The organism is Micromonospora aridisoli (genome assembly GCF_056150025.1).
Genome location: NZ_JAXCFK010000012.1, coordinates 114,966 through 169,992, shown reverse-complemented (window position 1 = coordinate 169,992; position 55,027 = coordinate 114,966). Strand labels below are relative to the sequence as shown.

General features: G+C 70.5%; 60 protein-coding genes and 1 pseudogene (2 of these 61 only partly in view). 23 read left to right on the top strand and 38 right to left on the bottom strand.

Annotation, left to right across the window (positions count from 1 at the left end; all coding sequences use genetic code 11):
• On the top strand, window positions 1-306 hold the 3' portion of the coding sequence (locus SM447_RS23895) for a hypothetical protein (RefSeq protein WP_474575089.1). It extends 117 nt beyond the left edge of the window; the window shows 306 of its 423 coding nt (coding positions 118-423); its start codon lies off the left edge, out of view; its stop codon occupies window positions 304-306.
• Window positions 307-322: 16 nt separating this feature from the next.
• On the opposite strand, the gene SM447_RS23890 is transcribed toward SM447_RS23895, so the two are convergent.
• From SM447_RS23890 to SM447_RS23880, 3 genes are all read right to left on the bottom strand, one after another.
• Window positions 323-790 (bottom strand): hypothetical protein, encoded by a 468-nt coding sequence (locus SM447_RS23890; RefSeq protein ID WP_474575088.1) that lies wholly within the window; start codon window positions 788-790, stop codon window positions 323-325.
• On the bottom strand, window positions 766-1,176 hold the full coding sequence (locus SM447_RS23885; RefSeq protein WP_474575087.1) for a hypothetical protein: 411 nt from the start codon (window positions 1,174-1,176) through the stop codon (window positions 766-768). Before SM447_RS23885 ends, SM447_RS23890 begins: the two co-directional genes overlap by 25 nt.
• 98 nt (window positions 1,177-1,274) lie before the next feature.
• Entirely contained in the window at window positions 1,275-1,529 is a 255-nt protein-coding gene (locus SM447_RS23880; RefSeq protein WP_474575086.1) for a DivIVA domain-containing protein, read from the bottom strand.
• Window positions 1,530-1,756: 227 nt separating this feature from the next.
• Between SM447_RS23880 and SM447_RS23875 the strand changes: the two genes are divergently transcribed.
• Together SM447_RS23875 and SM447_RS23870 are read left to right on the top strand one after the other, a co-directional pair.
• Complete coding sequence (locus SM447_RS23875; RefSeq protein ID WP_474575085.1) at window positions 1,757-2,644, top strand: helix-turn-helix domain-containing protein; 888 nt, start codon at window positions 1,757-1,759, stop codon at window positions 2,642-2,644.
• Window positions 2,637-2,831, top strand: coding sequence for a DUF397 domain-containing protein (locus tag SM447_RS23870; protein WP_474575084.1), 195 nt, complete (start codon window positions 2,637-2,639; stop codon window positions 2,829-2,831). The genes SM447_RS23875 and SM447_RS23870 overlap by 8 nt, the downstream gene beginning before the upstream one ends.
• Window positions 2,832-3,174: 343 nt before the next feature.
• On the opposite strand, the gene SM447_RS23865 is transcribed toward SM447_RS23870, so the two are convergent.
• Together SM447_RS23865 and SM447_RS23860 are read right to left on the bottom strand one after the other, a co-directional pair.
• Window positions 3,175-5,115: a DNA/RNA helicase domain-containing protein gene (locus SM447_RS23865; protein ID WP_474575083.1), complete on the bottom strand. Its 1,941-nt coding sequence runs from the start codon at window positions 5,113-5,115 to the stop codon at window positions 3,175-3,177.
• Window positions 5,116-5,234: 119 nt separating this feature from the next.
• Window positions 5,235-5,618 (bottom strand): nucleotide pyrophosphohydrolase, encoded by a 384-nt coding sequence (locus SM447_RS23860; RefSeq protein ID WP_474575082.1) that lies wholly within the window; start codon window positions 5,616-5,618, stop codon window positions 5,235-5,237.
• A gap of 108 nt (window positions 5,619-5,726) precedes the next feature.
• Between SM447_RS23860 and SM447_RS23855 the strand changes: the two genes are divergently transcribed.
• The 4 genes from SM447_RS23855 (at window position 5,727) to SM447_RS23840 (ending at window position 10,306) form a co-directional block, all read left to right on the top strand.
• Complete coding sequence (locus SM447_RS23855) at window positions 5,727-6,092, top strand: MmcQ/YjbR family DNA-binding protein (protein ID WP_474575081.1); 366 nt, start codon at window positions 5,727-5,729, stop codon at window positions 6,090-6,092.
• Window positions 6,093-6,237: 145 nt separating this feature from the next.
• On the top strand, window positions 6,238-6,852 hold the full coding sequence (locus tag SM447_RS23850; protein WP_474575080.1) for a dihydrofolate reductase family protein: 615 nt from the start codon (window positions 6,238-6,240) through the stop codon (window positions 6,850-6,852).
• 357 nt (window positions 6,853-7,209) lie between these two features.
• Window positions 7,210-9,339, top strand: coding sequence for a PQQ-dependent sugar dehydrogenase (locus tag SM447_RS23845; RefSeq protein WP_474575079.1), 2,130 nt, complete (start codon window positions 7,210-7,212; stop codon window positions 9,337-9,339).
• Between the two features lie 19 nt (window positions 9,340-9,358).
• Complete coding sequence (locus SM447_RS23840) at window positions 9,359-10,306, top strand: sugar phosphate isomerase/epimerase family protein (RefSeq protein WP_474575078.1); 948 nt, start codon at window positions 9,359-9,361, stop codon at window positions 10,304-10,306.
• Window positions 10,307-10,402: 96 nt separating this feature from the next.
• Here the strand turns inward: SM447_RS23840 and SM447_RS23835 are convergent, their stop codons facing one another.
• On the bottom strand, window positions 10,403-10,831 hold the full coding sequence (locus SM447_RS23835) for a VOC family protein (protein WP_474575077.1): 429 nt from the start codon (window positions 10,829-10,831) through the stop codon (window positions 10,403-10,405).
• A gap of 53 nt (window positions 10,832-10,884) precedes the next feature.
• A complete protein-coding gene (locus SM447_RS23830) occupies window positions 10,885-11,304 on the bottom strand; it encodes a helix-turn-helix domain-containing protein (RefSeq protein WP_474575076.1) in 420 nt (139 codons plus the stop codon).
• 54 nt (window positions 11,305-11,358) lie between these two features.
• On the opposite strand from SM447_RS23830, the gene SM447_RS23825 reads away from it, so the two are divergent.
• Window positions 11,359-12,711: a TIGR04013 family B12-binding domain/radical SAM domain-containing protein gene (locus SM447_RS23825; protein WP_474575075.1), complete on the top strand. Its 1,353-nt coding sequence runs from the start codon at window positions 11,359-11,361 to the stop codon at window positions 12,709-12,711.
• Window positions 12,712-13,199: 488 nt separating this feature from the next.
• Here SM447_RS23825 and pdxY read toward each other — a convergent pair whose 3' ends face one another.
• The 4 genes from pdxY to SM447_RS23805 form a co-directional block, all read right to left on the bottom strand.
• Window positions 13,200-14,051: a pyridoxal kinase PdxY gene (gene pdxY / locus SM447_RS23820; RefSeq protein WP_474575074.1), complete on the bottom strand. Its 852-nt coding sequence runs from the start codon at window positions 14,049-14,051 to the stop codon at window positions 13,200-13,202.
• Between the two features lie 69 nt (window positions 14,052-14,120).
• Complete coding sequence (locus SM447_RS23815) at window positions 14,121-15,125, bottom strand: MerR family transcriptional regulator (protein WP_474575073.1); 1,005 nt, start codon at window positions 15,123-15,125, stop codon at window positions 14,121-14,123.
• A gap of 6 nt (window positions 15,126-15,131) precedes the next feature.
• Window positions 15,132-15,800 carry a HEAT repeat domain-containing protein gene (locus tag SM447_RS23810; RefSeq protein ID WP_474575072.1) on the bottom strand — a complete coding sequence of 223 codons (669 nt, stop codon included), beginning with the start codon at window positions 15,798-15,800 and terminating at the stop codon, window positions 15,132-15,134.
• 277 nt (window positions 15,801-16,077) lie between these two features.
• Entirely contained in the window at window positions 16,078-18,525 is a 2,448-nt protein-coding gene (locus SM447_RS23805; protein ID WP_474575071.1) for a M14 family metallopeptidase, read from the bottom strand.
• A gap of 333 nt (window positions 18,526-18,858) precedes the next feature.
• Between SM447_RS23805 and SM447_RS23800 the strand changes: the two genes are divergently transcribed.
• The 4 genes from SM447_RS23800 (at window position 18,859) to SM447_RS23785 (ending at window position 21,809) form a co-directional block, all read left to right on the top strand.
• Window positions 18,859-19,185: a hypothetical protein gene (locus SM447_RS23800; RefSeq protein ID WP_474575070.1), complete on the top strand. Its 327-nt coding sequence runs from the start codon at window positions 18,859-18,861 to the stop codon at window positions 19,183-19,185.
• A gap of 41 nt (window positions 19,186-19,226) precedes the next feature.
• On the top strand, window positions 19,227-19,706 hold the full coding sequence (locus tag SM447_RS23795; protein ID WP_474575069.1) for a hypothetical protein: 480 nt from the start codon (window positions 19,227-19,229) through the stop codon (window positions 19,704-19,706).
• A gap of 77 nt (window positions 19,707-19,783) precedes the next feature.
• Window positions 19,784-20,977, top strand: coding sequence for an MFS transporter (locus SM447_RS23790; protein WP_474575068.1), 1,194 nt, complete (start codon window positions 19,784-19,786; stop codon window positions 20,975-20,977).
• 394 nt (window positions 20,978-21,371) lie between these two features.
• Window positions 21,372-21,809 (top strand): hypothetical protein, encoded by a 438-nt coding sequence (locus SM447_RS23785; protein WP_474575067.1) that lies wholly within the window; start codon window positions 21,372-21,374, stop codon window positions 21,807-21,809.
• A 149-nt stretch (window positions 21,810-21,958) separates the two neighbouring features.
• Here SM447_RS23785 and SM447_RS23780 read toward each other — a convergent pair whose 3' ends face one another.
• The 3 genes from SM447_RS23780 to SM447_RS23770 form a co-directional block, all read right to left on the bottom strand.
• On the bottom strand, window positions 21,959-22,213 hold the full coding sequence (locus SM447_RS23780; RefSeq protein WP_474575066.1) for a hypothetical protein: 255 nt from the start codon (window positions 22,211-22,213) through the stop codon (window positions 21,959-21,961).
• Window positions 22,214-22,671: 458 nt separating this feature from the next.
• Window positions 22,672-23,052, bottom strand: coding sequence for a squamosa promoter-binding protein 15 (locus SM447_RS23775; protein ID WP_474575065.1), 381 nt, complete (start codon window positions 23,050-23,052; stop codon window positions 22,672-22,674).
• Between the two features lie 198 nt (window positions 23,053-23,250).
• Entirely contained in the window at window positions 23,251-24,156 is a 906-nt protein-coding gene (locus tag SM447_RS23770) for an oxidoreductase (RefSeq protein WP_474575064.1), read from the bottom strand.
• A 131-nt stretch (window positions 24,157-24,287) separates the two neighbouring features.
• Here SM447_RS23770 and SM447_RS23765 point away from each other — a divergent pair, with 131 nt between their 5' ends.
• Window positions 24,288-25,154 carry a helix-turn-helix transcriptional regulator gene (locus SM447_RS23765; RefSeq protein ID WP_474575063.1) on the top strand — a complete coding sequence of 289 codons (867 nt, stop codon included), beginning with the start codon at window positions 24,288-24,290 and terminating at the stop codon, window positions 25,152-25,154.
• A 38-nt stretch (window positions 25,155-25,192) separates the two neighbouring features.
• Here SM447_RS23765 and SM447_RS23760 read toward each other — a convergent pair whose 3' ends face one another.
• Entirely contained in the window at window positions 25,193-25,801 is a 609-nt protein-coding gene (locus tag SM447_RS23760) for a TetR/AcrR family transcriptional regulator (RefSeq protein WP_474575062.1), read from the bottom strand.
• Between the two features lie 166 nt (window positions 25,802-25,967).
• Here SM447_RS23760 and SM447_RS23755 point away from each other — a divergent pair, with 166 nt between their 5' ends.
• Window positions 25,968-26,654, top strand: a complete 687-nt coding sequence (locus SM447_RS23755; protein WP_474575061.1) for an SDR family NAD(P)-dependent oxidoreductase — start codon at window positions 25,968-25,970, stop codon at window positions 26,652-26,654.
• A gap of 86 nt (window positions 26,655-26,740) precedes the next feature.
• Here SM447_RS23755 and SM447_RS23750 read toward each other — a convergent pair whose 3' ends face one another.
• Window positions 26,741-27,202, bottom strand: a complete 462-nt coding sequence (locus SM447_RS23750; RefSeq protein ID WP_474575060.1) for a VOC family protein — start codon at window positions 27,200-27,202, stop codon at window positions 26,741-26,743.
• Window positions 27,203-27,313: 111 nt separating this feature from the next.
• On the opposite strand from SM447_RS23750, the gene SM447_RS23745 reads away from it, so the two are divergent.
• Window positions 27,314-28,291 carry a helix-turn-helix transcriptional regulator gene (locus tag SM447_RS23745; RefSeq protein ID WP_474575059.1) on the top strand — a complete coding sequence of 326 codons (978 nt, stop codon included), beginning with the start codon at window positions 27,314-27,316 and terminating at the stop codon, window positions 28,289-28,291.
• A 123-nt stretch (window positions 28,292-28,414) separates the two neighbouring features.
• On the opposite strand, the gene SM447_RS23740 is transcribed toward SM447_RS23745, so the two are convergent.
• From SM447_RS23740 to SM447_RS23720, 5 genes are all read right to left on the bottom strand, one after another.
• Window positions 28,415-28,981, bottom strand: coding sequence for a GNAT family N-acetyltransferase (locus SM447_RS23740; protein WP_474575058.1), 567 nt, complete (start codon window positions 28,979-28,981; stop codon window positions 28,415-28,417).
• Window positions 28,982-29,136: 155 nt separating this feature from the next.
• Window positions 29,137-29,709, bottom strand: coding sequence for a GNAT family N-acetyltransferase (locus SM447_RS23735; RefSeq protein WP_474575057.1), 573 nt, complete (start codon window positions 29,707-29,709; stop codon window positions 29,137-29,139).
• 78 nt (window positions 29,710-29,787) lie between these two features.
• Complete coding sequence (locus tag SM447_RS23730) at window positions 29,788-30,027, bottom strand: DivIVA domain-containing protein (RefSeq protein ID WP_474575056.1); 240 nt, start codon at window positions 30,025-30,027, stop codon at window positions 29,788-29,790.
• A 447-nt stretch (window positions 30,028-30,474) separates the two neighbouring features.
• Window positions 30,475-30,777: a hypothetical protein gene (locus tag SM447_RS23725; protein WP_474575055.1), complete on the bottom strand. Its 303-nt coding sequence runs from the start codon at window positions 30,775-30,777 to the stop codon at window positions 30,475-30,477.
• A complete protein-coding gene (locus SM447_RS23720; RefSeq protein ID WP_474575054.1) occupies window positions 30,750-31,034 on the bottom strand; it encodes a hypothetical protein in 285 nt (94 codons plus the stop codon). Before SM447_RS23720 ends, SM447_RS23725 begins: the two co-directional genes overlap by 28 nt.
• A gap of 44 nt (window positions 31,035-31,078) precedes the next feature.
• On the opposite strand from SM447_RS23720, the gene SM447_RS23715 reads away from it, so the two are divergent.
• Window positions 31,079-31,840 (top strand): arginase family protein, encoded by a 762-nt coding sequence (locus SM447_RS23715; RefSeq protein ID WP_474575053.1) that lies wholly within the window; start codon window positions 31,079-31,081, stop codon window positions 31,838-31,840.
• 45 nt (window positions 31,841-31,885) lie between these two features.
• Here SM447_RS23715 and SM447_RS23710 read toward each other — a convergent pair whose 3' ends face one another.
• The 6 genes from SM447_RS23710 to SM447_RS23685 all read right to left on the bottom strand — a co-directional run bounded on the left by SM447_RS23710 (window position 31,886) and on the right by SM447_RS23685 (window position 38,274).
• The gene (locus SM447_RS23710) at window positions 31,886-32,845 is read right to left on the bottom strand and encodes a diacylglycerol/lipid kinase family protein (protein WP_474575052.1); all 960 of its coding nucleotides are present in this window, start codon (window positions 32,843-32,845) and stop codon (window positions 31,886-31,888) included.
• Between the two features lie 285 nt (window positions 32,846-33,130).
• On the bottom strand, window positions 33,131-35,047 hold the full coding sequence (gene htpG / locus SM447_RS23705; RefSeq protein WP_474575051.1) for a molecular chaperone HtpG: 1,917 nt from the start codon (window positions 35,045-35,047) through the stop codon (window positions 33,131-33,133).
• Between the two features lie 208 nt (window positions 35,048-35,255).
• Window positions 35,256-35,522 carry a GlsB/YeaQ/YmgE family stress response membrane protein gene (locus SM447_RS23700; protein ID WP_474575050.1) on the bottom strand — a complete coding sequence of 89 codons (267 nt, stop codon included), beginning with the start codon at window positions 35,520-35,522 and terminating at the stop codon, window positions 35,256-35,258.
• Between the two features lie 138 nt (window positions 35,523-35,660).
• Window positions 35,661-36,236 carry a GerMN domain-containing protein gene (locus tag SM447_RS23695; RefSeq protein ID WP_474575049.1) on the bottom strand — a complete coding sequence of 192 codons (576 nt, stop codon included), beginning with the start codon at window positions 36,234-36,236 and terminating at the stop codon, window positions 35,661-35,663.
• Window positions 36,233-37,588, bottom strand: a complete 1,356-nt coding sequence (locus SM447_RS23690) for a sensor histidine kinase (RefSeq protein ID WP_474575048.1) — start codon at window positions 37,586-37,588, stop codon at window positions 36,233-36,235. The genes SM447_RS23695 and SM447_RS23690 overlap by 4 nt, the downstream gene beginning before the upstream one ends.
• A complete protein-coding gene (locus SM447_RS23685) occupies window positions 37,585-38,274 on the bottom strand; it encodes a response regulator transcription factor (RefSeq protein ID WP_474575047.1) in 690 nt (229 codons plus the stop codon). The genes SM447_RS23690 and SM447_RS23685 overlap by 4 nt, the downstream gene beginning before the upstream one ends.
• Window positions 38,275-38,425: 151 nt before the next feature.
• Here SM447_RS23685 and SM447_RS23680 point away from each other — a divergent pair, with 151 nt between their 5' ends.
• The 6 genes and pseudogenes from SM447_RS23680 (at window position 38,426) to SM447_RS23655 (ending at window position 41,969) form a co-directional block, all read left to right on the top strand.
• Window positions 38,426-38,872 carry an STAS domain-containing protein gene (locus SM447_RS23680; protein ID WP_474575046.1) on the top strand — a complete coding sequence of 149 codons (447 nt, stop codon included), beginning with the start codon at window positions 38,426-38,428 and terminating at the stop codon, window positions 38,870-38,872.
• Window positions 38,873-38,901: 29 nt separating this feature from the next.
• The gene (locus tag SM447_RS23675) at window positions 38,902-39,171 is read left to right on the top strand and encodes a GlsB/YeaQ/YmgE family stress response membrane protein (RefSeq protein WP_474575045.1); all 270 of its coding nucleotides are present in this window, start codon (window positions 38,902-38,904) and stop codon (window positions 39,169-39,171) included.
• 86 nt (window positions 39,172-39,257) lie between these two features.
• A pseudogene (locus SM447_RS23670) lies at window positions 39,258-39,809 on the top strand (STAS domain-containing protein); the annotation flags it as partial.
• 221 nt (window positions 39,810-40,030) lie between these two features.
• Entirely contained in the window at window positions 40,031-40,825 is a 795-nt protein-coding gene (locus tag SM447_RS23665) for a hypothetical protein (RefSeq protein ID WP_474575044.1), read from the top strand.
• Window positions 40,826-40,893: 68 nt separating this feature from the next.
• Complete coding sequence (locus tag SM447_RS23660) at window positions 40,894-41,457, top strand: DUF6529 family protein (protein ID WP_474575152.1); 564 nt, start codon at window positions 40,894-40,896, stop codon at window positions 41,455-41,457.
• Window positions 41,458-41,483: 26 nt separating this feature from the next.
• Window positions 41,484-41,969, top strand: a complete 486-nt coding sequence (locus SM447_RS23655) for a Rieske (2Fe-2S) protein (RefSeq protein ID WP_474575043.1) — start codon at window positions 41,484-41,486, stop codon at window positions 41,967-41,969.
• A gap of 129 nt (window positions 41,970-42,098) precedes the next feature.
• Here the strand turns inward: SM447_RS23655 and SM447_RS23650 are convergent, their stop codons facing one another.
• The 7 genes from SM447_RS23650 to SM447_RS23620 all read right to left on the bottom strand — a co-directional run bounded on the left by SM447_RS23650 (window position 42,099) and on the right by SM447_RS23620 (window position 50,711).
• Window positions 42,099-44,078: a cellulase family glycosylhydrolase gene (locus SM447_RS23650; RefSeq protein WP_474575042.1), complete on the bottom strand. Its 1,980-nt coding sequence runs from the start codon at window positions 44,076-44,078 to the stop codon at window positions 42,099-42,101.
• A 225-nt stretch (window positions 44,079-44,303) separates the two neighbouring features.
• A complete protein-coding gene (gene urtE / locus SM447_RS23645; RefSeq protein ID WP_474575041.1) occupies window positions 44,304-44,987 on the bottom strand; it encodes an urea ABC transporter ATP-binding subunit UrtE in 684 nt (227 codons plus the stop codon).
• 8 nt (window positions 44,988-44,995) lie between these two features.
• Entirely contained in the window at window positions 44,996-45,763 is a 768-nt protein-coding gene (gene urtD / locus SM447_RS23640) for an urea ABC transporter ATP-binding protein UrtD (protein WP_474575040.1), read from the bottom strand.
• Window positions 45,760-46,923: an urea ABC transporter permease subunit UrtC gene (gene urtC, locus SM447_RS23635; protein ID WP_474575039.1), complete on the bottom strand. Its 1,164-nt coding sequence runs from the start codon at window positions 46,921-46,923 to the stop codon at window positions 45,760-45,762. The genes urtD and urtC overlap by 4 nt, the downstream gene beginning before the upstream one ends.
• Window positions 46,920-47,807: an urea ABC transporter permease subunit UrtB gene (gene urtB, locus SM447_RS23630; RefSeq protein WP_474575038.1), complete on the bottom strand. Its 888-nt coding sequence runs from the start codon at window positions 47,805-47,807 to the stop codon at window positions 46,920-46,922. Before urtB ends, urtC begins: the two co-directional genes overlap by 4 nt.
• A gap of 76 nt (window positions 47,808-47,883) precedes the next feature.
• A complete protein-coding gene (urtA, locus tag SM447_RS23625; protein WP_474575037.1) occupies window positions 47,884-49,128 on the bottom strand; it encodes an urea ABC transporter substrate-binding protein in 1,245 nt (414 codons plus the stop codon).
• A gap of 455 nt (window positions 49,129-49,583) precedes the next feature.
• On the bottom strand, window positions 49,584-50,711 hold the full coding sequence (locus SM447_RS23620) for a substrate-binding domain-containing protein (protein ID WP_474575036.1): 1,128 nt from the start codon (window positions 50,709-50,711) through the stop codon (window positions 49,584-49,586).
• 98 nt (window positions 50,712-50,809) lie between these two features.
• On the opposite strand from SM447_RS23620, the gene SM447_RS23615 reads away from it, so the two are divergent.
• Window positions 50,810-51,253, top strand: a complete 444-nt coding sequence (locus SM447_RS23615; protein ID WP_474575035.1) for a MarR family winged helix-turn-helix transcriptional regulator — start codon at window positions 50,810-50,812, stop codon at window positions 51,251-51,253.
• Window positions 51,254-51,323: 70 nt separating this feature from the next.
• Here SM447_RS23615 and SM447_RS23610 read toward each other — a convergent pair whose 3' ends face one another.
• From SM447_RS23610 to SM447_RS23595, 4 genes are all read right to left on the bottom strand, one after another.
• Entirely contained in the window at window positions 51,324-52,826 is a 1,503-nt protein-coding gene (locus SM447_RS23610) for a hypothetical protein (protein WP_474575034.1), read from the bottom strand.
• A gap of 88 nt (window positions 52,827-52,914) precedes the next feature.
• Window positions 52,915-53,937 (bottom strand): serine hydrolase, encoded by a 1,023-nt coding sequence (locus SM447_RS23605; RefSeq protein WP_474575033.1) that lies wholly within the window; start codon window positions 53,935-53,937, stop codon window positions 52,915-52,917.
• Window positions 53,938-54,043: 106 nt separating this feature from the next.
• A complete protein-coding gene (locus SM447_RS23600; protein WP_474575032.1) occupies window positions 54,044-55,009 on the bottom strand; it encodes a DUF6968 family protein in 966 nt (321 codons plus the stop codon).
• Window positions 54,987-55,027: the final stretch of an urease accessory protein UreD gene (locus SM447_RS23595; protein WP_474575031.1), read on the bottom strand. Its footprint extends 742 nt past the window's final position; 41 of the gene's 783 nt are visible here — the last part of the coding sequence; the start codon falls outside the window, past its right edge; it ends in the stop codon at window positions 54,987-54,989. Before SM447_RS23595 ends, SM447_RS23600 begins: the two co-directional genes overlap by 23 nt.

The following is a 55,027-nucleotide window of genomic DNA, read 5'->3' as shown; positions in this document are numbered from 1 at the left end:
CTCGCGATGGTCTTCTTCCTCGCCGTCGACCGACGCTTCGGCGAGCACGCCGAGTGGGCCGAAGTTATCAAGTTCGTGGCCGATCTCAGAACCGACCTGCACGGCGGCGCCGAGATCAACGCCGAGGCCGCCGAAGGTCTGATCATGTCCGTCCTGGACCCGTCCGTGGATTACACCGCCTCGCAGGAGATGATCGGCGCCATCCAGGCCGCTACCGCGTTGAAGATTCTCACCGAGGCAAACCTCTCGGACCCGGAACTGGACGACCTCCTCGCGGAGGCGGTGAGCCTCGCCAGCCGCCCGTAGCGGTCAACCCAACCCGCTAACGAGCACCTGCCCAGTCACGGCTTCCATCGGTCCCCCTGACCTGTACCCGGCGCGAGACCGCCGGCGGGGTCAATGCGGCGACTTTGACCAGCACCGGCCACCAGGCGACGTCCTGGTCGTCGGGGCCGAGTTCGACGCCTTCGAGCCACACCCACTGCCCGTCGTACCACTGGCTGAGGTCCAGCCGGACCCGGACGACCCGCAACCGCAACGGACCGTCCCCGTACCGATATTCGGATTCGGCGAGCCGCACCACGTCGCCGGGGCCGACGGACACGCGCGGGACGACCGGCACGGGGTACTCCCCCGCAGGCGGCACCTCGACCCGGCCGGGCGGGCACGGCGGCGGCGCGGGTGGCAGGCCGGCGGCCCGCGCGGACTGCCGCGCCCGCAACGCCAGCCGGTTGCGGATCTGCGCGGGCGACAGGTCGAAGGCGTTCACCGCCAGTACGCCCGCAGACAACGCGCAATGACCGAGTCGGCCCACGACGCCCGCGGGCAGGTGCCGTCACCCCGACAGTCCGGACACTTCCTGGTACGCGCATCCTCGCCCGGCCGCCGCCAATGCACGTCGACCAGCCGGTTCGCCCGATCAAGCTGAGCAGCGACAACGAGAAGATCGTCGCCCACGTCCGGCGGCACCGGCGCAACCGGCCCGACGGCGGGCGTCACCTCCCCGGCCGCAGACGCGAACCTCCCCCGGTTGCGCTCACCGGGCCGACCCCGCCGGTAGCGGCCCCCGCCCGCATTCCCCGCCGCCCCCGGCCGCTGCTCGGGCCGCTCGTAGACGACCGCGTCGTCGCACCGCGAGGTCACCCGCAACTCCGGTACGACATGCTCCAACGTCACCCGCCGAAACCGGCCCGGCACATCCCCATCCGGCACCACCTGCCCAGTCAGGTCCAACGCGACCTCCCCACGCCGCAAGAACCACTTCCACCGCCTGCTCACCGGTCGCAACCCCGGGCTCTGGCTCGCGCGGACTGCCAGTCACGCAGCGCGGCCTTGAGGCGGGCGGTCTCCCGATGACTGTCGGCGAGCGCCTGCTGGACGGCGGCCAACTCACCGGCGACCCGATCGAGGAACGCGTACACCTCGTCGGGGGACAGGCCGCGACGTCCGAGCCAGACGCGGCGAAACCGATGCCCGCGCACCTGCCAGGGCAACAGACCGGAGTACGCGGCGGAGCGGTAGGTCGTCATGTCGCTGCCTTTCCACGCTGGACGGGAGGGTGCGATCGGAACGCGGCGGCCGTCCGGGGGGAATCGGCCGGCCGCCGCGCTGTGACCATCCTGGAACGCTCCGCAGTGGATACGCAACGTTCCACGGCCGGATTTCGCGCTTATGCATTGACTTTCTTTGCCGAAACCGATAAGCGTTACAGCGGCAGGTGACGCAGTGTTGCGACATGAAACCAGGGAGTGTGCGAATGGCCGAGGACATCGGATCGACCGTGCCGCGCCGGCAGCTCGGCCGGCTGCTGCGCCAGTTCCGCAACGAGGCGGGGGTGACACTGGACGCCGCCGCCGAGGCCCTGGAATACAGCCGACAGAAGATCTGGCGTCTCGAATGCGGCATGGGCTCCGTCCGGGTGCTCGACGTCAAGGCCATGTGCGAGCTGTACGGGGTGTCCCCGGAGATGACCGAAGCGATGCGCGGCCTGGCCGTCGAGACGAAGTCCAAGGGCTGGTGGCACGCCTACGGCGACGCCGTGCCGAGCTGGTTCGAGCTGTACGTCGGCCTGGAATCCGCCGCCGCCCACCTTCGCCGTTACGACGAATCGCTGATCCCCGGCATCCTCCAAACCAAGGAGTACGCACACGCGCTCTACCGCCTCGGCGGGCGGCTAAGTGAGGAGGATCGGGAGCGAGCTGTCCAGGTTCGGCTCCAGCGGCAGAGCCTGCTCGTGCGACGGCTGCCGGCGGCTCCCAGGCTTGAGGCGGTGCTGTCCGAAGCGGTGCTCCGACGCGGCGTGGGCGGCCCTGCGGTCATGGGCGGTCAGCTCGACCAGCTGCTCAAGCTGTCCGAGCTGCCGAACCTGTCGGTCCGGGTGCTACCACTGGCAGCCGGGCCTCAGCCCGGCGCAGTCGCCGGATCCTTCGTCATCCTCGACTTCCCTCCCACCAAGGGCGGTCGGACGGCACCGGAGCCGTCGGTCGTCTACAGCGAGTCGTTGACCGGCGCGCTCTACCTCGACAAGCCTGATGAACTGGCGGCACACGAACGCGTGTGGCGGGGACTGGATGCGCTCGCCCTCGGCGAGGCAGAATCGAAGGACATGATCAAAAGGCTCATCGGGGAGATCCGGCATGACTGACCTGACCGGCGCCGTCTGGCGCAAGAGCACCCGCAGCGGCGACAACGGCGGCGACTGCGTCGAGATCGCCGACAGCCTCCCCGGCCTCGTCGCCGTACGCGACTCCAAGGACCCGACCGGGCCTGCTCTCGCCTTCTCTCCTGCGGCCTGGGCCGCTTTCATCCGGACCATACAGTCGACCAATTGACAGCAAACGGCGAATGCCAACCAAGGCTCAGCCGTTCCACGCGACACCGACAACTCCACCTCGTCAACCATCGGACCGCCGCCCCTCGCCCGACGTACGGCGCCGACCCCAGCCTCCGTGCTGACCTGGAAATACGCGCCACCCACCCACCGCACGCCCCGCCCGCCCCGGCATCACCGCACCGTCACCCAGAGGCCCCACCCTTGTCGGGTACGACCACCAACCCGCCCGGCCGCCCGCCGGTCCGCTCTGCAGTCGGACGGAGGCTCAATGTGCGAGAGCGTGATCGCTTGAGAGACGCGCTACGCTCTCAGCACAATTTCATGGAAGGTCGAAAATGGCTCTACCCGGCATCCGAATCGTCGCTGCTCGACTCATAGCGACTTTCCACCTCTCGGGTGGGTTTCACCAAACCAGCCAGGAATTGGCGGGTCTCGGGGTCGACGGAGTGGATTATCGACCCGCGCATGCCGCGGGTCAGCAGGACCTTGTAGGTGTTGCGAATCAGCCGGTCCGCTTCGTCGTCGCTGACCGCCTTGCGGCTGAGCAATGCCGGGTCCTTCGACTCGCTCCGCCGGGTCACCAGTCGGCCGTCACGCGCCACCAGGTCGGGCCCGATGATGACACCTGACCAGTCGTATTCGAATCCCTGGGCGGTGTAAACGCAGCCCACCTGGTCGAAGCCGTTCGGGTCGGTGGCCCAGAAGGCGCTGCCGGGAGCGTCGCCCACGCTGCGGTCGCTCTTGACGTTCCATGGTCGCGCCCAGTCGCCGACCACCACGTCAGGCACCAGGGTGCCGTCGGGCCGAGGGTCGCTCCACGGCCAGCAGTAGCCAGCCGACATCCGGGCGGTCTGGCCCGGCTCGCCAGCCGTGCCCGTCGACGTCTGGCGGACACGCAGGAACGCCTCCAGTTGCGTCGGGGACTCCGCGAGCCGCAGATCGAACCGTCCGTCGCCGGCCCACACGGTCGGCCCATCGCCGTCGAGGCCGAGCAGGGTGAGCACCCATTGCTCGTACGCCGCGCTGCCGCCGCACCGGAACTGGTCGTGCAGCGAAACGACCTCGACCTCCAGGCCCAGCTTCTCGGCGTGCACCGAGATGACTTCGACGTTTCCCAGTTCCCCCGGTTTGACCACCTGGTGCTCGTCGAGCAGGAAGACCGGTACGCGGGCGGTCGAGATCAGCTCATCCAACTGCGGCCTGGCCCGATCCCGTCGGGCCTTGGGCGTGTAGCGGTTGACCGAGGTCTCCCGAATCCGATGCGCCTCGTCGCAGAGCAGCACCTCGATGTCGTTCGTCTCGGCGTCCATGAAGCTGTTGAAGTACTTGAACATTCCCTGCAGCCGGGTCGAACCACGTCCGGCGTAACGTCGCAGGGTCTGGGTGAACGCCCGGGAGCCGGTGGCATGCAGCACCGTTCGGCCCTGACGAGCCAGCTCGCCCATCACGGACAGTGCGATGACGCTCTTGCCGCTGCCCGGCCCGCCGGCCACCACCACAGCCCGTTTCCGATTCGCGGTCCTGGCCCGCGCCACCGCATGCAGCACCAACTCGTACGCGACGTGCTGCTCGTCGAGCAGGGTGAACTGTGACCGGTCCTTGAGCTCCTGCGCGGCGTACCGAAGCAGATGCCGGCTGGGCCGGACGGTGCTGGTGAGGAACCGGTCGGCGGCGGCCGCGCCGGACTTCGACGCGAACCGGGACTGGAGATACGTGAGCCACTGGCCACGGCGCTGCCCGGTGAAGATCCGGCTCTGCTCGGTGGTCGGCCGGTCAAGCAGGTCGGAGATGTCCCGGTCGACAGCGTTGTGAAGGTACGCGGCACCGTGCAACGGATACCGCTCACGGCCCAGGACGCCGAGAAAATCGGTGAGGTACTGACAATAGTCGCCGACCTGCACGCCGGGGTGCAGGCGCGGTCCACGTGCGTGCTCGACAGCGACCAGGGTGTCCGATTCCTCGTACGCGGTCGCGTAGGACCACTGTTTCAGCTCGACGACCAGATAGGAGTCGTTCCCGCTGCCCGGGTCGACGCCAGCGAGCACTGCGTCGATGCGTCGACTGGTCAGGGGGAGCTGGTACTCGACCAGGACCTCCACCTGGCCGAGACCCGCGTCGGCGAGGTCCTGGGCCAGCACCGTCAAACTGCTTTTCCAGGACCGCCGCTCTGCCGGACTCACGCCGCGACGCATCGACCACAGGTGCTCGCCGACCCGGTCGGCGAGGGTACCGTCGGTGGCCAGACGCAGCAGATTGGCGGCGGACGTACGGAACGCCGACATTGGCACATGCCCCCAGGCAGCACGATGTGATCGTGCGGATGGGGGGCATATCCGTGCACCGGAAGCCCGTCGGACCGCTTGACTCTGTGCACATTACCGAGTCGGACAAGTGCTCGCGGTTAGCCGGGGCTGTCGGTCGGTGGCGCCTTGACGGCCGAGCCGTGCGACCGCTCGACCGGGTAGCGGCGGGCCGCCTCGCTCAGCTTGTCGGTGGCGGCGGACACCGGGTCGATGCCCAGGATGTCGCACAGGCGAGCGAGGTAGATCATGACGTCGCCGATCTCGGCACGCACCCGGGCACCATGCTCGGGGTCGGCCATCACCTGCGCGGATTCCTCCGGGGTGAGCCACTGCAACTCGGCCAGCAGTTCTCCCACCTCCCCGGCGAGGGCCATCGCCAGGTTTTTCGGGGTGTGGAACCGCTGCCAGTCCCGCTCGTCGGCGAACCGGCGCAGCCGGTGCACGAGGTCGGCCAGCCCGGGGTCGTTCGGTTCGTGTTCCACGGGGCCGAACCCTACCGGCACCAGCTCAGTTTCAGCGGCGAACGCGGCTCACCGATCCGACCTCCGGCGCTTCTCAGTTGTGTCGGACCCTTGTCGTAGCTTGGGCCGATGACCGACATGGTGGCGATCGTCCGGCGGGCCTGCCTGCGTCTGCCCGAGGTCAGCGAGCGGCTGAGTCACGGCACGCCGACCTGGTTCGTCCGGGGCAAGAGGTCGTTCGCCACCGTCTGGCCCGACGGCCATCACCAGGACGACTTTGCGCATCTGTGGTGCGCCGCGCCGGCCGGCGCCGCCGCCGAACTGATCGCGGAGAACCCGCAAACCTACTTCCGCCCACCGTACGTGGGGCATCGCGGCTGGGTCGGCGTACGCCTCGACACCGGCATCGACGAGGCCGAGCTGGGCGAGATCATCGAAGACGGATACCGAGCGGTGGCACCGGCGACCCTGCTCGCCCGCCTCGACGCACCCTGACGCGTGTGCGGGAGCAGCCAGCGGCGGTGGGCGGGCGCGACCTGCGGCGGTGAGCGGGCGCGACCTGCGGCGGTGAGCCGTGGCAGCAGGCTGCGGAGAGGTAGCGTCCGCACCAGGAGAAGATCGCTATCACGTGGGAGGCGGCATGCCGGGTCGGTTCGTGTACTGGATGAACGTCTCCGTCGACCTGCGGATCGAGCGTGACCCGGGCGAGCAGGGTGGCGGCGACTGGATGCGTATCGGGGAGTCGCTGCACCGGGAGTTCAACGCGCGGGCGCGGGCGATGTCGCTGATGGTCGAGGGCCGCACGATCTACGAGACGATGGAGGCGTTCTGGCCGGCCGCCCGCGACGACGAGTCCCTGCCGGACTATCTGCGTGAGTACGGTGAGATCTGGACGTCGATGCCCAAGGTGCTCGTGTCCCGCTCCCGAGACAGCGCCGGGCACAACACCCGGGTCATCGGCGGGGACGACGTGATCGAGCAACTGGCGCAGCTGCGGGCGGAGACCGACGGCGAGATCGGGGTGGGTGGTGCCACCCTCGCCACTCACCTGCTGCGGGCGGGGCTGCTCGACGAGCTCCTGCTCTTCACCCACCCCGTCGTCCTCGGCACCGGCCGACCGCTGTTCGACGCCCACGACGAGCCGATCGAACTCGACCTCATCGAGCAGGCGTCGTTCGAGCAGGGCGTCACGTTGCACCGGTACGCCGTACGGAAGGATCCCAGCACCGATCCGGAAGCCCACCTGCCACGTTGATCCCGGCCCGAGCTGCACCGCCCTCAGACGCCTGGGGGCGGTTTTTCGTGCGTGGACGATGCTTTCGCTGCCTTGGCCGAAAGTTCGCGCTTAACCAGGCATAAGCCATAGACACATCGACATTGCTTTTGTTAGCTTCAGCCCGGATGTTACGTCGAGGTGAACCGCCACGGGGGCCAACGCCTCGCCCGTGACCTCCGACGGCCCCCTCGATCCCTGCGTCCAGCTTCCAGTTTCCGCGCCCGCGCCGCCCACCGGCGGCCCGACGGGCCATTCGGTGCTGCCCGACACCCGGAGGAGAAGCCCAACCGTACGTCCCGACCTGCCCGACCCAGTCCTCACACGAAGGAGAGGCAGTTGAAGAGACGACTCGCGCTCGCCGTGGCGGGCCTGACGACCATCGCGCTCGTCGCCCCGCCCGCCAGCTCGATGGCCGCGCCCACCACCCCGACGGGTGCGCCTACCGTCAGTCCCCCGCCCGACACGGCCTTCCAGAAGGTCACCCTCAACGACCGTCCCGGCGAGCCGATGGACCTCGCCGTGCTGCCCGACGGCCGGGTGCTGCACGTGACCCGCGCCGGCGTGGTCTGGCTGCACAACCCCGCCACCGGCCGCAACACCGTCGCCGCCACGCTGGACGTGTACCAGCACGACGAGGAGGGCCTGCAGAACGTCGCGATCGATCCGAACTTCGGTCGCGCCGGCAACAACTGGGTCTACCTGTACTACTCGCCACCGATGAACACCCCGGTCGACGACCCGTCCACCCCGGACGTCAACGAGGGTGACGCACCGGCCTGGGGCAACCCGGAGGAACTCGCCCCGTTCAAGGGTGTCATCCGGCTGTCCCGGTTCCGCCTGGTCAAGGACACGTTGGACCTGCGTACCGAGCAGCGGATCCTCGACGTGCCGGTGGACCGGGGCATCTGCTGCCACGTCGGCGGGGACATCGTCTTCGACGCGAAGGGCAACCTGTACCTGTCCACCGGGGACGACACCAACCCGTTCGAGTCCGGCGGCTACGCCCCCATCGACGAACGCCCCGGTCGCAACCCCGCGTACGACGCGCAGCGGACCTCGGCCAACACCAACGACCTGCGCGGAAAGATCCTGCGGATCAAGGTGGGCGCCAACGGCGGCTACAGCATCCCCAGCGGCAACCTGTTCAAGAAGGGAACGAAGAACACCCGGCCGGAGATCTACCTGATGGGGCTGCGTAACCCGTTCCGCATCGAGCTGGACCGCCGCACCGACGACCTGTACGTCGCCGACTACTCGCCGGACGCCGGTCAGCCCGACCCGCTGCGCGGGCCGGCGGGGCACGGCAAGTGGTTCGTGGCGCGCAAGGCCGGCAACCACGGCTGGCCCTACTGTGTCACTCCGCAGCTGCCGTACCGGGACTACGACTTCGCCACACAGGAGTCGGGCGACATGTTCGACTGCGCCGCGCCGGTCAACGAGTCGCCGAACAACACCGGCCTGCGGAGGCTGCCCGCCGTGGAGCAGCCCGACGTCTGGTACAGCTACGGCGTCTCCCCGCAGTTCCCGGAGCTGGGCACCGGTGGTATCGGCCCGATGGCCGGGCCGGCGTACCGCTTCGACCGGGCGACCACCCGGGGCCGGGCCCCGGTGGCGTGGCCGGCGTACTACGACGGCAGGCCGCTGTTCTACGAGTGGACCCGCGACTACGTGAAGGCGTTCCAGCTGGACCGGCGTGGCAGGCTCAGCGGTATCGAGCCGGTGCTGCCGTCGGTCGTCTTCGACAACCCGATGGACCTGGAGTTCGGCCCCGACGGCGCGCTCTACGTCCTCGAGTACGGCGACGGCTTCTTCAGTGAGAACCCGGAGGCACAGCTGGCGCGGATCGACCACATCGGCTGGGACGGCAACCACAGCCCCGTGCCGACGGTCTCGGCCTCGCAGACCGCCGGCCTGGCACCGCTGACCGTCGAGTTCTCTAGCGAGGGCACCACCGACCCGGACGGCGACCGGCTCCGGTACGAGTGGTACCTCGACGACGACGACCGGGTCGACTCGCGGTCGGCGAACCCGACGTTCACGTACCGCAGCAACGGCAGCTACGAGGCGACGCTGAAGGTGACCGACCCGAGGGGGCGTTCGGCGTCGGCTTCGGTGCGGATCGTCGTCGGCAACGCCGAGCCGGTGGTCGAGCTGGTCGCGCCGGTGGCGGGCCAACCCTTCGCCTTCGGCGACACCGTCCGGTACGAGGTACGGGTCACCGACGACCAGCCGGTCGACTGTGCCCGGGTCAGCGTGACGTACATCCTCGGCCACGACGACCACGGCCACCCGCAGACCACCGCCAACGGCTGCACCGGCTCGATCCTGACCACCGTGCCCTCCGGTCACGACCCGGCCACCGACAACCTGTCCGCCGTGTTCGTCGCGTCCTACACCGATCCCGGTGGCGACGGGCTGCCCGCGCTGACCGGGACCGACCAGGTCGTGCTGGTCCCGGGCGTCTAGACCCACGAGAGGAGTCATCATGTGTTACGGCTACGACGGGATGGCCGCCCTGCGGCGTTCCGTCATCGACCGGCGGGGCCTGCTGCGCGGCTCGGTGGCCGCGATGGCCGGCGTCGGCCTCGCCACGGCCGGGGTGGGCGCGACGGCCGCCTCCGCCGGCCCCCGGCCAACCGGCCGACGGCGGGTACCGCCGGGTCTGATCAGCATCCAGCTCTGGACGGTCCGCGACGCGTTGAACGGCGAGCCCGGGTACGACGCCACGCTGCGGCACCTCGCCCGGATCGGCTATCCGAAGGTGGAGCTGGCGCTGGGCTACTTCGGGCGCAACGCCGCCCAGCTGCGTCGCTTCCTGGACAGCATCTGCATCAGGGCCACGTCCAGCCACGACGGGATCAGCGACACTCCCGCCGCCCTGCAGGAGAAGATCCGCAACGCGGTCACCCTGGGCCAGAAGTTCATGGTGGTGCCGTACCTCTACTCCGAGAACGCCGACGACTGGAAGCGGTGGGCGGAGCAGATGAACGTCGAGGCCGCCGCGGCGGCCCGGGCCGGTCTGCGGTACGGCTACCACAACCACGCCCACGAGTTCACCATCGACCTGGGTGGTGGCCGTACCCCGTGGGACGTGCTGACCGAGGAGCTGGATCCCCGGCTCGTCCACCTGGAGATCGACATCTACTGGGCGGTCACCGGCGGCATCAACTCCGGTGCCGGCGCGGCCGACCCCGAGGGCTTCACCCTGGACGTCATCCGCTCCGCGCCGCAGCGGGTCCTGCAGTACCACGTCAAGGACCGGCACGCCGCCGACGGCGACATGGCCGACCTGGGCACCGGCATAATCGACTTCGCGCGGATCTTCCGGCAGCACCAGGTGCTGGAGTACATCGTGGAGAACGACACTCCCGACGTGACCCCGCAGCGCACCGCCGAGGTCGGCTACCGCTACCTGCGCAACCTGCGGTTCTGACGATTCTTCTCCCCCGGTGGTCGCCGGGGTGCCGGGTCGACCACGATCGGCCCGGCACCCCGGCGACGCGGAGGCTGGTACGTCGAAGCTGCTCACTCAGTCGAAGTCCGCGGGGGTGAACTCCCGCTGTTCGACCAGCACCAGCCAGTTGCCCGAGTTGTCCCGCGCGACGGCCTCCACCCCGTACGGGCGCTCCGCCGGTTCCTGGATGAAGTCGACCCCCTTGGACCGCAGCTCGTCGTAGGTCTTGCGGCAGTCGTCGACGGCCAGGCCGAGGGCGAACAGGTTGCCCTCGTCCTGTGCTCGACGGAACATCTCCGCCACCTCCGGCGTGAGCGGCGGCCCCGGAAGGGTCAGGTGCACCTCCAGTTCCGGTTGGCTGGGGTGCTTGACGGTGCACCACCGGTAGCCCTCGCCGAGGGTGATGTCGACGCCCTCGACGAAACCCAGAACGTCGACGTAGAACGTCTTGGCGGCGTCGATGTCCTTGACGAACACGCTGGTCAACGAGACGTTGGTAATCATGGGACCAGGCTAGGAGACGGTGGGTGGCGCCCGGCTTCTCCTGGCTTGCGGCGTCACCCGCGTCGTTCGGCGAGCCCCCACATGAAGACGAAGCAGCCGGGGATGTGCGGGGCTCCGCTACTCGCCCAGCGGCGCTGGAATTCGCTCGGCGTCTCACCGACCACGTCCCGGAACCGGCTGCTGAACGAGCCGAGACTGGCGAACCCGACGGCGTAGCAGACCTCGGTGACCGTCAGGTTCGTGGTCCGCAGCAGGTCCTGGGCCCGTTCGATGCGCCGCTGCGACAGGTACGCCGCCGGGGAGCGACCGTAGGTGACGGTGAACAGGCGCTGGAAGTGGTACTTGCTGACGCTGGCAACCGCCGCGACGGCGGTGAGATCCAGCGGCTCGGCGTAGTGGCGATCCAGGTGATCGCGCGCGCGTCGCAGGTGAACCAGCAGGTCACCGGAGGCGCGGCGGGGTGGAGAGCTCATCGTCGGCAAGCTTATGCCGTGGTCGGCCCTGATGCCCTGGCACAATCGCGGGCTATGACCGCTGCCGAGCTGGTTCTGGTGCTGCGTTACCGCAAGGCGGTGACGTACGGCCTGCACGTCCTGCTCGGGGCGCTGGAGCAGCACGAAACCTCGACCCGGTACGAGGTGCGCTTCGGTGAGACGCCGGAGGCGACCGCCGCCCACATCCGGGAGGCGTCGGCGGCCGGCGCGGCCCGGGTACTGGTGCTCTGGTCGTTCTACTCCCCCGACGCCGACGCCCTCGCCGGGGAGCTGGCCCGGATCCGTGCCCTGGCCGACGGGCCGACCGTGGCGCACGTCGCCGGTGGCGTGCACGCCACCGCCGAACCGGTGCGCACCCTCGACGCCGGTTGGGACATCGCGGCCGTCGGCGAGGGCGAGACCACGCTGCTGCGGCTGGTCGACGCGGCCGGCGACCCGACCGGGGTGACCGGTCTGGTGTACCGCGACGCCACCGGCACCGTGGTCCGTACCGGCCGGCCGCAACGCCGCCCGCTGGACGACTTCCGTGGCTTCTCGCTGCGCTGGGACCGGTTCAACGCCCTGGAGATCACCCGGGGTTGCGTCTTCTCCTGCCGGTTCTGCCAGACCCCGTTCATGTTCTCCGCGAAGTTCCGGCACCGCAGCGTGGCGAACGTGCGCTGGCACGTCGACCGGATGCGGCAGCGCGGACTGCGCGACGTCCGCTTCATCACCCCCACCGCCCTGTCGTACGGCAGCCAGGACGACGCGCCGAACCTGGCCGCGGTGGAGGAACTGCTCGCCTCCTGCCGGGAGGGGATCGGGCCGAACGGGCGGGTCTTCTTCGGCTCGTTCCCCAGCGAGATCCGACCCGAGCACGTCTCCCGCGAGGCGCTGCGCCTGGTGCGCCGGTACTGCGCCAACGACAACATCATCGTCGGCGCGCAGTCCGGCTCCGACCGGATCCTGGACGCCGCCAAGCGGGGCCACGGGGTCGAGGAGATCCGCCGCGCGGTCCGCCTCGGCATCGAGGAGGGCTTCCGGATCAACGTGGACATGATCTTCGGGATGCCGGGCGAGAACGGCGCCGACGTCGAGGCGTCGCTGGCGCTGGCCCGGGAGCTGGCCGACGTCGGTGCCCGCATCCACGCCCACACCTTCATGCCGCTGCCCGGCACGCCCTGGCGCGACGCGCCGCCCGGCGACGTCGACCCCGAGACGATCACCGAGGTGGACCGCCTCTCGCAGCGCGGTGCCCTCTACGGGCACTGGCAGCGCCAGCGAGACCACGCCGCCCGGCTGGCCGCCACCGCGCAGGCGAATCCCCGGCCGGGGCGGAGCCGCACCCTCCTCCCCGTGATCACCGACGCTGACCGAGAGCCCGACGGGCAGCCGCACCAACCGTGAGTAACGGTCACTCTGCGTACCCGCAGCGCCGCCGACCACATTCCCCGCATCCACGCTTTGCTCTGCTTCAATCCATGCACTACCGGTATGGGCTGGGATTATCCGGCGGCACCGCCCGGCACGAAGGTCGCCGAGCGTAACCAGTGCGTGGGTTGAAGCAGAGCAAAGGGCGTGCCAGGTGAGAGGGGTGGCGGTCGGTTTGTAACAGACTGTGGACAGGTTCGGAGGGCGAGTCGTCGCGGAGCGCCAACTCGTATGGCTGCGGGCCGCCCCCGGGCCATGGCCGGGGCGCAGCTTCAGGTGCCGGTGGGTGGCTGCTGCCGGAGGGCCGACGCAGACACGGGCCGACGCAGACACGGGCCGACGCAGACACGGGCCGACGCAAACACGGGCCGACGCAAACACGGGCCGACGCAAACACGGGCCGACGCAGACACGGGCCGACGCAGACACGGACCGACGCAGACACGGACGGTCGGGACGTGATGTCACCGCAGCCGGCGGGCGGGGAATCTCGTCGGCGGGTCGGCGATCGCGGCCTGGGCGGCGACCAGCTGGAGTTCACGGGTGCCGGCGGCCAGGGTCGCCTCCAGCACCGCGAAGATCGAGGCGGTGGTGCGTTCCAGTGCCGTGGCGGGCGAACCGGTGGTGGCCAGGTGCGCCAGGTACAGGGCGGCGGTGACGTCGCCGCCACCGTTCGGGGTGATCGGCAGCAGTGGGGTGGTCACCGCCCAGGCGCCGGTGTCGGAAACCGCGACCACCTCCAGCGACCCGGCCGGTACGTCGCCGTGCAGCACGCTGGTGACCAGCACGTGCCGGGGTCCGGTCGCGCGTACCGCGTCGACGGCGGCCAGCAGTTCGTCGACCGAGTTCGTGGGGTGGCCGGCGAGGAACTCCAGCTCGAACTGGTTCGGGGTGACGATGTCGGCGCGGGGCACCACCACGTCGCGCAGGTACTCCGGGATGCCCGGCCGGACGAACATGCCCCGGCCGACGTCGCCCATCACCGGATCGCAGCAGTAGAGGGCGTCCGGGTTGGCCGTCTTCACCAGGGTCACCGCGTCGAGGATCACCGCACCCATCGCCGGGTCCCCCTGGTAGCCGGAGAGCACCGCGTCGGCGTCGCCGAGCACGCCCCGGTCGGCGATGCCGGCGATCACCTCGGCGACGTCGTCCGGCGCCAGCAGCGGGCCGCGCCAGGAGCCGTACCCGGTGTGGTTGGAGAAGTGCACGGTCAGCACCGGCCAGACCTCGTGGCCGAGCCGTTGCAGCGGGAACACCGCCGCCGAGTTGCCGACGTGGCCGTAGGCGACCGAGGACTGGATGGACAGGATCTTCACCGTCTCATCATGGCGGTCGGCGACCCTCGATGGGCCTGCGGTCCCGGTGCCGGTCAACCTCCCGCCCCGCTATCGTCCGTCGCGCAGTTTGAGGATGTAGGTCGCGGTGAGCGCGACACCACGGTCCTCGTCGCGGGACAGTTCGGCGAGGGCGGCCTCGGCCGTACGCCCCGGAATCTCCGCGAGCGCCTGGGTCAGCCGACGTCGGGCGGCTGCCGTGACGCCCCTGTCGGTGAGGTGCTCGACGAGGCGGGTGGCGATCTGATCCGCCACGGCGGGTTCACCCGCCAGCGCGGTCAGTGCGTCGGCCGCGTCGGCCTCGTTCGTCTCCGCGAGAACCATCTCGACGAGCGTCGGGACCGCCTCGGCCACGCCACGCGCCCCGAGCGCGAGCGCCGCATACCTGCGCACGACGACGTCAGGGCACGCGAGGGCGTCCCGCAGCAGTGCCGTCGCCTCGTCGTCCGGGATCTCGGCGATGGACCGGACGGCACGTTCGCGTACCTCGGCCACGGGTGAGTCGAGGCCCGCCGCCAGCAGCGCCGGCGCGCCGTCGACCGACTGCGCCAGCGCCCAGCGGAGGGCGCCGGCGACATTCGGATCCGACTCGCTCAACGCCGCCTCGACAAGTGCCTCCACCGGCACCGGAGCGTCCCTCGTCGAGGAGAGTGCCGCGCGCTGCCGCCGCCCGGCGTGCTCCGAGTCCAGGGCCTGCAGGAGGGCGACGACCTGGAGGACGTCCGCCCAGTCGGCGGGTTGCGCGGCGCCGATCCGGCGCAGCCGGGTGAGCAGTTCCGTCTCGGCCGCGATGCGCTCCCGGGTCTGGCGGATGAGGTCGTCGACGAGTCGTGCGGGGGTGAAGCCGGGGTCGTCGAGCGCCCGTCCGACCTCACGCAGCGACAACCCCAGTGACCGCAGGCTCTCGATGTGGAAGATCCGTCGGATGTCCTCGCTGGAGTACTCCCGGTAGCCGGTCCCGGTGCGGCCCGTGGGCCGCACCAGGCCGAGCGATTCGTAGTGCCGGAGCATCCGGGCGCTGACCCCCGACCGTCGTGCCACGTCACCGATCAGCACGGCCGGTCACCTCCTCCGCTCCGTCTCGCCGAGCGCCACGACGCGCTTCGCCTCGTCGACGGCGAACTCGAATCCGGTGTCCGGGTCGCGCCGCAGCCGTTCGGTGGCCGCCGCGTGCCGGCGTACGACGGGGTCGGGGTCCGTCATCGCCGCCCGCAGGATCGGCATGATCACCTCACCGAGCGCGATCAGCGCCCGGCTGAGGCTCAACTGCGTCTCACGCTCGCCGCGCCCGAACTGCGTCGCCAGCACCCCGGCCAGTTCGGCCTCGTCACCGTCGGGCACCAGCGCGACCGCGGCCCGCCAGGCGCTCCGCGCCACCTCGTCGTCGGCGTCGGTCAACAACGCCCGGGTGATCGCCGGCCACGCCCGCCGATCCCCGATCTTGGACAGCGTGTGCAACGCCTGGCTGCGTGCCTGCGGACGATCCGAGCCCAGTTCCTGGATGAGCCGCGGGACCGTCTCGGAGGCCGGGTGCCGGGTCAGGGACCAGGTGAGCATCTCGCGCACGGAGAACTCCGGCTCGATCGCGCAGCGTTCGAGCAGCTTGTCGATGAACCCCGGGTCGGGAGTCGTGCCGGCCGCCAGGGCCGCCCGCAACCGCACCGACGGGTTGCCGCTGGCCAGCCCGCCGAGAATCCGCACCGTGTCCGTGGCCGCCTTCGGCGTGTTCATCCGGACCACCTCCTCGGCACAGTGAAGACCTTGTCACTCTGTCAAGGTCAAGCCGTCCTCGCCGCCAACACGGAGAGGAAGCGGTGGCCGGGCCGGGGAGCGGCCGTCTGACGGCATCGACGGTTCAGCTCGACAGCGTCCCGGCACGTCTGCCCGGGGCCCGACGGACAGGTCCGCCGAGGGCCGGACCGGGGGCCGGCACGCGTGCGCTCGACCGAGGCGTTCGCGAGCCGGGGAGCCGCGACCGCTCGACGGCGGTCGCGGCCCCCGGACCCGGTCAGCTCTTCGGTGCGCTGACCTTCTGCTTGTTGTGGTTGTTGCCCCGGCCGTCGGGCTTGTAGTTCTTCTCCACGTTGCCGGCCGCGTCCACCGAAAACCAGTGCACGGTCGTGCCGACGGGGATGGTCAGCGTCTCGCCGCCCTCCCGGATGCCGGCCGAGCCGTAGAGCGTGGAGTCGTAGGTGGGTCTGCTCCGGTCGAGCGTGTAGAAGACCGCCGCCGGTTCGCTGGTGGAGAAGGTGACCTCCACCATGCCCGGGGTGGCGCTCGCACGCACCGACAGCGAACTGGTCGGCCGCTTCTTGTCCGTGTCGAAGTCACGGGCCACCCGGAGCATCTCGACCAGCCCGTTGGAGAACTCCATCGTCTCGGCGTGCGCCTCCTGCCAGGCCGGCTGGAACGAGGTGCCGACCTCGAAGTTCCAGGCGTAGATGCCGTAGCGGTACCAGAGCATGTCACCGGAGTTGCCGGCCGCCGAGTAGAGCACGTCGGCGATCGGGCCGGTCCGGGCCGGGGTGACGGCCAGGTTGCGGTGCCGCTTGATGGCGGTCAGGATCCGCGACGACGCTCCCCAGAACAGCGACTCCTCGGCCAGGGTCGGTCGAGGAGCGGAGATCCGGCCGGGGGTCGCGTACGAGCCGGGCGACCACATGAAGTAGTTGCCCGACGAGTGCAGGTTCATCGAGAACCTGATGTTCGGGCGGGCGGCCAGCCAGTCGACGTTGCGGCTCTCCGGCTCCGACAGCTCGCTGGGCCCGGCGTACGTGCCGCTGGTGCAGCTCGGTGAGGCGCCCGAGTAGCCGTCGAACATGCTGTACTCGGTGTAGTTGCGGTTGTTGTCCACCCCCCACGAGTTGCGGCCGAGGAAGTCGCCCGAGGTCTCCGCCGTACAGTGGTTGGTCATGTTCTTGCGCTGCGAGTTGAAGTCGTAGAACGAGTAGTGCCCGCCGTCCGGGTTGATCGACGGGGCGATCCAGATGTCGAGGTTGTCCACCAGTTCACGGGTCCGGCGATCGTGCGCGTAGTTGCGCAGCAGCCGCTCGGCGGTCTCGATGGTGACCAGCGGCGGCACCCATTCCCGGGCGTGCTCCTGGGCGTAGGCGAGGACACCGAGCTTGGAACCGTCGCGGTGCTTGCCGATGCGGATGGCGTACACCGGATGCGGGTCACGGGAGACCGACGCCGGCGCGGACAGGCCGTCCGACAGCGGCGTCCGCGCGGCCGGCGCGACCACGCCGGCGCCCGGGCTGCCCCGATAGGTGTACGCGGCCAGCAGCGTCCCCGCCTCGGCGTTGAGCGCGGCGACGACCTGCGCGGCGGTGCTGGTGACGGTGCCGCTGGCGTCGGTGGCGAGGTCGACCCGGACCTGGGTGCCGGTGACGGTCACCGCCAGCGGGGCGTCGGCGACGCCGGGATCGGCGAGCTCGACGGAGAGGTCGTTGCCGCCCTGGTGGCCCCAGGCCAGCGAGTCCACCGCGACCCGGCCGTCGTTGGCGGTGCCGAACACGGCCTGCGCCTTACGCCGGTAGCCGTTGGTCCGGTACGGCAGTTCCACGATCTCGGAGATCTTCGGGTACTGGGCGGCCAGCGCCCGGATCCGGTCGTACAGCTCGGTGGGGGTCAGGTAGCTGGCCACGAAGTCCTTCATGTAGCCCGGGCCCTCGGGGTTGTGGTCCGGGATGGGCAGCCACTCGTTGACCTTGGCCACCGCCACGTCACCGCTCGGGCTGGTGATCCGCACGTACGCCGGCCGGTTGGTCACCTGCGCCGCGCCCCGGTGGTAGAGGTACACGCCGGCGTCGACGAAACGGGAGATCGTCTGGGTGCCGCCGGAGCCGATCTCGGTGCCCGGCCCGCTGTCCCGCTCGACGGTCAACGGGCTGGCGTCGGTCTGGCCCTGCGCCCACTTGGCCTCGACCGAGAGCACCTGCGTGTCTCCCGAGGTGTAGTAGTCCGCCCTGATGATCTTGACGTCGGAGACCGTGGAGGTGGCGGAGAAGTCCGCCGCGGCCGCGTACTCCTGGTTTTCCGCCAGGTGGGCGGCGATGGTCGCCTCCCGCTCGGCCACCCGCTGTTCCGCGTCCGCCGCGGTGTGCAGGACCTTGCCGAAGGTGAAACCGGCCCGGGTCAGCGTGGCGATCTCGTTGCCGGTCACCACCGCGTGCACGACGATCCCGTCCACGGTGTGGGTGACGTGGTGGTCGAGGTCGACGCCGGTGGCGACCAGAGCGTCCAGCTCGGCACTGTCGGCCAGCATCACCTCGACCACGCTGGCCTGCTCGTCGGCGAGCCGACCCAGGTCGGCGGGCGCGGCTACCGGTGCGGCGGCCTGCGGTACGACCGCCGCGGCCGGGTTGACCAGCAACAATACGGCCGCCGAGGCGGCCAGGACGGTGGCGGCGGGCAGCTGGGGTCGCCAGCGGGAGCCCGTACGGACCTTGGACATGAGGCGGTCGCCCCTCTTCTCGGCGCGCGGCAGGGATGCAGCGGGTTCAGCGCGGGTTCCGCCGAACTGCCGCCAGCTCCCGGGACAGCCACGGCGACGCGCACGGCGGTCGACGCTGCCCGCATCGCCGATTACGCAGCGTCGCGTGTCCGGTTCGTTGGGGTGATCGGGTTGCCGACATCCTTCGCCCGCAGATAGGGGTCTGTCAATCACCGATGGGTCCGGCGCCGGTGACCGCGCCCACCTCGCACCAACCCGTCGAGGATCTCGTGTTTGACCTGCGTGCAGACTGGAGATCAAGAGCCTGAGGCTCGATTACGAGGGGGATCACGCGTGTCCGAGAACGTCACCGACCGGCACAACCACATGGCCGACCGTCCCGCCGGGGTCACCGACCCACTGCTGTGGCGGCTCGCCCTGGACGTCGCCGACGCGCATGCGCCAGGCGAGGACGGTGGCTGCACCCACCTGCTGTGCGCCGGTCAGAACTGGCCCTGCGAGCCGTGGCAGCAGGCCCAGCGGGCCCTGAGCCTCGCCCAGGGTGGCGCGGCCGACGAGACACCGACCCCGGCCTCCTCCCGAGAGGACACCTGGGCGACCCCGACGGCCCGGCCCGGTTGGGCGCCGGACCGCTCGCACCAAGAGTCCGCCGCCGCCTGAGCAAGGTCCAAGGCCCGAGGCTGTCAATGTAACGTTGACGGGTGCTCGACCCGCTCGATCAACTCGCCGGCATCCCGGCCACCCGGGACCGGCTCGACGACACCGAACTCGATTTCATCGACCGGGCCCGGCAGGCCGGTGCGACCTGGGCGCAGGTCGCCGCGGCCCTCGGCCTGGGCACCCGGCAGGCCGCCGAGCAGCGCCGGCAACGCCTGGCCGCCGCACGGACCGCCCGCCGGTCGGCGTCCGATCAGGACTGGCCCGCCGAGGTCGCGGCGCTGCGCCGGCTCCTGACCGACCTGCGGCGCTGGATCGACGCCGACCGTCGCTGGGACAGTCGCTTTCCCAGGGCGGCACTGACCCGCCGCACCACGATGCTCGCCCTGGAGGCCGAGCCGGGCGCCCTGTACGACCTGGCCGACCGGATCCGGGCCGACCTGCCGATCGCCGACCCCGCACTGCCCGCCCCGGTACGCGTCGTCGCCTGCGATCTCGCCGAGGCGTTGTCAACGAAGCGTTGACGCACGTCGCATCTATTGCCTCGACGCGACTCAAGCTATGACGCTGTGAGCCACTCTGACTCAACTCCGGAGGGCTCGTGCGGCGCAACGTGATCCTGTTCGTGGCGGTCTCCCTGCTGTCCGGACTCGGCGGCAGCGCCATGGCCCTGGTCGCCGGCATCTGGATCCTCGACCTCACCGCCTCCCCCGGCCTGGCCGCGCTCGCCGGCCTCTGCGGGTACGCCCCCACCCTTGCCGGACCGTGGCTGGGCGCTGTCGTCGACCGGCTGCCCCGACGCCGGGTCGTCATCACGGCCAACCTGAGCGTCACCGCCGCCCTGCCCAGCCTGCTGGTGGTCCATGGCCCCGGCCAGGTGTGGCTGCTGTTCTGCGTGGCCACCGTCTATGGCATCGCGTACGTCCTGATCGACGCGGGTGAGAGCGCCCTGCTGCCGGCCGCGCTGTCACCGGTCCACCTGGCCCGGGTCAACGGGTGGCGTTCCAGCGCCCAGGAAGGCGTCAAACTGGTCGCCCCGCTCGCCGGCGCCGGCCTGTACGCCTGGCAGGGCGGGCACCTCGTCGCCCTGCTCGCCGCAGTGCTACCGGCCCTCGCCGCGGCCGGTTACGCGGCGCTGCGCCTGACCCACACGCCACGGGCGGCGACGCCCCGCGACCGGGGAGTTCGCGTCGCGCTCACCGTCCTGTTCGGTTCGGCGTCCATCAAGCGGCCGGTGGCGCTGGCCGCGGTCGCCATCGGCATGTCCGGCTTCACCACCGCCGCCGGCTACGCCGTCGTCACCGACACGCTCGGCCTGCCGGCGACGATGCTGGGCGTACTGCTCAGCGCCCAGGGCGCCGGTTCGGTCGCCGGTGGACTGGTGGTCGGTCGGTTGATCGCCCGGTTCGGCGCCTCAATCATGGCCCTGACCGGTGCCGCACTGTTCGCGGTCAGCTGCCTGCTCCGGTGCCTGCCCTGGTGGCCGGGAGTGGTCACCGCGTCGGTGCTGGCCGGTCTCGGGCTCCCGTGCGCGCTCGTCGCGGCCATCACCGCCGTCCAGACGCACAGCCCCGGGGCGCTGCTCGGCCGGGTCGCCGCCACCGCCAACACGGTCATGTTCGGGCCGATCGCGGCAACGACGCCGCTCGGGTCCGCCGCCGTGCTGCTCGGCGCCCGGCCACCGCTCGTCCTCGCCGCCACCATCTGCCTCACCGTGTGCGCCCTGACCCGGCCGGGTCGACGCGTACGAACGCGGTCCCGCCCCTCCCCCGTGTCAACCGGTCATTCCGCCTGATGTCGCGAGCCGCATCGTGGGGCCATCCGTCATGAAGAGGTCGTTCGATTCGAGGATTGCTGAATCGGTCGCAGTATGGTGCTTCGCCGCTACGGTCTCCACTCACCTCGCTGCCGAACACGAGAAAAAGCGGCGCTACCTCGACAAACGGCTCCGCCGCAACTCCAGGAACGTCCAGCCTTGCTCAGATTCCAGGGCTTCGCTGTGCGTCGAGTCGCGCGTCCACCGCGTTTCGCGTAAATGGTGACATTGAGGTACAACATTGGCCGGGGTCCACGTAGGTATATTGGTTATGCTCTATTCAGTTCGTGCTTTTACGCCTCGGCCCGTCTAGCATTGGGTTCGCAATCGGCTCACGCCACGAGCGCAATTTCCCTTTACGTCTGGAGTAGTCATGCCTCAAGTCCGTTCTTCCCGCCTCGTTCGCCTGCTGGCCGCAGGCGCCGCCGGCGTGGCCACAGTGGCCGTGCTCCCCGCGGCCGCCGCCCAGGCAGGCACGGCCCCGTTCACCGTGTCGGTCAAGGGCGGTTACAACGACACCCTGTCCCTCGGCACCGCCACCGGCACCCTGACCGGGGTGACGGGAAGCGCCCAGGCGAGCTACTCGGTGACGCTGTGCGGGCAGAGCACCTACCCGAGTTCGCGGGTGACCATCCAGGGGGGAACCGCCACCGCCACCCACATCGTCTACTACCAGAACTGCGAGACCTTCACCGGCGAACTCGTCTCCAGCTACGCGTTCAGCAGGGCTGACGTCACCGTGTCCGGATCAACCTTCTACCCGGGCAACCAGTACACCACGTACTCGAAGACCAAGACGGTGTACTTCTGATCCAGCCCCGCGTCGCCTGACGGACAGTCACCCATCGCCGCAGACCCTCAACCGCCGCCGCGCTGGCAGCCCAGCCCGGAGGCCAGGCCAGGACCCATACCGCTGTCCTGGCCTGGCCTCATGTCGACGAGCGGCGGTACGACGTTCACCTACTCGAAGGTCTTCCACTCCCGTGTCGGAATTCGGTCTTCGCTGGTGTCCCAGCAGCGATCAGCCCAACCCTTTGCCAGCACCACCGGACGGCTCAGCACAATGTCGCCAGCTCGCTGTGCCCGCAGCACCAGCCCGAGTTGTGGCGAGCACGGATCGGCGTACTGCGAGTACCGCAATTCGCTGCTGCGGGCCGCGAGGTAGTCAGTGAACTCGCCCTCCAGGGGTGAGGGCGTCTGCCCCACTAGTCGCATTCCCTCCAATGTCACCTGAGGGCCGCGCAGCGCATTCACCGCGACGCCCGCCAAGCCGATCGACTCGCCGTAGTAGGTGGTGACCGCTGGCCCGGAGAACCTCCCGTCAGTACGCCGCTCAAGCTAGAATTCCGCCCACACTTCACTGCCCGAGCTGCCCTCCGAGACGGCAACGCTGAGGGCGTCCTGCACCGCAGCCTGAACCTGGTCGTGTGTCATGCCGAACCTCAACGGGCCCACATGCTCGAAAGGCGTGAACGACCACGGGAGCCGCTGCCCCTCCACCAGGACGGCCCAAGGGTCCGTGTCCATGTCCCCTCCCGGCGAAGTGCCCTGCCCAGCGGCCAGCGACGCGAAGATGATAGTGGGCGACATCCGCCTCCCGGGTCGCCCCGGACTGCGTTCAATGCTCGCGTGGAGAGCGGCCTCCTCCTCGTTGAAGAGGAGGCGTCCTGGCGCTACCAGGCATGCTGGTCATCGGCGTCGGGTGGTGGCGGGGCGTACTGGTTCCAGGTGCCGTCGCGGAACATGTACAGCCGGAAGTAGGACTCCTCCTGGTCCATCAGGAACACCTGCACCCGCTGGGGATAGCGCCAGGGCACCGCCCGAATCTGGGTGAGTAGCGCATCCAGGTCCGCGTGGTTGAGGACGCCGGCCCAGACCTCGCACTCCGGGTTCTTCCAGCCACCCCAGTGGTTGGCTTCTGGGTCGGTCAGCGTCTCCAGCGTGCCAACCCCCCTCGCCTGGTTGCCGTACACGTCCGGGCTGGCGTCGGCTCTGCGCGGCGCGTCGCGTTCCAGCCAGCCGCTCAAGGACCGCACGTTGCCGTGGTCCGCCATGTCAGCCTGAATCATTAGATTCGCTACCCAGCTCACCCCCCGCATGATCTACGAATTCGCGCCGCCGGACCATCCGAGGTTGCTCGTCGATCCCCGACCATCGTCAACCGTTTTACAGACCGTCCTCGACCACTCGGGTAGCCGGCGCAGCCGCACCGATCTGCCGTACCTGACGCGCCGACCGGCCGGTGACCGCCGTCAGAGGTAGCTGACGCCGGTCAGCTTCTCGGCTGCCGCCCACAGCTGCCTGCCGACGGCCGGATCGACGGCCTCCCGGCTGAGCCGGGCCACGGCGACCCTGCCCCGCGTCTCCCAGAGCCCGGCCGGGCCGAAGAACTGGCCGCCCCGCACACCGGGCTCGGTCGCGGCGCGCAACTGCGGCAGCGCGCCCTGCTCCACCGGCTGGGTCGCCAGCAGCCCGGCCGACGCGATCAGCCGCCCGAACCGGCCACGGTGCTCCCAGGCACGCGGAGTCAAGTTGGTGCGGGTGAGACCGGGGTGGGCCAGCGCGCTGACGATCGGCGCTCCGGCGGCGCGCAGGCGGCGGTCCAGTTCGATGCCGAAGACCGTGGTGGCGAGCTTGGACCGACCGTAGGCGACGGTTGCCCGGTAGCCACGTTCGAACATCAGGTCATCGAAGTCCAGGTGCGCGTTCTTGTGCGTGATCGAGCTGAGGCTGACCACGCGGGCTTCCCGCGCCGAGGCGAGGTTGTCGAGCAGCAGGCCGGTCAGCGCGAAGTGGCCCAGCATGTTGGTGGCGAGCTGTAGCTCGAAGCCGTCGGCGGAGGTGCGGCGCGGGCCGAGCAGCACCACGCCGGCGTTGTTGACCAGCAGATCGATCGCCGGGTGGTCGCCGGCCAGCTTCGCCGCGAAGGCCCGCACGGACGCGAGGGAGGCCAGGTCCAGCTCGCGCACCTCGATGTCGCCGCCGATCCGACGGGCGGCCTCCTCACCGGCGAGGGTGTTGCGTACGGCGAGCACGGCGTGGGCGCCGTGGTTGGCCAGTTCGGTGGCGGTGACCAGGCCGAGGCCCGAATTCGCGCCGGTCACGACGGCGACCCGACCGCGCTGGTCGGGGATGCGGTCGGCGGTCCATCCGGTCATCTGCTGCTCCTGGAGGTGTCGGTGCGCTGGGCCACCGACGTTAGGAGCGATCCGGTGCGGTTCGGTCGTTCTCGATTGCCTAGGTCTGCGGGACCTACCTTCGGTGGTCCGGGCCGCTGCACACTTGCGGTATGAACAGCCTCCATCCGTACGCTCGGGAGCTCGGCGACTTCCTCCGCGCTCGGCGTAGCCGGCTGCGTCCACACGACGTCGGCCTGGAGCCGGGTGGCCGGCGCAAGGTGACCGGGCTACGGCGTGAGGAGCTGGCCCTGCTGGCCGGGCTGAGCACTGACTACTACCAGCGGATCGAGCAGGGCCGGGAGGTACGTCCGTCCGACGACGTCCTGGACGCGCTTGCCGGCGCGCTCGGCCTCGACGACAAGGAACGCCGACACCTGTTCACCCTGGCCCACGCCGCCCGTCGGCCGATGCCCGGCCGGGTGAACCGCGATCCGGAGCGGGTGCCGGACAGCACCCGGCGCCTGCTGCGGGTGATGGACACCCCCGCGGTCGTCCTCGGCCGGCATCTCGACCTGCTCGACTGGAACCCGATGGCGCAGGCGCTGCTCGGCGACCCGGACGCCTACCCGACCGACCGGCTCAACATGCTCCTGCTGCTGTTCGACGACACGTTGACCGGCGAGCGTAGCTGCCCGGACTGGGAGCGGCAGGCCCTGGACTACATCGGCATGATGCGCGCCGCCGTCGCCACCGATCCCACCCACCCACGCGCCACCGCGATCGTCGGCGAGCTGAGCATCCGCAGCGCCGAGTTCCGGCGGCTGTGGGCCCAGCACGACGTACGTGATTCGGTCAGCGGCACCAAGACCTTCCGGGTTCCCGAGGTGGGCGACATCGTCCTGGACTGGGACACGTACCCCCTGCCGGGAAACCCGGGTCCTGTCATGCTCGTCTTCACCGCCGAGCAGGGCAGCGCCGACGCGGACCGGCTGCAGCTCCTGGCGTCATTGCACGCGACCCGCTCAGCCCCTGCTTGATCAGGTGAGCCGCAGGCGGTGTGGCGTCGCGGCGGCAGTCACGACCGGGGTGCGAGAGTTCGCAGCGCGATGTCGATCGAGGCGTGCAGGTCTTCGCGGCTTGCGCCGGCGGCGGCGTGCACGGCGTGGCCCTCGCTGAGCGCCATCACGAATCGCGCCAGCGCCCGGGCATCCACGTCCTCCGGGAGGTCTCCTTCCTGCGCCGCTCGGGACAGTCGTTCTTCGAGGGCGGACTCGGTGGCGGCCCGGCCCGCGGCCAGGATCTCGGAGATGCGGCTGTTCTCCGGCGAGCAGGCCAGACCTCCCTGGATGGAGAGGCAACCCGCGGGATGATCGTCGGCGGTGAGGCCGTCGGCGCTGGAGCGCAGGAAAGCTGCTATGGCGGCATGCGCGGTGGGTTGATCGAGTGCCGTGCGCGCGTTGGCCACCTGGATCTGGTGGTAGCGGGTGAAGGCGCGTTGGAAAAGCTGCTCCTTGCTGCCGAACGTGGCGTACAGGCTCGGGCGGTTGATGCCCATCGCGCTGGTGAGTGCGCTCAGTGACGCGCCCTCGTAGCCGTACCGCCAGAAGACCTCGGTGGCGCGGTCGAGGACGGTCTCCTCGTCGAAGGCTCTCGGTCGTCCGGTGCGAGGCGTCTCCATGCCCATGAGAACCGAGTCTACCGATCGGTACGATACGTGACCCGGCTCACCGACCGACCGGTACAAAACCTGCTAACGTGGCGGTGCAACCGAGCGGTACAAAATATGCCGCGCTCGCGTGCCGGTCACCCTGTCGATTGGTCGCGGCGGTCCGCATACCTGGAGGAGACTCATGACCGTCACCTTGATCACCGGCGCGAACAAGGGCATCGGTTTCGAGACGGCCAGACAGCTGCACGAACTGGGTCACGTCGTGTACGTCGGTGCACGGGACGTCGAGCGGGGTGAGCAGGCCGCCGCGGCGCTGGGCGCACGATTCATGCAGTTGGATGTCACCGACGACGCGTCGGTGCGCGATGCGCTGGCGACAATCGACTCCACCGAGGGTCGCCTCGACGTGCTGGTGAACAACGCGGGCGTCCTGGGAGCCGGAGCCATCGACGGGCCGACGGCCCTGCGCGTGTTCGACACGAATGCCGTGGGGATCGTCCGAGTCACGGAGGCCGCCCTGCCGCTGCTGCGGAGATCCTCGAATCCCACGGTGGTCACCCTGTCGAGCAGCATGGGATCCTTCTGGGCGGTGACCAATCCCGAGCGGCCGGAGTTCAACCTGCCGCTGGCGCTCTACGCGGCGTCCAAGTCGGCGGCCACCATGCTCACCGTCCAGTACGCCAAGTCCCATCCGGGCATCAAGTTCAACGCCGTCGAGCCCGGCACCACCGCCACCGACATGACCGCCGCCTTCGGCGTCGGAAGACCAGTGACGGAAAGCGCCAAGACGGTCGTACGCCTGGCCACGCTCGACGCGGACGGGCCAAGCGGAACGTTCACCGACGAGTTCGGGCACCTGCGCTGGTAGGCGCGAACGACAGCTGAGCCGTCGATGCTGGCAACGGGACGAGGCCGCCCGGGTTGGTGGCACCCCGTCCCGTTGCCAGCGGGCTGTCAGGCGTAGGCGTGCGGGGCGGTGACGTCGAGGATCCAGGTGACGCCGAAGCGGTCGGTCAGCATCCCGAACGCCGGTGCCCACTGCGCTGGGCCGTACGCCTCGACGACGGTGGCACCATCGGCCAGCTTCTCCCACAGCGCGCCGACCTCTTCGACGCTCTGGCCGCGGACCGACAAGAAGAACGACTCGCCGGTCAGCGTCATGCCGTTCTCGCGCCGGGTGGAGGGTGCCGGCGCGCTGCCGGTCTGGCCGGGCACGTCGTAGGCCATGACGCGGAAGCCGTCGTCGGCGGCGACCTGACCCCAGACGACCTTGCCGGCGTCGGGCAGTTCCTTCGGCATCCCGAAGTCGCCGTACGTGATGACCATGATCTCGCCGCCGAACACCGAGTGGTAGAACTCCAGCGCCTGGCGGGCGTTGCCCCGGAAGTTCAGATGGGCGGTGGTGCTGATGCTCATGAAGAACTCCTGTGAGAGAGGTGCGGTCAGGCCGTCCGGCCCGCGTCACCACCCAAGGGTCGACGGCGTAGGTGACAGGGTGTGGCACCTACTCCGGGTACATTTCGCGGCGTGCCGAAAACCTCTGGTCGACTGCTGGCCCTGCTGTCGCTGCTGCAGACCCGCCGCGACTGGCCGGGCACGCTGCTGGCCGAGCGGCTCGACATCAGCCTGCGGACGGTGCGCCGCGACATCGACCGGCTGCGTGAGCTCGGCTACCCCATCGCCGCCGCCAAGGGTCCCGACGGCGGCTACCGGCTCGGCGCCGGCACCGAACTACCGCCCCTGCTGTTCGACGACGAGCAGGCCATCGCCCTCACCATCGCGCTGCAGATCGCCAGTACCACGCTGGGCGACGGCACCGGCGAAGCGGCAGCACGGGCGTTGACCACCGTCCGGCAGGTGATGCCGTCCCGGCTACGGCACCGCATCAACGCCCTCCAGATCACCGCCGTCGAACGACCCACCACCCGAGCGGCCGCTTCGATCGATCACGACGTGCTCCTGGCGATCAGTTCCGCCACGCAGGCCCGCGAGATCCTCCGCTTCGACTACCGCCCCGACACCACGGGCCAGCCGCGCCGCGTCGAGCCGCACCACGTCATCACCTGGGACGGACGCTGGTACCTCGTCGCGTGGGACCTCGACCGGGCGGACTGGCGCACCTTCCGCGCCGACCGCATCGCCCTGCGCATCCCCAACGGACCCCGGTTCACGCCCAGGGAACTGCCCGGCGGCGACGTGACCACCTTCGTCACCGGCAGGTTCCGTGGCGCTGACGACGGCACCCTTGGCTGGCCCTGCCAGGGCACCGTCATGCTCGACCTGCCGGCCGCCACCGTGGCCCGCTACACCCGCGACGGGATCGTCGAGGAGGTAGGCGCGGACCGCTGCCGGCTCACCCTCGGCTCCTGGTCCTGGCCCAGCCTCGCCGCCGCCATCGCCCGGTTCGACACCGAGATCGAGGTCGTCGAACCCGCCGAGCTCGTCCACGCCTTCGGACAGCTGGCCCGCCGCCTCGGCAGGACCGCCGCCGGCCCCCACTCCTAGCGGGACTTCCTGATCGGGCGCGCGCTCATAGCCGGGGTATCGAAGTTCGGATGACGACGGCAACGTCCTCTTGGAAGAACATGGGATCCGGCGGTGCATCACCTTACGACGAGGTAAGCAGGATCAGACCCTGGTGCGCATGACCCACCGCCACTTCGCGATCTTCCGTACGCGGGTGAAGCCGTATCGCGCGAACAACTCCTCCGGCCCGGTGTGCAGGTAAGCGCCACGCTGCGGCGGACGTCCCTCGGTCTGCTCCGGATAGGCCTCCACGACGCCGCCGCCGGCCCGCCTGATTTCCTCCAACGCCGCCGCCACCGCAGCCGCCGCAACGCCCCTGCCGCGGTCCTTCGCGTTGGTGAATATGCAGCCGATCCGCCAATCCGGCAGATCGTCGGTTCCCTGGTCGTAAGTGCGCCGGTTCTTGATGTTGGGCAATTCGAGCGGGGGACCGAACTGGCACCAGCCGACGCAGTGGTCACCGTCGTAGACGAGCACCTGGTGGACCGTACCGCCCACCACATGCCGACGCTTCGCCTTCCGGTTTCCTTCCCGAGTGTGCCCGGCACCGACCCCCTCCGGATGGAATCCCATGCACCAGCAACCGCCCCACACCCCGTTGTTGGCCTCGACGAGCACGGCGAAGTCGTCCCAGGTTTCCGACGTCAGCATCCGAGTCGTCAACGTCATGCCCTCAGTGTGGTCCAACGGCCCGACCATCGTGACGCCGGACGCCGACAGCCACTTCAGCAGAGGGCTGATCGACGCGCTCAGACAGGCGTTGATCAGTCAGTCGCACAGCTGACCGTCCCTGCTGTCGGTGTGGTTGCCCGTGGCGATCCACCTCACCGCAGGTCGAGTCGCATGAGCACGCGCGGGAACCCGGCGAGCACCGAGGTGGTGTCGGCCGCCTTGACGAAGCCGGCGTGCTCGAAAACCGCGCGGGTGCCGACGTACGCCATCGTGAGGTCCACCTTCTCACCACGGTTGTCGACGGGATAGCCCTCGATTGCCGGCGCTCCGCGTTCGCGGGCGAAGGCGACCGCACCGGCGAGCAGGTGGTGCACGATGCCCCGCTTGCGGTGACCCGGCCGCACCCGGAAGCACCACACGCTCCACACATCGAGATCGTCGAGGTGCGGGATCCGCTTGTTGCGGGCGAAGCTCGTATCGGCTCGCGGATGTACCGCCGCCCAGCCGACGACCTCGTCGCCGTCGTAGGCCAGCACCCCGGGAGGAGGGTCGCGCCCGACGAGTTCGCGTACCCGGTCGCCGCGCATCGTCCCGCGTAGGTGCAGGTTCTCTTTCCCGCCGATGCGGTAGCTCAGACACCAGCACACGTTCGCGTCCGGCCGCTTCGGACCGACGACAGCCGCGACATCCTCGAACACGGTCGCGGGGCGCACCTCGATCGCCATGACGCCTACCCTGCCATCGCCCACCGACACCGATCTTCCACCCCGAGCGGGCACCCCTTGCCGATGGGGGCGGAACGCTCATGGCGCGGGTGGTTCGTGACGCACCGGCCCCGGATCGCCGTCCGGTGAAGCCGCGCGGGTGGGCGGTACCGGAGACCGATCCCGGGCTCCGGTGATCCCGGCCGCCTGTTCGTGGGCTCGGTTCAGGATCACCTCAGCCTCCCGTCGGGCGGCGGCCACGATCACGTCGCTCTCGCGCCGCGCCTCGGCGCGATGGTCGTCGGCCTGTTCCTCGGCGAGCCTGAGGATCTGTTCCACCCGGGTGCCCAGGCCACTGAGACCTGACCGCTGACGATTCCGCCGTCGTGCGGCCGCAACCGTTGCTCCTGTGCTCGTCCCATCCCCGGGGTACCCCGGTCTCCTCGTCGGGGTTCACCAGGCCGTCGCCGACGAGATCGGACTCCGTCGTACCGACCAGGCAGAGCGCGACGCCGAGCACGGCGATCGCGGTGCCGGACCAGACCGCGGCCGGACCAAGGGACGGACCGAGTGCTACACCGGCGCCGAGCCCGACAAGGACGGCGGCGGTCTTGACCGGCTTGCGCACAGGTTTCCTCCAACGGTTCCGACGGGGCTCGCTGTTTCAGCATGGCCATCGCGTCAACCGGCGGTGGTGTCGACGGCGGGGGCGGTTGCCGCTCGTGCGGGCGGGCACTGTTCGCACCGCCTGACGAGGTAACCGCTGCTGTCACGGGGGTGGGGTGGTCAGCTTTCGCTGTCCTGATCCGGGAGTTCGGCAGCAAGGCGCTCCGGCCAGTCACCGTGGGCAAGGCCGCCCGCGACGAGCACGTCCCGCCAGTCCGTTCGGAGAAGCTCTACCTCAGCGACGAATCGACTCCATTGGCCGGACGCCGCGAGCACCAACGCCGCTTGGACGCGTTCCGGATCCTGACGACCGTACGCGTCGGAGGGTAGCTCGGCGAGCCACCGGATCACCTCGTCGGCGCTGCCGGGCTCCTGGAACTCCCGTCTGATCCTGCTCACCAGCCGCTTGGTGGGGGTGGGCATGTTCTCGTCTCCCGTTCTCCGCTCGCGAGCGGCGCGTGTAGTGCGGCCCGGCAGGCCGGCCATTCCGAATCGATGATCGAGTACATGGCGGAGTCTCGGAGCAGCCCCGCCTCGCCGGGTGTCTTCAGGTCGACGCGGGCCACGTTCCACGCCTCGAACGCGTTGGCGAAGAGCAGGAACTTCGCCTCGGTGTTCCGCCCTGTCCGCTGCGCCGACGCCGCCAGCCAGGTGAAACCCACCTCCACCGCGTACAGCACGTCGCGGTGAATGGTGACTGTGGACCTCGACGATAGGGTGGGGCGTGACGACGATCCTGGTGCCCTACCACCAAGATGAGCGGCTTCTCGACGACGAGATCCCGATCCCGGCGGATGTCACTGTCCGGTCGCGGGTGCGCGACGGGGACGTCTGGCGACAGATGGCAGGGGTGTGCTCCGCGACGGCGGAGGCGGTGTCGCCGGTGGTGGCGGCCAGCGGCGTACCGGTGGTGTTCTCCGGCGACTGCCTGGTCGCCGGCGGCACCGTCGCGGGGGTGCAGGGAGCCGGAGTCGACCCGGCGGTTGTCTGGTTCGACGCCCATGGTGACGTGCACACCTTGCAGACGAGCACATCGGGCTATCTGGGAGGCCTCGCGCTGCGGCTGCTGAACGGTGCGCATCCCGAGCGGTACGCCGACGTGATCGGGTTGCGGCCGGTGCCGCCGGAGCGCTCGGTGTTGGTCGACGCCCGAGACCTTGATCCGGCGGAAGTGGAATATCTGGCCGTCAGCGCGACGCGCCGGATTCCGGTCGCCGAGGTTTCCGCGGAGACCGTGCCGTCCGGGCCGCTGGTCCTGCACATCGACGTGGACGTGATCGACTCGGGCGAGGTGCCCGGTCTCCGCTTCCCGGTGCCGGACGGCCCGTCGGCCGACGCCGTCCTGGCCGCCTGCGCGCGGCTGTTCTCGACCGGCCGCGTGGTGGCGTTAGACGTGGCATGTCCGTGGTCGCGAACCGATGACGAGGGCCAGCGGGACATCCGTACGCGGCTGCTGTCCCGGCTGGCGGCGCTGGCCGACCGCTGAGCCGCAGTCCAGGCCCGGTCGGGTGACCAATCCCCCGCCCCCGCCTCACTGCGGCGCGGCGGTTGCCTCCTCGGCGTCCCGGTCGGGGCAGCAGACGGTCAGGGCGGCGGGCACGGCGCGTACCTTCAGTTTCCGGGCCGTGGTGCGGGCGCCGCCGTCCAGTTCGTACGTCTTCGGCTCGGCGAAGCGGACCTTGACCTTGCGTCCCCGGGTGATCCGCACGAACTTGGAGTCCTCGGAGCGGCCGGTGGCCATCTTGCCGAGGGTGCGGGCCCAGTCGACAGCGCCACTGGCGGTGGAGACCCCGATCTCCAGCGAGCCGCTGTCGGGGCGGGCGTCGTCGAAGGCGGGGATGCCGCCGGTGATGGTGCCGACGTTGCCGAACAGCACGCAACTGGCCTCACCGTCGAACCAGAGGGCACCGTCGACGGTGATCCTGGTCCGGGTCAGCTCGCCCCGCACGTGGCGCAGCCCGGTCCACACGTAGGCGAGCCGACCGAGGCGTCCCTTCATCTCCCGGTCGGCCTCGCGGATCAGGTCGCCGTCGAAGCCGGCACCGGCCATCACCGCGAAGTGCTCACCGTTGAGCTTGCCGAGATCGAGGCGGCGATGCTGCCCGTGCAGGCCGATCCGGACGGCCTCGCGGAGATCCTCCGGAATGCCCAGGTTGGTGGCGAACAGGTTGGCGGTGCCGGCAGGCAGGATGGCCATCGGGGTCCGGCTGCCCGCGAGGGTGTCGGCGCAGCGTTGGACCATCCCGTCGCCGCCCCAGACGAAGACCAGCTCGGCACCCTTGTCGAGCGCCTTGCGCACCTTCTTCGGCGCCTTGCGGCTCTTGGGCACCTCGTACCACAGCAGGTCCTCGACGCCCGCGCCGACCAGCGCGGCCCGCAGTTCGTCCAAGCCGCCGCCGAGGGTCTTCTTCCGATGGGCCACGACCGCGACGGTGCCGACCGTCACGGCGGGAGCCGGCCGGTCCGGGTCCACCAGCACACTCGCACTCATGGCGGCCAGTGGTACCCAGCCAGCCGGAATTCCACGCCTGGGGTACCCCTGTGGCAGGTACGGCGCTTTGCGGGGCGATCAGGAAGTGGGACGCCGCGTACGAAAGGAGTCGACCCGCGGCGGCCGGCGTGGCCCGGCTGACCAACCCTGGCCGGCCTCACCCGCTGACCCGCCGGAGCGGCCCGACGGTCGGGACCGCCCAAGATTGCGCTCGATCCGGGATCGAGTGGTCTCGTGGCGACTCGAAGGCCACTCGATCCCAGATCGAGCGTGATCAGGGAGCGGCTACAGGGTGCGGGCGAGGCGGTCGGCGAGGATCCGGGCGAACCGCGACGGGTCGGCCAGGTCACCGCCCTCGGCGAGCAGCGCCGTGCCGTAGAGCAGCTCGGCGGTCTCGGCCAGCGAGTCGCGGGTTCCGCCCTGCTCGTGGGCCTTGCGCAGGCCGGTGACGAGCGGGTGCGTCGGGTTGAGTTCCAGGATCCGCTTGACCTTCGGCACCTCCTGGCCCATCGCCCGGTACATCTTCTCCAGGGTGGGCGTGAGGTCGTGCGCGTCGCCGACCACGCAGGCCGGTGAGGTGGTCAGTCGCGACGACAGCCGCACCTCCTTGACGTTGTCCGCCAGCACCTCACCCATCCAGCCGAGCAGGTCGGCGTACTCGGTACGCTGCCGTTCCCGCTCGGCCTCGGCCTCCGTACGCTCCTGCTCGGTGTCCAGGTCGACCTGCCCCTTGGCGACCGAGCGCAGGGTCTTGCCGGTGTAGCTGCCCACCCGCTCGACCCAGACCTCGTCGACCGGGTCGGTGAGCAGCAGCACCTCGTAGCCCTTGGCGCGGAACGCCTCCATGTGCGGGGAGTTCTCGATGGTGGCCCGGTTCTCGCCGGTGGCGTAGTAGATGTCGTTCTGGCCGTCGCGCATGCGTTCGACGTAGCCGGCCAGGTCGGTCAGTTCGGCCGGGTCGTTGGTGGAGGCCACCGACAGGATCTCCAGCAGGGTCTCCTGGTTGTCGGTGTCCTCGATCAGGCCCTCCTTCAGCACCGGCCCGAACTCGGACCAGAGGGTGCGGTAGCGCTCCGGCTGGTCGGCCTTGAGGTCCTTGACCGTGGCGAGGATCTTCTTGACCAGCCGACGGCGTACGGCGCGGATCTGCCGGTCCTGCTGGAGGATCTCCCGGGAGATGTTCAGCGACAGGTCGTGGGCGTCCACCACACCCTTGACAAAGCGCAGGTAGTTGGGCATGAGCGCGTCGCAGTCGTCCATGATGAACACGCGCTTGACGTAGAGCTGCACGCCCCGGCGGCCCTGCGGGGAGAACAGGTCCAGCGGCGCGTGGCTGGGGATGAACAGCAGCGCCTCGTACTCGAAGGTCCCCTCCCCCCGCATGTGGATGGTTTCGAGGGGGTCCGCCCAGTCGTGGCTGACGTGCTTGTAGAACTCGTGGTACTCCGCCGGCTCGACCTCGCCGCGCGGGCGCGCCCACAACGCCTTCATCGAGTTGAGCGTCACCGACTCGGTGGTGGCGGGCGCGTCGTCGGTGCCGGGCCGCTCGACGGTCATCCGGATCGGGTGGGCGATGAAGTCGGAGTAGCGCTTGACGATGTCGCGGATCGTCCACTCGGCGGTGTAGTCGTGCAGGTTGTCCTCGGCGTCGACGGGCTTGAGGTGCAGGGTCACCGCCGTGCCCTGCGGGGCGTCGTCCAGCTCGGTGATGGTGTACGTGCCCTCGCCGGTGGACTCCCAGCGCGTACCGCCGGTCTCGCCGGCCCGCCGGGTGACCAGCTCGACCCGCTCGGCGACCATGAACGCGGCGTAGAAGCCGACACCGAACTGGCCGATCAGCTCCTGTGACGCACCGGCGTCCTTGGCCTCGCGCAGCTGGCGCAGCAGCTCCGCGGTGCCGGACTTGGCGATCGTACCGATGACGGAGACGACCTCGTCGCGGCTCATCCCGATGCCGTTGTCCCGCACGGTCAGGGTGCGCGCGTCCCGGTCGACGTCGATGGTGATGTGCAGGTCGTCCGTGTCGACGGCGAGGTCCTTGTCGACCATCGACGCCAGGCGCAGCTTGTCCAGCGCGTCGGAGGCGTTCGAGATCAGCTCGCGGAGGAAGACGTCCTTGTTCGAGTAGATCGAGTGGACCATCAGCCGGAGCAGCTGACGCGCCTCGGCCTGGAACTCCAACGTCTCGGCCCGGTCGTTCACACCATGTCCCTTTCCGGTCGTCGCCACGACGGTCTCGCAGAAAGGATACGAGTCGTCGCGCTGCGCGTGCGTCCGGTGGCCCTGCCGCCCGCACGCGCGTCGCCGACCGGGCCCGTGCCGGCCGCCCGTTGTCCTGGGGCGTGCGCCGGGTGCGCTGGCACGAAGCCGGCCCGCCCCGGTACGCGGGACGGGCCGGTTCGAGCGGACGTCAGCGGCGCCGGCCGTACGCTCCGGCCACGAGCGAGACGCCGACCGCGGCGAAGCCGATCTGGAGGAACAACTCGATCCAGTCCACGCCGCGGGTGTCGTCGACGCCGAGCACGCCGGCCAGCAGGGTGCCGAGGATCGCGGCCACGACACCGATCAGGATGGTCAGCAGGATCGGGATGCGCTGGCGGCCCGGCACGACGAGCCGGCCGAGGGCGCCGATGACGAGACCGATGATGATGGCGGTGAAGAAACCGGTGATTTCCACGAGAGCCGTCCCTCCGACGTCGAACTTGAGCGTCAGTCTGGTGCCCTGCTCAGCGGGCCCGTCAAACACCGCCGCCGGCCGTCGCCACGTTTGTCACGCAACCGTCACGGACCCGCAGAACTCCCGTCATCAGGCTGCTCAGCGTGGATTGATCAGGACGGCGTAGTCGGCCGCGGTGAGTGGGGCCGACGACAGCGAGCCGTCCGCCCGGGGGACGCTCAGCGGCGCGCCGCCCTCCAGGAACAGCACCGCCGTGACGTCGGTGCGGGCGCTGAGCGTGCAGACGATCTGTCCGTACGCCAGCAGCCCGTCACTGCGCCCGGTGTCCACGCCGGTGAGCACGACGGTGACGCGGGCCAACCCGTCGACGAGTTCGACCACCGCGCTGGTGAAGGCACCCGGGAGGGCGCTGGTCAGGCCGTCGTCGCGCTCGGCGGGGGTCGGTCCGGCCAGCAGGTCCCGCAACTGCGCGTCGAGTGCGGGCACCTGGTCGATGCGGCGGATCACCGGCACCAGGCGGTCGTCGCGGGAGAAGTAGAGCACCTCGGTGACCGCGCCGGTCTCGGCCGCCGTCGGTGCGGCCGTGGCGGTGTACGGGAAGGGGCCCGGTGGCGGGGTGACCGCCCGGGGACTGTCCTCGGCCGGCACGCCGCAACCGGCGAGCAGTATCAGCACGGCGGCGACCAGCGCGGCCCCGGCGCGGGCGCCGGTCACGACACGCTTCCCGGCAGGGTGACCCGGAACCGCGCGCCGCCCTCGGGGCGGTCGCTGACCGAGGCGTCTCCGCCGTGCGCGGCGGCGTGCTGGGCCACCAGCGCCAGCCCCAGGCCGGTGCCGTCGCCGCCGCCCCGGTAGTTCGCCGCCCGGCCACGGACGAAGCGGTCGAAGATCGCCTTGCGGTCCTCCATCGGCACTCCCGGGCCCTCGTCGTCGACCTCGATGACACCCGTGCCACCGGAGTGGGACAGGCGCACCGCGACCGGACCGGCGCCGTAACGCTCGGCGTTGTCGAGCAGATTGGTCAACACCTGGGTGACGCGGCGGCGGTCCACCCGCCAGGTGGCCGGTGTGCCCGCCGCCAGGTGGACCATCGACTCCGGCAGGTCCAGGTCCCGGCACGCCTGCCGGGCCAGGTCGGTCAGGTCGACCGGCTCGCGGTGCACCGGCTGATCGCTGCGGGCCAGATCCAGCAGGTCGTTGACCAACTGCTGGAAGCGTTCGATCTCGTCGGCCACCAGCCGGGCGGCGGTGGCGGTCCGCTCGTCCTGGCTCTCCCGACGACGGGCCAGCACACTGGCTGCCGCGGCGAGCGTCTGCAACGGCGAGCGCAGCTCGTGGCTGACGTCGGCGGCGAACCGCCGGTCCCGGTCGATCCGCCCGGCCAGCTCGTCGACCATCCGGTTGAAGGAGGTGGACAGCCGGGTCAGGTCCGGGTCGGTGTCCGGGGCGAGCCGGGTGGTGAAATCGCCGGCCGCGATCCGCTCGGCGGCGTCGGCGACGGCGGTCAGCGGGCGTAGTCCGTGTCGGGTGGCGTACCAGCCGAGGGCCGCCCCCGATCCGGCTACCATGATCGCCACCGCGGTGAGCGCCAGCGCCAGGATCTGGAAGGTCTGCTCCAGTTCCCGCAGCGAGGCGATCTCGTAGAAGGAGGCCGACTCCGACAGCGGCACGCCGACCAGCATGACGGGTTGGTCGTTGACCCGGACCCGCTGCACCGCCGGTTCTCCCGCCGAGACCAGGTCCTGCATCCGGGCCGGAATCGCGGCGGTGAGTCCGGTGTCGGCGCCGCGGGCGTACCAGTCGCCGTTCAGGTGGATCAACGGTCTGCGGCCGGTGCCGGTGTCCAACGCCCGCAGCGCCTCCACGACATCGGGGTTCTCGATGTTCAGACCCGCCCGGACCACCGCCGCGTCGTAGTACGCCGCCCGCAGGACGGTGCGTTCCCGCTCGTCGAGCAGGGTGCGGCGGGTCAGCTCGTACGACACCAGGGCCATCGAGGCGGACAGCAGCAGCGCACCGACCGCGAACGCGGCGGTGACCCGGGCACGCAGTCCGAGGCGTCTCATCGTTGGAGTTTGTAGCCCAGGCCGCGCAACGTCACCAGGTGCCGGGGGTTGGCCGGATCATCCTCGATCTTCTGACGCAGCCGGCCGACGTGCACGTCGACCAGTCGTTCGTCGCCGCTGTCGTACCCCCAGACGCGGCTGAGCAGCTGCTGGCGCGAGAGCACCCGGCCGGCGTGCTCGGCCAGCTCGCACAGCAGCCGGAACTCGGTACGGGTGACCGCCACCGGCTCACCGGACCGGCGCACCTCCCCCGCCTCGGGACTCACCTCCAGCTCACCGAAGGCGAGCACCGGCACCGGCTCCGGGCCGTCCGGTGCGGTCACCGCGCGACCGCGTCGGCGCAGCGCGCGCAGCCGGGCGGTCAGTTCCTTGATCGCCACCGGCTTGACCACGTAGTCGTCGGCGCCGGCTTCCAGGGCGGCGACGATGTCGTGGGTGTCGTCGCGGGCGCTGACGACGACGATCGGCACGTCGTCGTCGCGGCGCAGCTGACGGATGCCCTCGAAGCCGTCGATGCCGGGCAGCATCAGGTCGACCAGGACGTAGTCGGCGGGATCCCGGCGCTGCGTGCGCAGCCCCTCCTCGGCGGTCGCCGCTCCCCGGGCCTCGTAGCCCTCGTCCTCCAGAGCGAGCAGCAACGCCAACCGGATCCGGTCGTCGTCCTCGATCACCAGTACCGCTGTCATACCGGAATCATCCCCAAGCCCTCCCCGACCGACCAACCGCGATCGACATCAGGGGGTTTTGTCACTCAACTGTCATACGTCCGCGCGGTGCCCGCCAACCCCGCTGGGCAGGGTGAGAGCGACCTGGGGACTGTGAGAGGGGGCCCTCGACGTGACCGCGCCACGACGCCCCGAGTGCTCGGTGCCGCTGGTGGAGGTGTCCATCACCGAGTTCGACCTGGCCTGCCTGCCGGAGACCGGCGCGGTCTTCGACCAGCTGCTGGCCCTGCGTCCCCGGCAGGTGGTGATCGACCTGGCCGGCTGCCGGCACATCGACGCCGCCGCCATCGGCCTGCTGCTCGACATGCACCGCCGGATGCTCCGCGCCGGCGGCGTGCTGGCGGTGCGCAATCCGAACCCCCGCATCACCCGCATCCTGCAGACCGCCCGGCTGGATCAGATCCTGCCGGTGCACATCGACTCCGGCGCCGCCTCCGCCCCGGCGACCGACGCCGGAGTCGCCCCGGCGGTCGCCGCTGCGCCCGTGACCGCCGCACCGCCGCCGGAGGCACCGCGCGCTGCCGCGTACGGTCGCGCCGCGGTCACCGTCCGCACCTGACGCACCACATCGCGAGCACAAGGAGCAGCATGACCAGCGCCGGGATCGTCACGGCCCTCGCCATCGGCCTCGCCGTCGGTGCGTTGGGCCGGTTGGTCCTGCCCGGCCGCCCCAGCGTGCCGCTGTGGCTCACCATGACCATCGGCGCCGTCGCCGCGCTGCTCGGCGCGATCACCGCCTGGCTCACCGGCGTTCAAGGGTTCAGCCTGCTGGGCCTGGTGGTGCAGGCCGGGCTGGCCGCGGTCGCGGTGGTGATCGTGGTAGCCACCGCCGGAAAGGAACGCTCCGACTCCGTCTGAGGAGTCCGCACGGCGACGGCGCCCTCCGCCGCCGCCCCGAGTACGTACCCCGGCCGCACCGGCCGCGGCACCGGAGAGGAAGCAGGATGACCGTCGTACCGGACGACAACCTGATGACCCTGATCTGCGACGTCTGTGGTGAGACCACCACCGACACCGCTCGTGTGCTGCCCGACGCCGAGGTTGTCTGGACGCTGGTCTCCGACCACGGCTGGAGCGGTTCGCCGTTCGCCACCGGTCCGCACCGTTGCCCCCGGTGCAGTGCGCTGCCGCCGGGCACCGCGCCAGGCGATGGTGACCGTGACGGCGGCGGGTCGGGCGTCGTGGCCGAGCACATCGACGACGTCTCGCCGGTGCCCGTCGACGGCCACCTCGCCCCGGACCTCGGCGACGCGTTGCGAGCCGCGCTGCGCAGCGCGCTCGACGTGGGCGGCACCGTGGTGGTGGATCTGACCCACGTCCAGGTCATCGACTCGGCCGGGCTGGGCATGCTGGTCCGGGCGCACCGGGACGTACGCGAGCGTGGCGGGCGGCTGTGCCTCGCCGCGCCGTCGAGGTTCATCCGCACGGTGCTGCACACGATGAAGCTCGACGGGGTTTTCCCGATCTTCGACAGTCTCGACGGCGCCCTCGATCAACTGCGGACGGCCGCGCTGCACGACGGTGTCTCGGCGGGCATCACGCCGGTCGACGTGACACCGGCCGACGCGCCGCGTCCCGCCTCCGGGCCGCCGTCGGTGCCCAGGGCCCGTCGCCGCCCGGTCAACCGCGTCTCGGTCTGACCCATCGGGAGGTTCCGGGCGTTCCGATTGAACCGATCCACCACCTGCGCCGTACCTCAGGGCGAAGGGAGTGGCCCATGAAGCGCCTGACCCCGTTGCTCACCCTCCTGTCGGGGGCGGTGACGGCTGCCGTGCTGTTCACGATGAGTGCACAGGCATCCCCGCCGGGCACCCAACCCGCCGCCGGAGGAGGTCCACCGGCGGCCGCGCCGGCCCCGTCGGCCGATGTTGAGGCCGACACCGACGCCGAGGTGGACCCCGACGCGGCTCCGGCCGAGGAGGAATCGAGCGACGCCGACGCCCGGCGACCGGCCGGCACGTCACCACCGACGGATCCCGACGACTCGTCGGCCGGCACCGAGGTGACATCGGTCGAGCAGAACTGGATCGGTCAACTCGAGAACGGGGCCACCATCGCCATCACCGTGAAGAACGGCAAGGCCGAGGCGTACGTCTGTGACGGGCGGAGCATGGAGCTGTGGCTCTCCGGCACGGTGAAGGACGGGAAGATCGAACTGACCGGAGACGACGCCAAGCTGACGGGCGTGATCCGGGGCGACAGCGCCAGCGGTGAGATGATCGTCGGCGTGCGCCGCTGGAAGTTCACCGCCCGACCCGACGACACGTCGGCTGACGAGGCGGTGGTGAAGTCCGGTTCGGGGACCGCGCCGGCGATCTACCGGGTGGCCGACGAGACCCGCAAGGCCGGCTACGACGGTGGTTGGATCATGCTGCCGGACGGCACCCAGATCGGCATCGTGACCTGGAACGGCAAGCCCATTCCCGCACCGCCGCTGGATCCCGCCTTCAACAGCACGGTGGTCGACGGAGTGACCCTCCTCGCCGAACCGGTCGTCCCCGGGGCGCGGTGATGTCCCAGCACCGGCAGGGCGGGGCACGCACCGTGCCCCGCCGGGCGCCCGAGCCCATGGTCGAGGTGATGCGCGACTTCGGCGCTCCGCCGCCGAGTACGCCGAGGCGGCGGCCCTCGTTGCTGGTGCCGCTGGTGGTCGGGGCCGGGGTGGCGGTGGCGCTCGGCGTCTACGGGCGCACCCACACCCCGACCGGTATCGCGGTCAACGTGGCCGGCTTCTCCTCGCCGCTGACGGTGAAGGTGTGGCTCGGCACCGGAGCGGCGTTCTTCGCCGTCATCCAGTTGCTGTCCGCGCTGTCCATGTGGGGCCGGCTCGGCGGTTTCTCCCCGTCCTGGGCCGGCTCGGCGCACCGCTGGTCGGGCCGGGTCGCGTTCCTGCTCACCGTGCCGGTCGCGGTGCACTGCCTGTACGCGCTCGGCTTCGCCGACTACGACACCCGTACGCTGCTGCACTCCCTGCTGGGCTGCTTCTTCTTCGGGGCGTTCGCCACCAAGATGCTGACCCTGCCCAAGCGTGGCCTCGCCGGTTGGGTGCTGCCGGCCATCGGCGGCGTCGTGTTCGTCGTCCTGATGGGTGTCTTCCTGACCTCGTCGGTCTGGTACTTCACCACCTTCGGCATCCAGTTCTGACCCCTCGGAAAGGCAAGGCACCTCAGATGAACCACGAGCAGGCCGGCTGTTGCCGGTCGCGACGAGCCCTGCTGGCCGGCACCGGCGCGGTGGGTGTGGCCGCGCTGACCGGTTGCGCGACGTACGGTCAGCCGACGGCGGCGCCCGCGCCGCCGGCCGCGCCGGCCACCGGCAGCGTCGGCCCGTCCGGCAGCGCCACGCCGGAGGACGGCTCGGACGCGGGGCCGCCGGCGCTGGCCACGCTGGCCGACATTCCGGTCGGCGGCGGGCAGATCTTCGCCGATGCCGGCGTGGTGGTGACCCAGCCGACCGAGGGAACCATCAAGGCTTACTCCGCCACCTGCACCCACCAGGGCTGCACGGTCACCTCGGTCTCCGACGGCACCATCGTCTGTGCCTGCCACAACAGCGTGTTCGACATCGCCGACGGCTCGGTACGTAGCGGCCCGGCGGGGGCACCGCTGCCCGCCGCGAACGTCACCGTCGACGGGGACGCCATCCGGTTGGCCTGACCTGCGCGGCGATGCGAACGTGATGACGCGGCCCACCCAGGCCCGGGCCGCGCGGGGCCGTCCGAGGTGGCGTGGTGCCCCCGGACGGCCCCTGCCGCGCGCGGTACGCGCGGCAGGGGCCCGGACCGTTCAGGACGCGGTGCAGGTGAGGCCGCTCGGCGTACCCGATCCGTTGCCGGTCAGCCCGAAGGTGGTGCTGGCCCCGGCGGCGAGTTGCCCGTTGTACGGCTCGTTGCGGACCGTCACCGTGGTGCCCGAGGTGGTCAACCGCCCGTTCCACAGGGAGGTGACGGTGGTACCGGGCGGGGCGGTCCAGTTGACCGTCCAGCCGGTGATGGCCGCGGTGCCGGTGTTGCGCACGGTCACCTCGGCCTGATAGCCGCCCTGCCACGAGCCGGTGACCCGGTACGTCGCCGCGCAGCCCTGGTCGCCGCCGTTGCCGTTGCCGGCCGCGGTGGTCAACGTCAGTGCGGGTGACGCGGCCGAGACGTTGCCGGCCGCGTCCCGTGCCCGAACGCTGAACGTGTAGCTGGTCGACGCCGTCAGACCGGTCGCCCGGTAGGTGGTCCCCGAGACCGTGGCGACCACGCTGGTGGGTCCGGTGCCGGTGGCCCGCAGCACCTCGTACCCGGTGACCCCGACGTTGTCGGTCGAGGCGGCCCAGCTCAACGTCGCGCTGGTGGCGGTGACGTCGGTGGCGGCGGGACGCCCCGGCGCGCTCGGCGCGGTGGTGTCACCGGGGCCGGGGCCGCCGGCGTACCGCTCGGCGAGGCTCATGCCGGTGGTGGAGTTGGCGCCGCCGAGCCGCACCTGGTGGTCGAGGCCGACGAACTTGCCGTTGTGCTGCCACAGCGCCGGCTTGAGCATCTGGTTGTACTTCGTCTCGTCCCAGCTCGCCCAGTCGTCGAGCAGCAGACCGCCGGTGTCACCCGAGTTGGGGTTGAGGCACCAGAACGTGTGGTGGATGCCGTTCTCGATCATCAGATCGCGCAGCGCGGCCATCCAGCGGTCCTGTCGGGCGTCCTGGCCCAGCCGGCCGCCCCACTCGCCGACCAGCAGCGGCGCGATGTTCTGCTCGTGGATGTAGAACCAGTTCGGCCGCCACACGTCGTTGGTCAGCGAGGTCTTGTCGAAGTCACCGGCGAACCAGGGCTGCTCGTACACCAGCGGTCCGTAGTCGTGCGGCGAGTAGACGAGCTGGTCCTGCTGCGCGCCGAGGTTGACCGGGTGCTCGGCGACGCCGCGCAGGTTGCCGCCCCACCAGTTGTAGTGGTAGTTGGGGGTGCGGTCCGGGTTGGTGTTCGGCGAGTTCCAGGTGGCACCGGCGCGCGGGTAGATCTCGATGCCCTCGCAGAGGATCAGCAGGTTCGGGTTGATCGCCAGGATCCGCCGGCCCGCCGTCTCACAGGCGTACTTGAAGTTGTCCTGGTCGGTGCTGGAGTCCCACTTGGCCCGCTGCGGATCACTCGGGGTGCCGTGCGGCTCGTTCTTGATGTCCATCGCGACGATCGTGTCGTTCGTGCGGTAGCGGGTGGTGATCCACTCCCAGCCCTGGAAGAACAGCTCCGGGGTGATGGTGCCCTTCCACCACACCGGGTACACGTGGCCGGAGTTGTCCGCCTCGGCGCTGTGCACGTCGAGCATGACCTTCAGACCGTACTTCTCGCACAGTCCGAGCCAGTGGTCGAAGACCTGGAGGTTGTTCATGCCCTCCAGCTCCGGGTTGACGTACGTGTTGACGTTCGGCCGGGTCGTCTGCCCGGCCTTCCACTCCAACAGCAGCTGGGTGGAGATGGGCACCCGGACGATGTTGATGCCGCGCTGGGCCATCTGGCGGGTGATCGACTCGAGGTTGCCCGACCACAGGCCGTGGAAGACCCGCTCGGTGGCGTTGAAGCCGAACCAGTTGGCCCCGGTGAGCCAGACCTGGTTGCCGGCCTCGTCGACGATCTTGTTGCCGTCGGTGTGCAGCCAGTCGGCCGTCGGCGCGGCGGCGGTGACGACCCCGGCGGCCGGTGCGGCGGCGCTGGCGGCCGGCGCGGCGGCGGTCAGGCCGAGCAGAGCCACGGCCGCCGTCGCGGCGGCCTGGAGTTTTCTACGTGCAGACATGCGACTTCCTCTGGTGGTGGGTGAGGAGCGAGCACGTCGAGAACCAGTCCTGCCCAGGGACCGTGGGAGCGCTTCCACGCACACCCTAGGCGCTCCACCCCCACAACGGAAGGCCCACCCCACAACCTCGGCGATCTTGCACTTTCCGTGGCCGCGAACCGGGATACACCACCCGTAACGGAGACCGAAAGTGCAAGATCGACGGGGTCGGGGTCGGGGGCGAGGTCAGACGGCGAGGGCCTCCCGCACGCTGCGCTCGGCGGTGGCGCCACCGGTGCCGGCGGAGGTGACGCGTCCGGACTCCAGCACGTGGTAGCGGTCGGCGACCCGCAGGGCGAACCCGAGGTGCTGCTCGACCAGGAGCACACTGAACCCGGTCTGGGCGATCAGCGCCACGATGCGGTCCTGGATCTCGGTCACCACCGATGGCTGGATGCCCTCGGTCGGCTCGTCGAGCATCAGCAGCCGGGGCCGGGTGATCAGCGCCCGTGCGATGGCCAGTTGTTGACGCTGGCCACCGGAGAGCAGCCCGGCCCGCCGACGCAGCAACGGACGCAGGGCCGGGAACAGGTCCAGCACCTCCGAGGTGGCCGCCGACCCGTCGCGGCGACCGTCGGCGACCAGGCGCAGGTTCTCCGCCGCGGTGAGATGCGGAAAGCACTGCTGCCCCTGCGGCACGTACGCGATTCCCCGGGCGACCCGTTCGTGCGGGGCCAGCCGCGTGATGTCCTCGCCGTCCAGTTCGACCCGTCCGGCGCGGGGACGCAGCAGGCCTGCGGCCACCCGCAGCAGGGTGGACTTGCCGGCCCCGTTGTGGCCGAGCACCGTGGCGACCCCGTCGGCGGGCACCGCCACGTCGACACCGTGCAGCACCCGGCTGCGCCCGTAGCCGGCGTGCACGTCGCGCATCGTGAGCATCATGCCTCCGTGGGCGTCGGGGCGGCGTCGACCGGGTGACCGAGGTAGACCTCCTGCACGCGCGGGTCGGCCTGCACCTGCGCGACGGTGCCCTCGCTGAGTACCCGGCCCGCGTGCAGCACGGTGACGGTCCGCGCGAAGCGCCGCAGGAAGTCCATGTCGTGCTCGATGACCACCACGGTGCGGTCCCGGCTGACCTTCTCCAGCAGTTGACCGGTGGCGTCGCGTTCCTCGTGGCTCATCCCGGCGACCGGCTCGTCGAGCAGCAGCAACCGGGTGTCCTGGACGAGCAGCATGCCGATCTCCAGCCACTGCTTCTGCCCGTGGGCGAGGGTGCCGGCGAGCTGCTCGGCCCGGCCCGCCAGGCCGATCACGTCGAGGGCCTCGGCCACCTCGTCGGGCACGCCGTGCCGCCGCCGCAGCAGCGTCGCCCAACCGCGCCGCGCACCGGCGGCGATGTCGAGGTTCTGCAGCACCGTCAGCTCCTCGAACACGGTCGAGGTCTGGAAGGTGCGGCCGACGCCGAGGCGGCTGATCCGGTGCACCGGTCGGCCGAGCAGCTCCCGGTCGCCGAAACGCACCGAGCCGGTGGCCCGGACCAGTCCGGTGACCGCGTCCACCAGGGTGGTCTTCCCGGCCCCGTTGGGTCCGATGAGGAACCGGATGTCACCGGGGGCGACGTCCAGGGAGACCCCGTCGACGGCGGTGAAGCCGTCGAAGCTGACCCGCAGGTCACGCACGTAGAGCCCGTGCAGCTGCCCGGTCACGCCGACCCCTCCCGCCGCCGAAGCCGAAGTCGACCGGGTCGGCCGGGCGGTGCGCCGTCGTCGCGGCGGCGGGCCAGGCCGATCAGCGACGCCAGCCCGCCGGGCAGGAACGCCACCACCACCACGAACAGCAGACCCTGAAGGTACGTCCAGGTGCCCGGGAAGCGTTCCGACAGGGCGGTACGCGCCCAGGCCACCGCGACCGCGCCGAGGACCGGGCCGAGCAGCGTGGCCCGTCCGCCGACGGCGACGCCGATGACGAACTCGATGGACGGGACGATCCCGATCAGCGCCGGGGAGATGATGCCGACCGCGGGCACGAACAGCGCCCCGGCCAGCCCGGCCATGCCGGCGGCGACCACGTACGCGACCAGCTTCACGGTGGCCGGGTCGTAGCCGAGGAAGCGGACCCGTTCCTCCGAGTCGCGTACGGCCACCAGCAGCTCGCCGTAGCGGCTCTGCATCAGGTGCCGGGCCAGGGCCAGCAGCGCCAACAGGGTGCCGGCGATGATGAAGTAGACCATCCGCTGGTTGACCGGGTCGTCCAGGTCGTAGCCGAAGAAGCCCTGGATGTCGGTGAGACCGTTGGTGCCGCCGGTGGTGCCCTGCTGACCGATCAGCAGGATGACCATGGCGGCGGCGAGGGCCTGGCTGAGGATGGCGAAGTAGGCACCCCGTACCCGACGGCGGAAGACCAGCGAGCCGAGCACGAAGGCGACCGCCATCGGCAGCAGCACCGTGGCGGGCAGGGCGAACCACGGGCTGGCGAACGGCCGCCACCACAGTGGCAACTCGTCGAGCTGCCCGTACAGCAGCATGAAGTCGGGCATGTTGCCGGGACCCGCGTCGGCGAGCTTGAGGTGCATGGCCATCGCGTAGCCGCCGAGGCCGAAGAAGACGCCCTGGCCGAGGGTGAGCATGCCGCCGCGCCCCCAGGCCAGGCCGATGCCGACCGCGACCATCGCCACGCAGAGGTACTTGGCCAGCAGGGAGAGGCGGAAGTCCGACAGCAGCAGCGGCGCGACGGCGAAGAGCAACGCCGCGCCGAAGGCGAACCCGGCGGCGGCCCGGAAGCGGTGCCGGGACGGACCGGCCGCCGGTCTGGTCGGTGCCGGCGCGGGGTCGGCGGCGGTGACGGGATCTCGGGCGACGGTGGTCATGCGAGGCTCCTGGTACGCAGGGTGAACAGGCCCTGGGGTCGCCACTGGAGGAACGCGACGATGGCGACGAAGACCATCACCTTGGCGACGCTGAGGGTGGTGAGGTACTCGCCGGTGGCCTGGAGCACGCCCAGGGCGAAGGCGACGATGACCGTGCCCTTGAGCTGCCCGATCCCACCGACCACGACGACCAGGAAGGCGTCGATGATTAGGTTGGTGCCCATGGTGGGGCCGATCGGCCCGAGCAGGGTGAGCGCCACCCCGGCGATGCCGGCCAGGCCCGAACCGATGAAGAAGGTCATCCGGTCCACCCGGGCGGTGGCGATGCCGGAGACGGCGGCGAGGTCCCGGTTCTGTACGACGGCGCGGATCCGGCGGCCAAGCGGGGTGACCCGCAGGGCGACGGTCAGCGCGACGACGGCACCACCGGCCAGGGCGAGGATGAACAGCCGGTTGTTGGCCACGGTGATGCCGCCGGGCAGCGCGATGTTGCCGGTGAGCAGTTCCGGGGCGCGGGTCTGGACGTTGGGGCTGCCGAAGATGTCCCGAGCCAGCTGTTGCAGGATCAACGACACCCCCCAGGTGACCAGGAGCGTGTCCAGCGGGCGGGCGTACAGGCGGCGGATCAGCAGCGTCTCCAGCAGCATGCCCATCGCGCCGGCCACCGCGAAGGCGACCGGCAGCGCGATCAGCAGCGACCAGCCGGCCGTGGTGATGACCTGTTGCAGGACGAAGGTGGTGTAGGCGCCGGCCATGATGAACTCGCCGTGGGCCATGTTGATCACGCCCATCTGGCCGAAGGTGAGAGCCAGGCCGAGCGCGATGAGCAGCAGCACGGCCCCGATGCTGACGCCGGTGAAGAGTTGGCCGATGAGAACTGTCACGGTGCGTACTCCGAACTGCTGATGTGGGGCGGTCCGGGCGGGACGCGCGGTCCCGCCCGGACCGGGGTGACGCCGGTCAGCTCAGGCCGCCGGCCCACGGGTAGCTCTTGAGGTACGGGTCGGGGGTGATCGGCTGGCCGGAGTTCCACACCTCGGTGATCAGCCCGTCCGCGCCGACCTTGCCGACGCGTGCCGTCTTGGCGATGTGCTGGGTGGCACCGTCCACGGTGACCAGTCCCTCGGGCGCCTCGAAGGTGATGCCGTCGGAGGCCTCGCGGACCTTCTCCACCTCGAAGGTGCCGGCCTTCTCGACCATCGCCTTCCACAGGTACACCGAGACGTACGCGGCCTCCATCGGGTCGCTGGTCGGCTTGTCCGCCCCGTACTTGGCCTTGTACGCCGCGACGAACTTCTCGTTCGCCGCTCCCGGGGTGGTCTGGTAGTAGTTCCAGGCGGTCAGCTGGCCCTCGAGGTACTGGGTGCCGATGCTCTTGACCTCCTCCTCGGCGATCGACACCGACACCACCGGCATGCTGGCGGCGGTCAGCCCGGCGGACTTGTACTCCTTGAAGAACGCCACGTTGCTGTCGCCGTTGAGGGTGTTGAAGACCGCGTCCGCGCCGGAGGACTTCACCTTGTTGGTGATGGTGCCGAACTCGGTGGACCCCAGCGGGGCGTAGTCCTCCCCCAGCACCTTCATCCCGTTCGCCTCCGCGTACGCCTTGATGATCTTGTTGGCGGTGCGCGGGAAGACGTAGTCGGAGCCGACGAGGTAGAGCGAGGTGGCGCCCTGCGCCTTGAGGTAGTCCAGGCCGGGAACGATCTGCTGGTTCGTCGTGGCTCCGGTGTAGAAGATGTACGGCGACTGCTCCAGGCCCTCGTACTGCACCGGGTAGAACAGCAGCGCCTTGTTCTTCTCGAACACCGGCTTGACGGCCTTGCGACTGGCGGAGGTCCAGCAGCCGAAGACAGCGGCCACGCGGTCCTCACGGATCAGTTTCTCGGCCTTCTCGGCGAAGGTCGGCCAGTCGGAGGCGCCGTCCTCGCCGACCGGCTGGATCTTCTTGCCGAGCACGCCCCCGGCCGCGTTGATCTCCTCGACCGCCAGCATGATCGAGTCCCGGACGGTCACCTCGCTGATGGCCATCGTGCCGGAGAGGGAGTTGAGCAGGCCCACCTTGACGGTGTCGCCGGAGACGTCGGCGCTCACCCCCGCGGCGGTGTTCCCGTCGGTGGTCTTGCTGCCGCACGCGGCCAACGCGGCCGCGGCGACCAGGGTCATGGCACCCGCCAGGATGCGGCGGCCCCGGATCAGTGTCATCAATTCTCCCTGCGTCGCGTGTGACGTCAGTCAGTGCCCGGGAACGGTCGTCGGCCCCGAGTGGAAGTGCGGATCTGTCTGAGTGCGGTGCGGTCCATCGGAACATTGCGCGCCATCCGGCACGGCGGGTGGACGCCGACCGGACGGCGATTCGGATATCGGGCAGGGAAAGCTTCGATCCGCTTCGTTGCGCGGATGTTTCCCAATCCTCAATAGACTGTTTCCGCTGGCCCGGCACACTCTGATCGAGGGCACGAAAAATGCCGGCACCTCACCGGGAAGAATCGGCGAAATGGCACCGGCAGACGATTATCAGCCGCAGTCGACTGCAGTTTCCGTCCATCACCGGACGGTGGCCACATCCGACACGACGGCCGGATGCTTCACGCAGGAAGTATCTTTGCGGCCGGCCGCCGGGCCTGTCAAGGCACGGTCAGGTCACGCGCGGACGGAGATCACAGTTCGGCCAGGACGGTGAAGTCCAGTCCGTCCGCCTCCGCCAGGTAGATGCGCTGGCGGACGTGCCGGCGACGCAGCCGCAACTCACCGCGCGGTCCGTCGTACGACACCACGTCGGCGGCGGCCTCCACGGCGCGTACGTCCAGTGTGCCGGCCTTGGCGATCAGCGCGGCCAGCAGCATCACGCCCTCGTAGCAGGACTCCCCCAGACTGCCCAGTGGCGGCGCCTCCAACCCGAACCGGCGGGCGAAGCTGCCGTGGAAGTCGAGGTTCTCCTGGGTGACCAGGCCGGCGAAGAAGCCCGCCGTGCTGAACAGGCCCCGGGTACCGGCGGCACCGCTGGCCAGCAGCATGTTCTCGTCCATCAGCGTGCTCAGGCGCAGACACCGCTGGTCCAGATTGGAGCGGGCGAACGCCCGGTTGAACCGGACCGCGTCGGCACCCACCAGGAGCATCAGCACCGCGTCGGCGTCGCTGTGCTCGATGCGGCGCAGCACCTCGGCGTAGTCGTGCGTCTCCAGCGGCAGGAAGTGCTGTCCGACCACGCGGCCGCCGCTGCGCAGCGCGTACCGGTGCGCGGCCCGGGTGGTGCGGCGCGGCCAGACGTAGTCGTTGCCGACCACGAACCAGCGCCGCACGCCGAGGTCCCCGGCCAGCACCCGCATCGCCGGCCACAGCTGCGCGTCCGGTGTCTCGCTGGTCAGGAAGACGCCCTCGGTGCGCTCACCACCCTCGTACAGGGCGGTGTAGACGTACGGCACCCGGTGCGCGATCCGAGGCGCCACCGCCTGGCGTACGGAGGAGATGTGCCAGCCGGTGACGCCCTGCACCGCGCCCATCGACACCAGCGCCTCCACCTCGGCGGCCACCTCGGCCGGCGGCGCACCGCCGTCGACCGGTACCAGCCGCAGCTCCCGGCCGAGCACCCCGCCGCGCCCGTTCAGTTCCTCCACCGCGAGCTGGGCGCAGAGTTCGCAGCTCGGGCCGAACATGCCGGCCGGTCCGCGCATCGGATAGACCAACGCGATGCTGACCACGCCCCGGTCGACGGTCAGCCAGGACGCCCCGGCGGTGATGCTCTCCCCCGCCTGCGGGCGCCCGGACCCCGGTGCCGGCGCGGACATGAACACATGGTGGCCGCCGCTGCTGATGAAGACCAGCCCTCCCCAGCCAGCGGGACATCTCGCTACCATGACAACCGCAACCGCCAGGCGGGAGTGCCATGTCAGACTTTCCCGGCTCCACAGCCGACCTGCTGCCCCTGCTCACCCGCGCCGAGCGGCTGCTCTCGCGCCGGGTCGGCGGGGTGCTCGCCACCGAGTCGCTCACCATCGAGGCGTGGCGGGTGCTCTGCCTGCTCGCCGACGGTCTCGGTCACCCGATGAGCGAGGTGGCCGCCGAGGCGTCGCTGCCGCCCGGGACCCTGACCAAGCTGGTCGACCAGCTCGTCGACCGCAACCTCGTGTTCCGCCGGGTCGATCCGATCGACCGCCGTCGCATCCGCGCGTACCTCACCGTCCGGGGTCGCCGCGAGCACGAGCGCCTCTCCGCCCGGATCCGCGACGAACTGGCCGAACTACCCGGTGACATCGACCTGGCGACACGCCTCGACGAGCTGATCCGGCACCTCGACCCCAAGCGCCGGCGCGCCCCGGTCGGCTCCTGACCGCGCTCGACCGTGTATCGCGCCGACGGTCCGGGCACCCACGACGGCGAGGCCACCGGCACGAGCGGGGTCAGAAGTGGCCGAAGCTGCTCGGCCAGGTGGTGGCGTGCCGGGTCGACGACCGGGAATCCGATGTCCGTGGTGCCGGCGCAGGCCACGGGTCGGGGCGACCGTTGCGTCGTGCGACGGTTTGGAAGTGTTCGTGCTCGTAGGGATAGGGCTGCGTGGCGAGGATGGCGCGTAGCCGGGTGCCGTCGGGGTCCTCACGGTCGTACCGCTCGAACTGCTCGGTGAGGAAGAGCATCGGCAGCGCTGATTCGTCGTCCTCCTCGGGCAGGTAGCCCGCGTCGACCACGGCCGCGACCGCCTCGGGCACCAGCGTGGCCGCGTGCTCCAGGATCGCCCTCCGCATCGGCTGGCGGCTGAATTCCTCGTCCGCAGGGTCGTCCAAGGGGCCGAGGTCGCGCAGGGACCGCCGGACGGATGCGGCCACGTCGTCCGGCAGATCCGTGTCCAGGATGTGCAGGACCCGATCGATGACGGCTTCCTCATCGACCTGCAACTCGTCGAGGACGTCCTCGTCCGCGCTCCCCCACTCGCCGGCGAAGCACGCCAGTTGCAGCACCCGCCCCTGCGGATCGGCCTCGCGGTAGGCCGCGAACTGCCGGGTGAGGAGCAGGAAGAGGGGCCGCCAGGCGGGGTGAGCCGGCTGATGCCCGGCGGCACGGACCGCGGCGGTCGCCTCGGTGTCACCGAGCATGGCCTGCTTACAGACCACGGCGACACCGTCTCGGGCCGACAGCTCCCGCAACGCGCGGCGGCACCGGTCGTGGACCTCGTCCGGCAGCCAGGTGTCGAGACACTCCAGCAGTCGCCGGGCCAGGGCAGCCTGGTCGAACGCCGGCAGCAGATCGAGCCGGTCCTTGACGAGCGGGAGCAGCGCCAGGTTGACGTCCCCGGGCTCGGCGGGCGGGCGGGGCAGGTGGGGGTTGGCGCAGACGATCCGCAGCAAGGCGGTCGGCTCGCCCGCGTACCACAGATTGCACAGGGTTTCGTGGCCGGGCGGTGCCGCGCCGACGTAGATCGAATCCAGCCGTGCCCGCACTCGGAACTCCATTTCCAGACCGTCGAGCAGCCCGGGCTGGTCGGTGACCGACATGAGGTCGGCCAGCCGTCGGCGCAGTTCGAGATCGGGGAACGCGAGGGCGGCCTGAACCAGCCGCCGCACGTAGGGGTCGCCCTCGTACAGGCCCAGCGGCGGGTCGGCGGCGGTCTGCGGAAGGCAGGCGGTCAACCGCACCTGCGGAAGGTACCCGGATGTGGGGTCGGGTTCGAGCAGGAACTCCAGCACCGGAGCGACCTGCTCCGGCCGCTCGTGATTGCCGAACCTGAAATACGCGTCGCTCAGCAGGAACCACGCACCACGCCAGACCCGGTCGCGAGCGGCGCCGCCGGCCGCCCACCACCGGTCGATTCGCGCCCGGGCGCGGGCGTTGCCCGCAAGGGCGGCGGCCAGCACGTACTGGCCGCGCCTGGGATCGCGGAACGTCCTGCGCCAGCGACGGAGCAGCATCACTCCATTATGCGTGCTCCGCTACTGCTCGTGACCAGACGGGAACCTGCGGGATTTGACGAAAGCCCCGGTTCGTGGGTTGGCCCGGTCAGCCACCGTTGACCGGGCGGAACTGCGGGACGGAGTGGCGGGCGCGGGGGGCGGGGTTGGTGGTCCGGCCGATGGCGTCGAACATGGTCCGGCCCAGTGCGGCGTGGGCGCGTACGGCCGGGTGGGTGCCGCCGTAGTTGTCCAGATCGCCGAGGGAGTCGGCGAAGAACGCGTACGTCAGGGTGGGCGCACCGGTCGCGTCGAACATGATCCCGACCTCGTGACGCGCCGCCCCCGAGGAGTCGTAGTCCGCACCGTACTTGGTGGCGACCCGGCTGCGCTCCGCAGAGGACATGTCGCGGCGGATCCCGTCGTGGTAGCCGTTGATCCAGCGCAGGATGCCAAGCAGGAAGTTGCTCGACCGGGCCGAGAGCAGGGTCTTGTTGGCCAGCCGCCACAGCAGGTCATGGGTCTCGCGCGGGGTGGTGACGCCGAGGAAGAACCGGTTCGGGTTGGCCACCGGCTCGACCCGGGTGTGGGTGAAGCCCTTGGCCGCCAGGATCTCGTTGATCTCCAGCGCCGGCACCACCCGACCGCACATCCGCACCGCCGTGTTGTCGGAGACGAGCAGCATCGCGGTGAGGAAGTTCGCCACCGTGACCTCGTCACCCCAGACCGTCTGGAGGAAGTAGATCCCGCTGCCGCCGAGGATGATGTCGGCGGTGAGATCGAGACGCTGGTCGAGCCGCAGCTCACCGCGGTCGATCTTGTCCATGACGGCCACCGCGACCGCGAGTTTCTGCACGCTGTACCCGTGCGTGATCCGATCGGCGTCGTCGGCGATCACGGGGTGGAGAGCACCGGCGGCGTCGACCATCGCGACGTGCGAGCGCCACACCCCGCCCGCCCGGGCCTTCTGGTGCCGGTACGCCCGCCGGATCACCTCGTGCGGCGACGTCGTGCCGGGGACCGGCGTGGTGTCGCCCCCCGGCGCGGCGGAGGCACCGGTTGGCGTCGCCGCCAGCGCCGCCGCTGCCGCACCGAAACCGATCGCGGCCCGACGACTGACCCGCTTCGTCATTGTCTCTCCCCCAGGGTCTCCGCTGACACCGGCGAGCACCGGCACCCGGTCCACCCTGCCATACGACCACAAAGGACGGTGCGTCATGGCCGCACCGGGGAGCGTGTCAGAGTGCGCTGATGCTCTCCGGGGCCCGTTCCCGGCGGGACAGCGCCCGCACCACCGCGAGGGGCCCGTGACGCCAGGCGGCGATCCGGGTGAGCAGGCCAGTTGTCAGCTCGGTCGCCTCCGCCGGCATCTCGGGCGTCGGCAGGTCCAGGCTGACCGCCAGATCGTCGGCGTGCACCACCAGCTCCAGCAACCGGGTCAGCAGGAAGTCGTCGACGGTCAGTCCCCAGTCGCCGAGGTCGACGATCCGGTAGGGCGGCTGTGCCGGCACCGTACGGCGCAGCTTCGCCAGAAACCCGTCGACCTCGGCGGCGAGTCGATCAGCGGTGGTCTCGGCGGCGGCTCGTTCACCCCGGTCGCGGATGTCGGTGTTGTCCGCCTCGTCGGCGCCGGTGGTGACCCAGGCGCTACCGGTGAAGTGCGCCAGGACGTCGATCGCGGTATTCCCGGGCGGCGCGTCGAGCAGCTCCGCCGTCCGGGTGATCTGGTTGGCGAGATGCCGGGCCAGCCCACCGACGGAGTAGTACGGCAGCGCACTCGGCATCATCCAACGCTCGGCGAGCACGGGCGTACGCAGCAGCGTGGCGGCGATGTCGGCGGCGGCGAGGTAGGCGTTCCGGGTGGTGACGTCCTGGGGCACCAGGCCCGGATCGACGCGCAGGCCGAGGTCCGGCTGTCCCAGCCAGTCCAGTCGAGCCGAGGTCTGCTCGGCGTGTTCGGTCAGCCTCAGCCGCGCGCTGTACGCGGCCAGCAGCATCGCCTGCAGGGAGTCCACCCCGAACGCGGCGTCGACCGCATCGTCGCCCAGCCCTTCGATCTGGAACGGGCAGCGCCAGTCACCGCCCGGCAATGGGTCGGGGTGCGGCCTGCCGAACCGAACGACCAGCTCCGACGCGCCACCGTCAGGAAGAACCATCGCGATCCGCCGCTCGGCGACGACCTCACCCAACTCGTACAACCCCACGTTCCCCTCCCCCGCCCG

What these genes read in the sequence shown, in the direction of transcription:
- SM447_RS23770 (WP_474575064.1), bottom strand. Translation starts at nt 24,156, where the DNA reads ATGACCGGATGGACCGCCGACCGCATCCCCGACCAGCGCGGTCGGGTC.
- SM447_RS23675 (WP_474575045.1), top strand. Translation starts at nt 38,902, where the DNA reads ATGACCAGCGCCGGGATCGTCACGGCCCTCGCCATCGGCCTCGCCGTC.
- SM447_RS23740 (WP_474575058.1), bottom strand. Translation starts at nt 28,981, where the DNA reads ATGACGTTGACGACTCGGATGCTGACGTCGGAAACCTGGGACGACTTC.
- SM447_RS23605 (WP_474575033.1), bottom strand. Translation starts at nt 53,937, where the DNA reads ATGACGAAGCGGGTCAGTCGTCGGGCCGCGATCGGTTTCGGTGCGGCA.
- urtE (WP_474575041.1), bottom strand. Translation starts at nt 44,987, where the DNA reads ATGCGCGACGTGCACGCCGGCTACGGGCGCAGCCGGGTGCTGCACGGT.
- SM447_RS23615 (WP_474575035.1), top strand. Translation starts at nt 50,810, where the DNA reads ATGTCAGACTTTCCCGGCTCCACAGCCGACCTGCTGCCCCTGCTCACC.
- SM447_RS23840 (WP_474575078.1), top strand. Translation starts at nt 9,359, where the DNA reads ATGTGTTACGGCTACGACGGGATGGCCGCCCTGCGGCGTTCCGTCATC.
- SM447_RS23830 (WP_474575076.1), bottom strand. Translation starts at nt 11,304, where the DNA reads ATGAGCTCTCCACCCCGCCGCGCCTCCGGTGACCTGCTGGTTCACCTG.
- SM447_RS23785 (WP_474575067.1), top strand. Translation starts at nt 21,372, where the DNA reads ATGCCTCAAGTCCGTTCTTCCCGCCTCGTTCGCCTGCTGGCCGCAGGC.
- SM447_RS23610 (WP_474575034.1), bottom strand. Translation starts at nt 52,826, where the DNA reads ATGCTGCTCCGTCGCTGGCGCAGGACGTTCCGCGATCCCAGGCGCGGC.
- SM447_RS23685 (WP_474575047.1), bottom strand. Translation starts at nt 38,274, where the DNA reads ATGACAGCGGTACTGGTGATCGAGGACGACGACCGGATCCGGTTGGCG.
- SM447_RS23690 (WP_474575048.1), bottom strand. Translation starts at nt 37,588, where the DNA reads ATGAGACGCCTCGGACTGCGTGCCCGGGTCACCGCCGCGTTCGCGGTC.
- SM447_RS23650 (WP_474575042.1), bottom strand. Translation starts at nt 44,078, where the DNA reads ATGTCTGCACGTAGAAAACTCCAGGCCGCCGCGACGGCGGCCGTGGCT.
- SM447_RS23750 (WP_474575060.1), bottom strand. Translation starts at nt 27,202, where the DNA reads ATGAGCATCAGCACCACCGCCCATCTGAACTTCCGGGGCAACGCCCGC.
- SM447_RS23620 (WP_474575036.1), bottom strand. Translation starts at nt 50,711, where the DNA reads ATGTCCGCGCCGGCACCGGGGTCCGGGCGCCCGCAGGCGGGGGAGAGC.
- SM447_RS23655 (WP_474575043.1), top strand. Translation starts at nt 41,484, where the DNA reads ATGAACCACGAGCAGGCCGGCTGTTGCCGGTCGCGACGAGCCCTGCTG.
- SM447_RS23765 (WP_474575063.1), top strand. Translation starts at nt 24,288, where the DNA reads ATGAACAGCCTCCATCCGTACGCTCGGGAGCTCGGCGACTTCCTCCGC.
- SM447_RS23665 (WP_474575044.1), top strand. Translation starts at nt 40,031, where the DNA reads ATGAAGCGCCTGACCCCGTTGCTCACCCTCCTGTCGGGGGCGGTGACG.
- SM447_RS23760 (WP_474575062.1), bottom strand. Translation starts at nt 25,801, where the DNA reads ATGGGCATGGAGACGCCTCGCACCGGACGACCGAGAGCCTTCGACGAG.
- SM447_RS23735 (WP_474575057.1), bottom strand. Translation starts at nt 29,709, where the DNA reads ATGGCGATCGAGGTGCGCCCCGCGACCGTGTTCGAGGATGTCGCGGCT.
- SM447_RS23780 (WP_474575066.1), bottom strand. Translation starts at nt 22,213, where the DNA reads ATGCGACTAGTGGGGCAGACGCCCTCACCCCTGGAGGGCGAGTTCACT.
- SM447_RS23755 (WP_474575061.1), top strand. Translation starts at nt 25,968, where the DNA reads ATGACCGTCACCTTGATCACCGGCGCGAACAAGGGCATCGGTTTCGAG.
- SM447_RS23775 (WP_474575065.1), bottom strand. Translation starts at nt 23,052, where the DNA reads ATGGCGGACCACGGCAACGTGCGGTCCTTGAGCGGCTGGCTGGAACGC.
- SM447_RS23835 (WP_474575077.1), bottom strand. Translation starts at nt 10,831, where the DNA reads ATGATTACCAACGTCTCGTTGACCAGCGTGTTCGTCAAGGACATCGAC.
- SM447_RS23825 (WP_474575075.1), top strand. Translation starts at nt 11,359, where the DNA reads ATGACCGCTGCCGAGCTGGTTCTGGTGCTGCGTTACCGCAAGGCGGTG.
- SM447_RS23875 (WP_474575085.1), top strand. Translation starts at nt 1,757, where the DNA reads ATGGCCGAGGACATCGGATCGACCGTGCCGCGCCGGCAGCTCGGCCGG.
- SM447_RS23660 (WP_474575152.1), top strand. Translation starts at nt 40,894, where the DNA reads ATGCGCGACTTCGGCGCTCCGCCGCCGAGTACGCCGAGGCGGCGGCCC.
- SM447_RS23805 (WP_474575071.1), bottom strand. Translation starts at nt 18,525, where the DNA reads ATGTCCAAGGTCCGTACGGGCTCCCGCTGGCGACCCCAGCTGCCCGCC.
- urtC (WP_474575039.1), bottom strand. Translation starts at nt 46,923, where the DNA reads ATGACCACCGTCGCCCGAGATCCCGTCACCGCCGCCGACCCCGCGCCG.
- SM447_RS23855 (WP_474575081.1), top strand. Translation starts at nt 5,727, where the DNA reads ATGACCGACATGGTGGCGATCGTCCGGCGGGCCTGCCTGCGTCTGCCC.
- SM447_RS23880 (WP_474575086.1), bottom strand. Translation starts at nt 1,529, where the DNA reads ATGACGACCTACCGCTCCGCCGCGTACTCCGGTCTGTTGCCCTGGCAG.
- SM447_RS23850 (WP_474575080.1), top strand. Translation starts at nt 6,238, where the DNA reads ATGCCGGGTCGGTTCGTGTACTGGATGAACGTCTCCGTCGACCTGCGG.
- SM447_RS23865 (WP_474575083.1), bottom strand. Translation starts at nt 5,115, where the DNA reads ATGTCGGCGTTCCGTACGTCCGCCGCCAATCTGCTGCGTCTGGCCACC.
- SM447_RS23710 (WP_474575052.1), bottom strand. Translation starts at nt 32,845, where the DNA reads ATGAGTGCGAGTGTGCTGGTGGACCCGGACCGGCCGGCTCCCGCCGTG.
- SM447_RS23725 (WP_474575055.1), bottom strand. Translation starts at nt 30,777, where the DNA reads ATGCCCACCCCCACCAAGCGGCTGGTGAGCAGGATCAGACGGGAGTTC.
- SM447_RS23810 (WP_474575072.1), bottom strand. Translation starts at nt 15,800, where the DNA reads ATGAACACGCCGAAGGCGGCCACGGACACGGTGCGGATTCTCGGCGGG.
- urtA (WP_474575037.1), bottom strand. Translation starts at nt 49,128, where the DNA reads ATGACACTGATCCGGGGCCGCCGCATCCTGGCGGGTGCCATGACCCTG.
- SM447_RS23870 (WP_474575084.1), top strand. Translation starts at nt 2,637, where the DNA reads ATGACTGACCTGACCGGCGCCGTCTGGCGCAAGAGCACCCGCAGCGGC.